Origin of the sequence: Mordavella massiliensis (assembly GCF_016901695.1) — a bacterium.
GTDB lineage: Bacteria > Bacillota > Clostridia > Lachnospirales > Lachnospiraceae > Claveliimonas > Claveliimonas massiliensis_A.
This window is the reverse complement of the sequence record NZ_JACJKS010000017.1, coordinates 1-48,272: the sequence shown is the minus strand read 5'-3', so window position 1 is coordinate 48,272 and position 48,272 is coordinate 1. Positions and strand designations below refer to the sequence as shown.

The window sequence follows — 48,272 nt, the reverse complement described above, 5'->3', positions numbered from 1 at the left end:
TTTGTTATTATCTTGTTGAACCAATAATACATTTCAAAGGAGGTAGCTAAAGCAGCTATGAAAACAAGTAATTATCTGGCAAAACTGCCACAGGAAGCAACTATCAAAAACATTCAGGTCCTCAAGGACTATGATCTCATCTCTCTCGATGTGTCTATACCCAGCCAGAGGCTCTGTCCTCACTGTGGTTCCAACGACTGTGTCATCAAAGACTCCGGTACCATACAGACTGTCAGGCACATTCCCTGCAATCATCGCGGTACTGTTGTCTCCTTCCACAAGCGCAGGCTCCTGTGTAGGGACTGTCACTCTTCTTTCTATGAGACCCCCTACTGGATCCACCCTTCCCTTCGCATGACACAGGCTCTCTATGACTCCATTCTCCTGGACCTGATACAGCCTCTCGCTTTCTCCGAGATCGCAAGGCGGAACCATGTCACCCAGAGCACCGTCCAGTCTGTCTTTCAGTCCATTCAATTCGGCCGTCCATCCAGGCTACCGGAGACCATCTGTATTGATGAATTCAAGGGCAACAGTGGTGTATGGAGCTCCAAGTCTCACCGGTGGTATCGCAATAAATACCACTGCGGCATTTCTGACGGCGACTCACACTCTGTCATCGACGTCCTGGACCAGATCTCCGGCGTCTATCTGAACAAGTACTTCCATAAGTTCTCATTGGAACAGAGAAAACATGTAAAATACTTCTGCTGTGACATGAGCAATGGTTTTGTCTCTGTCTCCAGAAAGGATTTCCCTAATGCCAGGATCTGTATCGCTCCCTTCCACGTCATCAAGCGTCTTAATGAAATGGTGGACGAAGTGAGACTCCGCTATCAACGGCAGTTCCAGGATACCGGGGACTCCGAGAACATGAAAAAGGTAAAAGGTATCATCCGCCTCCTGAAGACCAGGGAATATAATCAGGCCGCTTACTGGGGCGCTCGTTTCAACGAAAACAAGCAAAGGCTTCATGATGCCTTTGAAGTGGCTCCGGATCTTCTGGAAGCCTATGAAGCCCTCCAGTTCTTCCATGATATCCTTGCTTCCTCCCCCTACTCTATCCAGTCCGAAGAGCTGACAGAATGGATCAAACAGTATACCGTCTCCGATGTGGAGGAGATCCACTCCGCCGCCTGTACCATCCGCCACTGGCGGGGCTACATCCAGAACAGCTGGAAGTATGGCAAGTCCAATGGCCTCAGCGAGGGACTAAACAACAAGGTCAAGGTCCTGAAGCGTGTAGCCTTCGGCCTCCACAGCTTCGAAGGCTTTCGCAAGCGGATCCTCCTCACCTGCGGAAAACTCAGGCTTTCCAATGACCCTCTGTCCATCCTGGAAAAAGCCAGGGACGGAAAGGAGATACGCCTATGATCCCCGACAGAGATTTCCTGCGCTGCTGCGCACGCAAAAACAATCTATCCCTCCCCCGCGAACTGGAGGATTGGCTCCTCGCCCACTTTGAGGATGAGCCTTATGAGGATTTCAACACTGCTTCCATCCTCGAGGACATGGTCTGCATGTACTGTCAGACCTATGCAGACGGCAGACTGGATGTGACCATCCCGGATGCTGTGACACGCCTGAAAGAACGCTGTGAAGATCTAAAGGATCTGATCTCGGATCTCCGTGTGGACGTCAGTTATCTCCAGGGCTTGTGCGATGACTACGAACGCATCCTAAAAGAACATGGCCTACTCTGACCAGGGGCCTCCATAGTCTCAATTCCGGAGGTGATACATAAAAAATCCCACTAAAAAAAGGCCTGTCAAAGCCTTCTACATCCCATCCTTGATGATTTATAAAGTTATTAATATCCCTTGTTTTAACCTGATTTTAAGACCTATCTCCTGTCAGGTCTGTTTGCTATACACTTTTTTAAGAAGTATCCATCTCAAAATCCTCATTCTTTCAGTATTTACAGGGCTTTGCGCCTCTTTGTCACCAGGTTACTTAGAAGAACCGTACTCTGCATAGTCCGCCAGTGTCTTGCAGGACTGCAAAAGCTCTCGATTATGACCTGCATTGACATTCAGCATCACCGCTTCCAGCTCCAGCTTATGCTCCTCTTCTTCCACCTCGTACAGATCTGACAGTCTGAGTATCCGCCTGTCTGGCTGTCTCTCCACACCATTGTAAAATATGATAAACTGGGGCGGCGGGATCTTCACCTTCTTCTTTCCATACAGATTTTCATTCTTTGTCATGTCCGCATACAGGTCTGCAAGGTACAGAAGCATCCGCAGCGGAAGATTGGGGCTGTAGGTAGACTGGTGTTCATACAGAGAAAGCTGGGAGTCTATCACAAATGACAGATCATTCTTGATGGCCATGTAGATGGCATTCTCCAGCGTGTTCACCTCCAGAAGTCCAGGATCCTTATAGTCTTTTCCGCTTACCGCATTATACAGTCCCAGCAGTTCCTTTTTGTCGCTGAACAACATGGTGAAAATAGACGACTTGTAATTCCGGTTGGGCACAGGATACATTTTCTCTTCCCCGCTCCTGCCCTGCTTGTTTCGCCTCTGTTTCTTTTGACTTTTGCTCATGTATACCTCCTTCATCCTGAAAATTTGCAGGAGGTATCCTGAAGAAGCAAAGTGTTGCGGCCAAGAAACCTCTCTGCTGTGTGTAAAATGGAACGAAAGGCATTGAGATTTCTTTTAGATTTTATAAATTGTAAGACACGGCCGACGCCGCCAGAAACTGCCAGAAATATAATGCTTTGAGTATATATTAACATATATTTCCCAAAGTTTCCATAAGCAATTTCATATCTATTTTTGTTTAACCAAATCTGTCTACCCTTTTCCTTAGTCCCTGCGGAACAGATCTCTGGTGTATACTTTCTCCTTCACATCATCCAGACAGCTGTCATACCGGTTGGCAATGATGGACTGACTCATCTCCTTGAACTTCTCCAGGTCATTAACTATCCGGCTGCCAAAGAAAGTGCTGCCATCCTCCAGTGTGGGCTCATAGATGATCACGGTAGCTCCCTTGGCTTTCACCCGCTTCATGATCCCCTGAATGCTGCTCTGGCGGAAGTTGTCAGAGTTGCTCTTCATGGTCAGGCGGTACACACCTATAACCACCTCGTGCTCCTTGCTGACATCATAGGCGCTGTTAGCCTCATACCCTCCGGCCAGCTCCAGCACCCGGTCTGCTATAAAATCCTTCCGAGTCCGGTTTGACTCCACAATAGCTGTCATCATGTTCTGAGGTACATCCTCATAGTTGGCCAGTAGCTGCTTCGTATCCTTGGGCAGGCAGTACCCGCCATAACCGAAGGACGGATTGTTATAGTGAGAACCAATCCTTGGATCCAGGCACACACCGTCTATAATCTGCTTTGTATCCAGCCCTTTCACCTCCGCATAGGTGTCCAACTCATTAAAGTAAGATACCCGCAGAGCCAGATAGGTATTGGCAAAGAGCTTCACCGCCTCCGCCTCTGTAAATCCCATGATCAAAGTGGGGATATCTTCCTTGATAGCCCCTTCCTGCAGTAATCCCGCAAAAGTGTCTGCTGCCTTCACAAGTCTTGCATTTTGTACATCCGTTCCCACGATGATCCGGCTGGGATACAGATTATCATAGAGAGCCTTGGACTCTCGCAGGAATTCCGGGCTGAAAAGGATGTTGTCACAGTGGTATTTCTCCCTCACCTGGGCGGTAAATCCAACCGGGATAGTGGATTTGATCACCATGACAGCGTCCGGATTGCACTGGATCACCAGCTTGATCACATCCTCCACCGCACTGGTGTCAAAGAAATTCTTTTTGCTGTCATAGTTGGTAGGAGCTGCAATGACAACAAAAGCTGCCTCTTTATAGGCAGCTTCCGCATCCAGCGTGGCCGTAAGGCGCAGATCCTTATGGGCCAAATATTCTTCTATATAGTCGTCCTGGATAGGCGATTTTCTCTGGTTGATCAGCTCCACCTTCTCCGGCACAATATCTACCGCCATGACCTCATTATGCTGCGCCAGAAGTGTGGCAACAGACAATCCCACATATCCTGTTCCTGCTACTGCGATCTTCATTTTTCTTTTCTCCCTTCCTGATAACTGAAACCTTTTCTCTATCTCTGTTCCTTTTTGCGGTCTATGTAAAATTCTCTGTACCACTGAACAAACCTTCGCAGGCCTTCCCGCAGGCTTGTACCAGGCTTAAAACCAAAATCCCGCTCCAGGGCGCTGGTATCCGCATAGGTCACCGGCACATCCCCCGGCTGCATGGGAACCAGTTTCTTATGTGCCTCAAAATCATAATCCTGCGGCAGCACCCCTGCCCGGATCAGCTCCTGCTGCAGGATATCCACAAAGTCCAGCAAGTTCTCCGGCTGGTTATTTCCAATGTTGTAAATGGCATAGGGCGGAACAGGAAGTCCATCCTCCCCGTTCTTCTTCTCCGGGGGAGACTGCATCACCCGCTTTACCCCTTCCACAATATCATCCACATAGGTAAAATCCCGCTTACAGTTACCATAGTTAAAGATCTGGATTGTCTCACCGGCCAGCAGCTTATTGGTAAAGCTGAAATAGGCCATATCTGGACGTCCGGCAGGTCCATAGACAGTAAAAAACCGAAGCCCTGTGGAGGGGATGTTGTATAATTTCGAGTAAGCATGAGCCATCAACTCATTACTCTTCTTTGTAGCCGCATAGAGAGACACCGGATTGTCCACCTTGTCCTCTGTACTGTATGGTATCTTCTTGTTGGATCCGTACACACTGGAGGAGGAAGCGTACACCAGATGTTCCACACCCGGTTCCCCATCATCATAGGAATGCCGACAGGCCTCCAGGATGTTGTAGAAACCAATCAGATTGGACTCAATATACGCATCCGGATTAGTGATGGAATAGCGAACCCCTGCCTGAGCCGCCAGATTGACCACCACAGAAGGTCTGTATTCTCTGAACACCTTCTGGATCAGTTCCCTGTCTGAAATAGATCCCACAATAAAAGTCCATGTGCTTTCCGGGTGGGAAGCTACCATGGACTTGATTTCATTTAGTCTGTATTCTTTTATAGAGACATCGTAGTAAGAGTTCATATTATCGATGCCTACGATGTGAACCGCTTCTCCAGTCCTTAAGAGCTCCAGCACCAGGTTAGAGCCTATGAACCCGGCTGCGCCGGTGACCAAGATGGTCTTGTCTTTCAATGTACACCTCATTTCTTTTCTCCTTTTTCCACTAAAATGTGCATAAAAAATTTCCTTTTACACAGCTGTGCCATGTAAAAGGAAATCTTTACTTTCTACGCTATATGCTTCTGTCTAAAATAACAGTTCTCCACCTTGCCATTCACTTTACATTGCTCAACAGACTAATCTTTTCTTAACATAGATATACCTTCTCCTATGATTCATAAAAACAAAAATGTCATTTCAAGAGCTATTTAAAATAATTATGAAAACATGAAACTATCTAGTAAAACTTTCATCAGAAGTGCCGATTCACAGCCTCAAGGACCTTAATTATTACAACTTCATTACTCAAGATGTATCATCTAACTAAAGGCCGCGTCCTCAGTGTTCTCACTGTGGTTCTAATGACTATATTATCAAAAGCTTCTGTATCCTGCAATCTGTCAGACACATCTCTTTTAATCATTAGCTCTTTGTCATTCCTTTCACAATATTAGCTTCTTTACAAAAGCTATTACTCTTCTTTCCTATGAATAGTACAAACAGTTTATATCACCATCCTACCAGATCTCTTCTTCAAAATCACAAGGTAGGACAACATCTCATAAAACACTTCCCAGGCTGACTTCCAGATTATCCACTTCCCTGCAGCCCCCTAAAGACTATCTGTATCGCCGAATTCAAAGTCAACAGTATTATGCGAGACTTTAAATATCATTTACCTTCATCGTTCCCTTTTTCTATTTTTTATTGACCAAAAGTCGTACTATTGTGTTTAATATTCCAAACATTTGAGCAAAGATACACCAAGCAATACTATAAATTAACATACCTACTATTTTACTAGGAATAAAATTACATCCAACAAATGATATCCCTACAGCAAACAAAAATGTTAAATCTGATACTTCAAAATATTGCATTCCGAAATCATAATTACAGAACACAAACCATATTATAAATGACAAGGTTGTTGCCACTGCTATAAATCTGATATCAGAGCTCAAATACACCGCTGCGCAGTTTAATAATATAGACAATATAAGCATAAAAATTACTGAACGAATATACTTCTTATTTTTTTGCTCAGCTTTATAAAGATTTAGAAATACTGAATTTATAACAATCATGTAAGGATATGAAATGAAAGATATACTAATGATACTTAAAGAATCCACATATTGGGGCAACCCCCAATTAATAATATAATATAGCAGAAAATATCCCCCACTTGATAACCCTCCAATGCCCAACAAAACTTTTTTAGCTAATATGATCTTATTCGTGTTCTTATCATCAGCTATATAATTATATAAGGATAATGCAACAGATTGTACAAGCACCATTACAATATTTAACATAGATACTGCAAAGGAGTATACTGCAAAACACTTCACATTATAAAAAGCTTTCACAAACCAACGGTCAATTCCGTAAATTGCATTAACAGCTATATTTCCAAATAGAACTAACCATCCCAAACCTATATTTTCTTTAAATAGACCTACTTTAACTTTGTACATTATATTTATAGGCATTTTATTCACATAAAAATTATAAATAACAGCAAAAAGATTGGCTACTATTGCGCATAAACAATACGGACTCGCCAAATTTATACGTAAAAATAGTGCTAAGACACAATTCCCCAACATGTATGTAAAAGAATAGACAAGCATTTCTCGAGTGTATTGTTTAAATTCCCCTATAGCAACATGGAATCTTTTATAAAATGTAAATATATTTGTTGGCACAATGGATAGCGCACAAAAAGCTATAATCTCATTTTTTAAAAATATACTTATTGTACCTACCATTAAACTCATTAACAATTGTGAAACTAGGAATGTTGAATACTCCATACGCACAACCGCCGGAGAGATTTCGGTTCTGCTTTTTCCACCGTATTTTAAATAAATCCCATCATAAAACCCCAGACTAAAAATACCAATATAATCTGTATATAATGTATATGTCTTTATAGCCGAATAATTATTAACAGAAACAATCCTGGGAACAATAAATGTTACGATAATTCCTGTTAACAATTGCACTATATTTGCAATCAAAACATTTAAAGTATTTTTTGTAACTTTACCCATTTCTACCCTTTTACTATTTTATAAATATTTGTAAAGAAAATCGTGAAGTAAATTGATGTTCATTTGAGCTGACTCAACAACTTTATCAATCTTTACTGCTTCTGTCCCATGTTCAATTATCCACTGAAACACATACCCTTTTTTTACGTTTTGTATAGGAATACAAAACTCTTCTCTCCCTATTTGTTTATAGAATCGATGAATCTTTACTTGTCCTGCTACGGAAAAAGCTGGCACTCCTAATCTGGTAGCAACAATACCTACATGTAATTTATCTGTTAATACACACTCTGCAGATTGTATTATTTTTATCAGTTCGTATGGATTATGATATTCATATAAGTCTACATGAATGTCTTTCAACTTATCTTTTAACTGCTTTGCTCTTTCAATTTGGCTATTGCTGCTATCTGCCTGATCAGTTATTATCAAAAATTGCTTTCCATACTCTTTAGCGAGTTTTCTTATATCTTGAATAATTATTTCTATTGGAGAATCCTTCCCTTTATTTTTTGAGGCGAGATGAATTAAAATCTTATTTTTATACTCTTCTCTAATATCTTTATATTCATCTTTTATAATTTCATCATAACCACATGCCATAACCCAATCGGGAACAACCTCAATCTTTTTTTTAACCCCATATTTCCTTAAGTATTCTCGTGATTCAGCGTCCCGAACCGAAATAATTTTGGCATTATCAAAAATTTTCTTCACTATTTTCTGAGAGAATTTATAAGAAAGAGGACCTACACCAACTCCAATAATGCTGTATGGTATCTTTCTTTTAATAAATTTATACGCAACTCTCGCATGCCTAAAAAGCATTCGAATATTCCAATATAATCTATACTGTTTAGGTTCCCCAAAATATCCTCCTCCCGCTAATATTGCACAGTCGATACACTTAATGTCCTCCTTTCTTTTTAATGGCTTATAGTCCACAAATTCGTTATAAAACGGCGAGATATTCGCAGAATAAACATTAATACTATTATCACATTTCTTTATCTCATTTCTAACTTTAGCAAAGAGCAAATAATCTCCAAAATTATCGTACATAAAAGAACCATGTACATACACATTAAGCATTTTTATTCCTACCTTTTCTATAAATCATACTTTAAAATTAATTATTAACATTTTATTTTGTGACGTACAGTTTGTTCTATAGTTAGACAAACCAAATAAACAAGTGATACAAATATTAATACTCCTCTATATAGTGTAGTCATATCATATAAGTACCATCTAAACACATAAACAATAAGCAAAACCTTAAATGGCAAATACTTTCTATGCGACATCATTATTTTTCGTATTATAATCCCTAGTATCACAGCACCAATAATAACAGAAATGTACCCTCCAAACGCATAGAAAAAGGATGAATAAATTCCACCCCCTAAATTATACAAATCACTGTAATTTGTCCTCGCATATATTGCCAGCGAAGAATACTGGCTCTCTATACCTATTACACGTCCCCAGAAACCAACTATCAATTCCAGATGACTGCCTACTCGCTCGTACAACATTGATATGGCTAAGCTACCATAATACGCCCAGGATACCGTATCGACATACAATCCCCTAGTTACCAGCTGAATAATAATATCACTAAATGAAGAAAATAGATGATCTCTGAATATAGCAATAAAATTGGTAATCGGTATTCCCACCAAAATTACTAATCCTATTGTTCTGACATTTATTAATTTGTAAAAGTAGCAAATAGCCATCAATACTACAAGCATGTATACAGATGATCTGTCTCCAATTCTCAAGAAATTAATTGAAAATCCAAAAAAGTAAATCCATATTCCATAATCAATCCATTTCATTTCCTTTGAGTAATACCATGTAAAACATAGGATTATTAAGCTATATTCAAATATTGGATTTGTCACGGATTCATACTTCCCGAAAGAATAACTCTGTGAGATAAAACTATATATAAGAATTACGTAAAGAAGTATCAACCCTCCTAAAGATATAATATTATTTTTTCTCCTACATTCTTGAATATTTTCTACTTTAAATAGAAGAACCTTTTTCGTAATCATTATATTAACAATAACTATTGTTAATAAAATTGATTTTGCACAAACAACATTTATCTCATTAAGTCTAAGTCCTACCGACTGCCATTCCGAAACTCCTCTTCCTAACATTATGCAATCTGTATATCCTAAAGATATATTGATAAATGCCATAATGGAAAATAGTAAAAGCAAGAGTTTGTTTTTTCGCACTTTAAAGCATAAATAAATACTAATTCCTACAATTAGGCTTCCCGTTATTTGTAATGTTAATATAGAATTACCAGAAACAAAAACATAAAGCAGTACGCTAAGCAGCATAATTCCATCGCAATACTGTTGTAGAATTTTATTAACATTTTTCATATTTCACCGTATTATTAAACCTTTCACTGCCCCACTACCATTTCAAAAAATTTCGTTCTTCTGGTTTCTATTACAGTTGCAAGATACTTTTTCGCTTCATTATGATTGCGTATTGCCATTTTACTTAACTCATTAATGTCCAAGCTTGTTAATAAAGTAGCGATATCATCCCCCTCTGATCTTGTATTTTCAAAAATATATTCCGATTCTATTAACTCAGGTATTCCACCCGTTCTCGCCCCCAAAACTGGAACCGCTTTGCTCATAGCTTCTATCACTGATCTTGGAAGTCCCTCCTGGCGACTAGGTTGTATATAAATGTCAATAGTTTCAAGCCAACTAAGTATTTCTTCATGTGGCATAGGCGAAACAAATTCCACTCGATCTTCTAGCTCAAATTTATGTATTAATCTCATTAACTCTTTACGATTTCCCTTACCTACTATTTGATAATAATAATTATTATACCCCTTCTTCCTCAGCTCATTTAACGCCTTTATCACAAATCGGTGGCCTTTAGATTTCACATGGAAATCTCCTATAGAACCTAGTATTATTCTTTCATCACTTTTTTTACTCAATATTTTTTTTAGTCTTTTCTCCAAAGCTGCATCCTCAACACTTTCAATATCTACATTTGAACAGTTTATAGATTGTCCATTTGTAGGATATCTTCCCTGTAACCATCTTTCCGTTACATATACTACATACGGTGCTTTTCTTATGCACAAATACGTTGAAAGAAATCTTGATGGAGCAATAATTTTACCTTTAATATTATGATTCCAAAAAGTATCCCAAGGACATCCTCCCAATTCCAAAATATATTTTTTTTTATATTTTTTTGCCACTTTTACAACCATTGTTTCAACAATACTAGGCATTCTGACAAATATTACATCGCTAATTTTAACAAATTTCTCTATCGTTTTATAAACTCTTGGTCTCTGAAGTATCCCCTGGAGTGATAGCATATTGCTTATTTCAACTATTTTTATCCTTTTTGTGTCTATTTTAGGAATTCTTCTCTTTTCTAATGACTCTGCCAATTCTTCTTGCGTTCTAACCAATATGATCAGATTATCAACAACTTTTAAATACCTATCAAATACTTTATTAGTGAATATAGGATCATAGTATTCTTCATTTTCACTTTTCGAAATCACCTGATCGAAAATAAATAACCCTGTCATTCTGCCCTCCATAATTTAAGATTACTTAGTAATTATATCCCCCAAATAGATACATCATTTTGAAGAAATAATTTTCCACACGGTGCTGCCTATAAAACTTTGTTGTAACTATATATCGTATTCTAGTAAAAAAGTTTGTTTTTGAGTTTTGAAATTTTTTTATTTCTTCATTTTCCTCACAACTAAGCTCCTTTTTAAATGTGTTTGCAATATAATCAAATTGTTTAGCATATAATTTGCTCTGCCCTTTTTGGACTCTGATAATGTTTTTTTTAATCCAATCTATTAATCCTACTCCTGTACCTACTGCATTTTTTTCATGTAATCTATACATAACATGCGGAGTTTCATCAAAAACAAGGCCTTTGTATATCATGCCTATATTAGTAAAAAAAGAATCGTATAAAAATACGCTTTCTGCATCAAAAGTTTTTAATGCTATTTCACAAAATTTATAATTGAAAACCTGCGTATGACCTCCTATAAAATTTTGAATCATTGTATTATAAACACTAATACTTCTATATATATGTGGTTCGACAGACAGAGCATTAAGACCTTTGTCAACACATAATGAAGCTGATCCATATAATAATGGCCGGCTTTCTCTTTCTATTCTTTGTAATTGTAAAATTGCACTACTTAGTTTATCATCCATCCAAATATCATCTTGATCAGAAATTGCATAGTAATCTGATTTTTTAGCTAAGCGCATTAATTCCAAAAAGCTACTATTTACACCAATATTCTCTCCTTCAAATAGAATAATATTGCTATGAAGTCCTTGTAATCTTTTAATAATATCGCATGTTGAATCACTTGATCCATCATCCCTAATATACAAAGTAATCTCGAAATTTCCTTTCTGATGTAAGATGCTATTTATCTGATCTTCAATAAATTCACACCCATTATAAGATGATAACAATACCGCTATTCTACACATCTTTTGCGTCTCCTTTTTTAGTGATTTCTTTTTTCCTCACCAGCTTTACTTAGACTCTTAACAATAATCTTTAAAATTTTCACAGTTTCCATTGCTATGTTATACCATTATAGTTTCCTGAAACTTTTAATGATACGCTTTGGCGAAACAGTAACAATCTCTCCAAAGAAAGTTTGAGATGCCAATCAAAAGCTAACCACCTATCAAAACTTTCACACGGAACACTATCAAACGAATATACTCTTATGCTCCATAGTCTCTGCCTCCACACACTCCAACAAACACATCATCCATAATTTCAAAGAACTCATCATCTCTTTTCTCAGGCACTACTCCCTCTACAAGGATTTCTACACCTCTTTTTTGAAATCCTTTGTTGAAGCTGATTCAACTGGTCTTTTTCTCTAAGTTTACCTAGTGAAAATAGGGCTCACAAAGCACTACCAATATATTTTTTACGTTATTCTTTTAATTTATTGTTCTGTTTTTAATATCGACTCCTCAAAATCCACAATGCAGTACTGAAAGTCAAAATAATCAGATATTTGCAAATTATAGCAATCATCTGCAAATGCTCGCCTTATCATGCGTATTCTCTTACATGCAAGTCTGATAATCCAATTAAACACTTTTGTAAAATAAATTTTTCGTTGATTAGACTTTGCAATCTCCTTTACAAGATCTGATGTTGAAATCAACTCTTTATTTTGTGGTGTAAAAACTCCGCTTAACGGGTTTTCAATAAGCAGTCTTGTAAATTCACACAAATTATCTATATAGATCATACTTTTTTTGTTTTGAAATTCCGGGAAAACAGGTACTTTTTTGGCAATTCTGCTAATTATTTCATAATTACCACTACATCCTCTCCCATAAACAAAGGGGGGTCTTATACAAGCAACTGCAAAATGCTCATCTTCCAATCTACGTACTCCTTCATCTCCCTTAAGTTTACTATCGCCATAAAAACTTGTTGGATGTACTGCATTTCTGTCTGAAATATTTTCACAGTAATCTCCATAGACATTCATAGAACTAAAATAAATAAAGTATTTCACATTATTATCTTTTGCATGCTGGCCCAATTCAATTGTTAAGTCTCGATTCACAGAATAAAACAACTCTTTCATGTCCTCTTTAATACAATTGATGTGCGCAATTCCAGCAAAATCAACTACTACATCATACCGGGAAAAATCTTCTTTTTCCCATTCTTGGTCTCTGGTTGATACAATCTCAACCTGATATCGCTCATTATGTTGTTTTAACCACATATATAAACTTTTCCCTAAATAACTATTTTCCCCAAGAATTAATATTTTTCGTATCATCCTAAATTATCCCAATTATCCACGCACACTCGCCAAGGATCCATATCCTCTACACTATAATAATAGCAACACTTTGCCTGCTTAAAAGCCGAAAGCCATTCAGCTATATCTATCTTCCCTTCCTTAACCCGCTTTGCATAATCTACTGGCTCAACCATCGCTTTAAAACTTTCACTTATTGGAACCAGTAAATTTTCGTTCATATAGCCCTGCTCTTGAGTTTCTGCCCACAGAACTGGAAGTGGCATTCCAGCTACAGTCGATGCATAGCTCCAAGTACTATTGCGGAAATTAACTTCCCCAAAATAGTACGTCCCATCCTGATCTATCAAAAATTCCACTTCAAAAACACCTTCAAATTCTATTTCAGCGAACATCCCTTGAAGAGCTTTTCTAATATATTCGTCATCCATACTTCTCACTGTCATGTAAGGGCTATAATAATCTGGAAGCAGATAATCGTAAGTGCTTACAATCGCAATCAAAACATCTTTTCCTCTATTTGCCGCAAATCCTTCCATACAGTATTCATTTTTCTTTTCTATATATTTCTGCACAAGAACAACTGGCGCATCAATCTCCTTGTATGCCTCAAGTAATTCCTTTTCTGAATGGCAGATATGAACGTCCGATTTCCATCCGCCTACATTAGGAGAAATAGACTTAGTAATTATTGGATATTCTATCCCTTGAGGCACCTCACCCTTTTTGCAGGCCTTTGCTTCCAAGACATTTAATCCATACTTTTTTGCAAGTTCAAGTATATTCTTCTTGTCCATATACTCATTAATACGCCCCTGCTTTCCAGCGTTAAAAAATATAAATTTATCTTTTAGTTCATCGTAATGTAGATCTAAAAATCCTACTCCTTTATCATCAGAACTAAACACAAAGGGTTTTAATCCCGTTTCAACATATACATTTCCATATTCTTCTATCAAAAGTTGATACCCTTCCTCCACTGTATCAACAAAATGACATTTAGAAATATATTTGCTAGAAGAGGCAATCTTTGCCCGTCCTTTGATTGCAATGTAAACAGGGTTTACCCCTGCTTCTCCGAGACTTCTGATTTGCCCCAGTGGATTATAATGTTCAATTGCCATAACAATGCAAAGATGTTCTTTCCACATAGTTTTTATCTCCTGCTTTCTTTCTTGCTTTTATTTGTCCCTACTTCCTCTCGATATACATTTTTCCCACTTATTACCGTAGAAATAATTCCAAAAAAAATACGGATATCCAACACCAAGTTCATGCAATCCACATAATCTGCATCCATTTCAAACTGTTGCTTTCGTTCCGCTGCTCTATTAATAAGATCAACCGTACAAAACAGTCCTGGCAATGCGTCATAACGATGAACATATCTTTCATTATTCCTGTATTCTTTAAACTCAATCGGTAATATCGGTCTTGGTCCTATAATGGCCATATCACCTTTAATAATATTAATCATCTGAGGCAATTCATCCAGACTTGTCCTTCTCAAGATTGCTCCTACCCGTGTTATTCTTACGTCATCTGATCTTGTCGCCACGCCCCCCATTTCATAGGCATGGTCACACATGGTTCTAAACTTATATACTGTAAATATCTTTTGATGTTTCCCTAGCCTTTTCTGCTTAAATATAATCGGCCCTTTACTATCAATTCTTATTAATATGGCAATAATAGCCATAGGAATCGCACATACAATGAGGCCGATGACCGAAAGCAAAAAACCAATCACACGTTTTCCTATCTTTTTATACATACATCCTCCCCCATAGTCTTTCGCAAAATTAGTGAGCTTCAAAAACTACTTCATATGCTTCTGCAAATTTTACTCCTGCCTGACATCCTCTGTATGCTGCCAGCCCCTCATACGCTTCTTTAGATCTTGGATGCGGATAAGTACGCATAACACCTTTATACGCCTCTAACGCTTTCATTTTAACATTTAATCCTTCTTTTCCTATCTCTACGTAGTAATTTGGATTAAATCTTCTTGCTGAAGAATCTAAAGACCACTCTGTCGCTGAAGGTGTTTCCATATACATAAATAATTTAAGTTTATAAGACACTGATTTTCTCTGAAACAGTCTAGAAGCTGCCTGTGCGGCATAACTAGTCATTACATGATCATTATTTGTATCTGTCGGATGGTGTGTCACAATTGCTTCAGCTTGAAAATCATCAATGCAGGCTTCTACAAACTGTACTAATTCCAAATGTGGCACGATATTCATTTTAATATTAGGGAAGTCTGCATGATATACTTTTTTTACTCCTAGAATTGCCATTGCCTCTTCTTCATCTGTGGCTAGCGTCTGTGATAGCCCCCTTCTTGCTTCTGCTTGCTTCACCATAATTGCTACTGCTACATTATGTCCTTCTTTTATAAGTTTGTTGATTGTCCCTCCTGCAGCATCTGATTCATCATCCGGGTGTGCCACAACAAACAAATAATTCATAAGTATATTCTCCTCTCTCCTAGTTTTAAGTACAAAAACAAGAGCCCCTTCGGACTCTCATTTCCACTCTCCATATTCCCTATCTCTTCACCACAACTTCCAGCCCCACCTGGGTCTCCAGCTTCCTGCCAAACATCTCCATTTCCAGGTAGGCCTTCCGCTTGTGGCGGTCTATCTTTTTGATCAGCCCCTCATGGCCTTTGAGGGGGCCTCTTGTGATGATGACCTGATCGTTCTCGATGATGCCCTCTGACATCTCCACGATCTGCTCATCTTTTCCAAACTCCAGGAGAAAGTGAATCTCCTCCTCTGTGAGGGGCACCACCTCATCGCCGGTGCCGATCAGCTTGGTAAGCCCCATGACTTTTTTAAGCTGGAAGAACAGCTTTTCCTTATCCGGGCTGACAAGGAAGATATAGCCTGGGAAAAGGATCTTTGTCTCCTTGTGCCATTTCCCGTGATACCGTTTCATCTGCTCGCAGTAGGGGATAAAGCTTCGCTCCAGCGTCTCCTTTGAGATCAGTTTTTCGCATTGCTTCTGGATGTCCTCCTCGGTCCCTGTGCGGACCTGGACTACATACCACATGGGCAGTCCTTTCTGCTTTGCCTGTGTAAAATTTTGTGCCTGGGATCCTTATCATACATAGTCTTACAGACCATGCATAAAGATGGAGTTCCGCTTGCGGAACTCCCGCGCGCGTGCAGGCTGCGTATGCAGCATCTTCATTTCTGCACGCTGCGCATCCCTGGGTTATCCTTTTTTGTTATGAGAAGAGTATACTCTTCTCATAACAAAAAAAGGGTATGCTTCGCCATTTTGGCCGCGCATATCACCTCTGCCTTTTCCTTCTCTCAAGTATGGTATGAGGTGACTATGCATGCCCAAAAGCAAAGCATACCCTTATGACCCTTTTTGGCTCCAAACGCGGCAAAGCGACGATTTGAAGCCTTGAAGTTTTGTCTTTCTGTTTGGGACAAGTGTCTGTTTTGTCCCTATGACATTATATATAAATCTTAACTGCTTGTCAGCTGTTTTTCTGCTGTCTACTGCTGGCCTTCCGTTTTTTTGTACTGGTAGGTGGGGACGATCTGGGCCACGATCTCCTTGATGCGGTCGGATTCCATCCGGCTGGCGTTGTCCAGAAGCTGCAGCTTCTGCTTGAAATCCTCGTCGTCCATCTCGATGGGCTTGCCGATGTGGATCATCTCGTTCTCCGTCTCGGTCATGCCCTCCTCGTCCATAAGGAGCTCCTCATAGAGCTTCTCGCCGGGCCGCAGGCCGGTATATTCGATCTTGATGTCCTCGTCCGGCACGTACCCGGAGAGGCGGATCAGGTTCCTCGCCATGTCGTCGATCTTGACCGGCTCGCCCATATCCAGGACGAAGATCTCGCCGCCGTGGGCATAGTAGGCTGCCTGGAGCACCAGGGACACAGCCTCCGGGATCGTCATGAAGTAGCGGATGATCCGCTTGTCCGTCACCGTGACGGGGCCGCCCTCGGCGATCTGCTTCTTGAACAGCGGGATCACGCTGCCGTTGCTGCCCAGCACGTTGCCGAAGCGCACGGCCACGAAGTCCGTGTCGCTCTGCCGGTTCATCATCTGCACCACCATCTCGCACAGACGCTTGGAAGCACCCATGATATTGGTGGGGTTCACTGCCTTGTCGGTGGAGATGAGCACGAATTTCTTCACGCCATAGTGGGCGGCAGCCTTCGCCACCTTATACGTTCCCTCCACATTGTTCTTGATCGCCTCGTTGGGGCTGTCCTCCATAAGAGGCACATGCTTGTGGGCCGCGGCGTGGAACACGATGTCCGGATGGTACGTCTCCATGACGTGGTTGATCCGGTTCGTGTTGCGCACGGACCCGATGAGCGTCACGAGATGCAGGTCCGGGTACTTCCGCTTCAGCTCCTGCTGGATCTCGTACGCGTTGTTTTCATAGATATCAAAGATGATCAGCGTCTTCGGGTCGGACTTGGCGATCTGCCTGCACAGCTCGCTTCCGATGGAGCCGCCCCCGCCGGTCACCAGCACGACTTCGTTCCGCAGCACGCGCAGGATCTCCTCGTTGTTGACCTTGACCTGGGCCCGGCCCAGAAGGTCTGTGATCTCCACGTCGCGCAGCTTCGTCACGCTGACTTCCTTGTTGAGCAACTGGTACACGCCCGGCACGGTCTGCATCTTGCAGCCCGTATCCTTGCATATATTGAGGATGGCCTTCCGGTTCGTCCCGGTCGTCGCCGGGATGGCGTACACGATGCGGGTGATGCCGTACTCCTTCACCTTGTCTACGATATCATACCGGTTCCCTACAATGGGGACTCCCTCCAGCACTCTTCCCTTTTTATTCGGGTTGTCGTCGATCACGCAGCACACCTTCGTGTTGAGGTGGCTGCTGTTCATCATCTCGCGGATCACGGCCTGGCCGGCCACGCCGCCGCCGATGACCATCACCCGGTCTGTCTCTACCGCCGCCTCCCGCGCCGCATTCTTCTTTGTCCAGGAGGAAAGCAGCCTGTAGGAGATCCGACTTCCGCCTGTCAGTATGATACTGATCACATAGCCCATAAAGAAGTAGGACCGGGGCATATGGAGCTGCATGAAGAGCATGCCGGCCCCATAGAGCACGATCAGTACGATATAGGCCTCCACGAGCGACCGGAGCTCTTCCAGCCCCGCGAAGCGCCAGATGCTGTGATACAGCCGGAAGGCATAGAATACCACCACGGTCACGATCACCCAGTAGGGCATGGACCAGATGTATCCTTCTATGTATTCCTCCGGCACAGCCGAATAAATTAAGTCAAACCGCATCAGCAGCGCCAGAAGATACGCCGCCAGAACGGAGAGGACGTCGATAAAAGCCAGAGCAACCGCCCTCTGCATCCACAAGTGTTCAGAAAAGTATTTTCTCATCGTCTGTTCCTTCTCGTTCCTTACGTATTATCTTTCTTTTTCCGTCAGCCTTCGTCTCACAAACAGGACGACGCCTGCCAGGGCGGCTAACGCGGCTGCGATCATCGCCATTACAGGATCAACACACATTATGTCCACCCCCCCCCCTAATTTTTCTACCGTCAACTCTGTATTATACACAAATCCGCCGGAAAACTCAAGGTTTCCAGCGGATATACTATATTTTCTTTTTTTCTATTTTCCTTCCAGGACAAGCTGCATTTTATTTGCAAGGCCGGAGACGACTGCCTCGTCCGGCCACATCACATACAAAAGCTGGCTTCCCGACGAGAAGCACGCCTGGTTGTCCCCGGATCCAGTGGCCGCCTGGGACTCGATGCTCCAGCTCGCTCCGTCCGAGAGCTGCATGTTGATGAATTTGGCCATCTCGTCCTGGGTCATGTTCGTCTCCACGCTGTCGCTCACGCTGGCGATGATCTGGCTCGCGTTGGTGAGGATGGCCGGCGACATGGCCTTCTGCAGGATCGCGGTGAGCACCGCCTCCTGGTTGCGGCCGCGCTGGTTGTCCCCGTCCGCGAAGCTGTGGCGCTCCCTGGAGAAGGCCAGCGCCTGCTTGCCGTTCAGCGTGTTCATCCCCTGCTGGAAGCTGTATCCGCCCGCCTCAAAGGCGTACTGGGAATTCACATCCACGCCGCCTAAGGCGTCCACGATGGTGATCAGGGATGTGAAGTTCACCCGCGCGTAGTAGCTGATATCAATGCCGTAAATGTTTTCCAGGGTGCTCATGGACACGTCCACCCCGTAGATGCCGGCGTGGGTCAGCTTGTCCCTCGCCTCCCCGGACACGCCCGGAAGCGTCACATAGTAGTCGCGGGGCGTGGTCGTAAGAAGGATCTTCTTTGTATTCGGGTTCACCGTCATGATGATGTTCACATCGCTGCGGCTGTTGGTCGTGATGGGGCCTGATACGTCGATGCCGCTGATATAGATGTTGAAGGGCTCCTCCACGTTCGCCTCCTCTTCCTGCTCGATGGGCGTGTCAATGCCGTACTGGTAGAGGATCCGCACCTGGTCCGCGTATCCCTCGATGGACTCGTCCAGGATGCCGGCGAAGGCCTCGTTGTAGATCGCCGCGTCGATGGTGCCGTCAAGCAGGGCCTGGGCTTCCTCCTGGATGCTGGGATACTCCACCACCAGCAGTTCCCTGCCCACGGCGCTCTCCACATCTTCACGCATGAGCTGTGTGTTCTCCTGGTCCACAGCTGTCTGGACGCCGAAGCGGTAGTTGGCCGCGTCCAGCAGGTTCTGCGCCATATCGTCCTTCCTGACTACGACGATCATATTGTCCGTCTTGTAGGTCGCGCCGCCTACGTCCTCCAGAAGCCGGTTGGCTTTGGAGAGGTAGAATGTGCCGGCCGCCAGGCCGATGCTGATCAGGACGCTCAGGACGATGCCCAGGATAAAGATCTTATTCTGCACGTACTGCAGCCCGAATGTCAGGGCGAACAGGATGAGAAGCACGGCCGTCAGCGCAGCCAGGTACTTCATGGGCACCATGCCGCTGTTCCACGCCACAATGATGAAGGCGACGGACAGGACAAGCTGCACCAGCGTGATCAGCTTGCCTGCCAGGTGCTTCTGCTTCGGCTTCCCGTGCCTGTGTTTCCCCCCGCGGGTGTGTCGTCTGTGCTGTTCCATTCTTTTTCTTCTCCTTTTACTGTACAACCAGTGTAAATGATACCGGATCCGATGTGTTGCCGTCGCTGTCGCCCACATAGAAGGTCAGGGCGTAGCTGCCCGGCACGTTCGTGTCGTAGGCCCCGTCCACCATGACTCTCTGGGAGAGCGTATCCGACGTATCCTTGTCATCCACCATGGCCTGGACCACGCTCATGGGATTAAACGGCGTCCCCACGGCCACGGTCGTGCTGGGGGCTGTCAGAGCCAGCGCCGGGCGTTCCCCGTTTGGCACGAGATTCTGCGCCTGGGCGGCCGGATCCTGGACCGGCTGCTCCTCCTGCACTGTCTCGGCGGGCGTCTCCTGCACCGTCTCAGCCGCCTCCTGGCCCTGCGCCGCTTCTTCCGCCGCCTGCACGTCCTGCGAAGCCGCATCGTCCGCCGCCGGGACATAGCTTACGGTCCTGCTCGCCGTGCCCACGTTCTTGGCGCTGTCGATGACGCCGTAGTACACCACCGCGCTGCTCTCGCCTGTGGGGATCACCTTGTCCACGAAGACCTCCTCCGTCAGGTCGCCGTCCCGGTTGTCCTGCGCGGTGACGCCGGTCATCAGTTCCTTATAATCCTGTCCTTCCGTATAGGTAAGGTTCGCTTCCTCCACGGTGATCTCGGGGGCTGTATGGTCCTGTCCCGTATAGATGACAAAAGAGATCACGCCGAGGATCACGCAGGCCGCCAGAAGGACCGTTCCTGTAATGCGTAGTTTTTTCATACTTTTTTATCCTCTATTTTTCCCCGTAATTGCCGTAATACTTGCCGTAATACTTACCGTAGTATTTGTTCTGCTTCATATCGACCTTATTCAGGATCACCCCGAGGATCGGGCAGCCTGTCTTCTCCAACTGCTCCTTCACGGTCCTGGCGAACTTCCAGCTCACGCTGTTCGCCGCGATGACGAGCGCGCAGGCGTCGCACACTCTGGCAATGACCGCCGCGTCGATGACGCTTCCAAGCGGCGGGGCGTCAATGATGATGTAGTCGTAGACCTTCCGGGCGCTGGCGATGAGCGCTTCAAACCGCTTCTGGCCCAGCAGCTCGGACGGGTTGGGCGGAACGACGCCCGCGAACATCACGACCAGCCCTTCCTCCTGGGTCTTGTACATGGTGTCCTCCACCTCTGCCTGTCCGGAGAGGAAATGGCTGAGGCCCTTGACCTCCTCCGTGACTCTGTGCCGTCCGGCCAGGACGGATTTGCGCAGATCCGCGTCGATGAAGAGTACCTTCTTCCCGCTCTCCGCCAGGGAGATAGACAGGTTCAGTGACACGGTGCTCTTGCCCTCGTCCGGCGTGCAGCTTGTCAGCACGATGACTTTGTTGTCCGCGCCGGAAAATTCGATATTGGTCCTGAGAGACTTGTACGCCTCGTTGCTCCGGTAGTCTTTCGCGACATTTCTTAATGTGATTTCCTGCATTTCCTGTATCCTCCTAGCGTCTCATCTGCTTCTGCAGCTTTTTAGAAGACAATCCCTTGACTTTCTTGGACTTCTTGGTCCCCTCCTCGATGGGGATGCTGGTCAGGACGTTCAGGCCCAGATAGTGCTCCACATCGTCCGGCGTCTTCACGGTATCGTCCAGGATGTAGATGAGGACGACGACGCCGGCCGCCAGCAGGATGCCCAGGATGCCGCCGATGGCGATGTTGCGCATCAGGCTCGGGGAGGAGGGCTCTTCCGGAAGATTGGCCTCCTCAATGGTGTTGACTGCATCGGCCTCCATGATCTCTGTGATCTGGATGCTGACAGACTCCCGGAGGGCGTCGGCGATCTCCTTGGCCGTCTTGGGATCTTCGTTCCTGACGGACACGGTCAGGATACGGGTGTTGGCCGTATTCTCCGTGGTCACCGCCTGGGACAGCTCGCCCGTCGTCATGTCCAGGTTGAGGACCGCGATCACCTGCTCCAGGACCGGGCGGCTCTTCACCAGCTCCATGTAGTCCTGGGTGAGCTGGGTGCCCGTCTGCAGGTCGTTGTACGTAACGCCCGCGCTGTCCCCTGTCCGCGTCAGCACGTACATGCTCGTGGTGGACGTGTACATGGGCGTGATGAAGAGCTTCGTGCCGATAAAGGACACGAACGCCACAAGGATCCCGGCCAGGATGATCAGATGGATCTTGCTCCACAGGGCCAGGAAGAGTTCTGTGAGATCAATGGTGATCTCTTCATTTTCAAAATCACGATTCATTGCTTTGTCTTGATTCATTCTTCTTCTTTTTCTTCAGCATCTCAGCGGCGTTGCCAAAGAAAATCCTCCTCGCATATTCTTCGCCGTATTTTTTCTTTACGTATTCCGCCGCCTTCTTCATATGCGGCGCGCGCTTTCTGTCGTCGTGTGCGTCGGTTCCCACGCAGAAGACCAGCTCCCTTGCCAGGAGCTCTTTTACGAACTTCCGGATCCTGCGGCCGCTGTTTCCCGTGATGCTGCCCGCGTTCACCTGGATCAGGACGCCCATCTCGTGGAAGTACTCCACGCGTTCGATGTCTTCGCGCATACAGTCGTAGCGCTCCACATGGGCAAGGATCACAATGTATCCCTTCATCTGGATGCGCTGGATCCCCTGCTGCATATACTCGAAGGGGTCGGAAGGCGAGAACTCCACCAGCACGTATTTCGTGCGGTTCATGGTCAGCACTTCGTTCTCCTTCAGCTTATCGGGGATATCCTGCCCGAAGTAGACTTCCGTCCCGAGGAAGACCTTCAGCCTGTCGCTGATCTTCTCCGCTTCCTCCCGCACTGCCCTTAGCTGCTGCCTGAGCTCCTGCGGTCTGGCCCTCCCCCTTCTGGGGTGGTGGTGGGGGGTCGCTATGATGTAGCGCACCCCTTCGTCGTATGCCGTCTGCAGCATACGGTGCGTATCCTCCATGTTCTGTGCGCCGTCGTCCACTCCCGGGAGGATATGACAATGCATATCAATATATCTCTCCATGCACAGCCTCCTCATTTTAATCATGCGGATAATATTATACTCCGAATTATAACCACGTTCAATAGGGTATCATACCATATTTCATGGTAAATTTCCCTATTTTTTGAGAAATATAATATTTTCGGCAAAATGACGGTGCCCGCGCCTACAGTCCCAGCTTGTCCGCGATCGCGCCCATCTCCTCCAGGGCGACGTCGATCAGGTCGTCAAGGGAAAGTCCCGTGAATTCGATCATCTCCATATAGTCCCGGTTCGCCCCCTTGGCAAAGCGGGCTTCGTTAAACCGCTTCATCACGGATTTATGCTTCACGCTGGCGATCTTCTTGTCCGGATAGATCTGCGCCACGGCCTTGACAAAGCCGCTCATGGGGTCCGCCGCCAGGACCGCGTACTGCAGGTTCGTCTTCGCTTTCATGCCGCACTTCGGATTGTGGGCTTTGATGGCGTCAAAGAGTACCGGGTCGTCGATCCCCTCCTTCTTCAGGATCTCTACAGAGGTGGGGCCGTGCACGCTCATATCGTGCTCCCAGTCGCACTGCTCCTCGTCCAGGTCATGGAGGAGTCCCACGATCCCCCAGTATTCCACCTCGTCCGGCGCGAGGCGCTTTGCCAGCCCCCGCATGATCGCCTCTACTGCGTAGGAGTGGGTGATGTAGTTCTCCCCCTCCATATATTTCATCAAGATCTCATGTGCCTGTTCCCTGTTCATGACAGATGCTCCTTTCCCGTTTTTTTCCTGTCTTTTATCGTATCATATTTCCCGGAAAATGATAACCGTTTTCTTTGAAAAACCCGTTATTTCAGCAGGGCCGCCTCCTGTGCAAAGGGCTGCAGCCGGTTCACCTGCTCCCGCTTGTACTGCAGGGACGCGTGGCAGTAAATGCCGAGGGTCGTCCGTATGTCCGCGTGCCCGAGGAGTTCGCTCAGCGTCTTGACGTCCACGCCGGCCATGAGGCAGCGCGTCGCAAAGGTGTGCCGCAGGGTGTGGAACTTCCGGTAGGGGATCCCCGCCTCTTTCAGATACCGCTTGTAGCGGTACTGCAGGGTCCGCGGGTCCATGGGGCGGATCTCGGAGCCGCTCAGGATATACTGCCTGGCGCCGCCTTCTCTTTGGAGGAACGCCCGCAGGAAGTCCGGATACGGGATCACCCGGGCGGAGGTCCGGCTCTTGGGCTGCCCCTCTACCAGGGAGGTGGCGCCGCCCTCCCCGGGAACCCGCAGCCTCTGCACCGTCTTCCTCACGCAGATGCTCCCCGTCTCCAGGTCCACGTCCTCCCACCTCAGACTGCACAGCTCCCCGATCCGGAGCCCTGTATACAGGCAGAGGTAGACCCCCATCCGGCTTACGTCCATGGCGCTGCGCAGATACTGCTCCAGCCGGCGCTGCTCCGCCTCGGTGAAGACCTGCACGATCTCTTTGCCGCCCGGCTTGTTTGCCTGCAGCCGCATCTCCTCCTTCAGCATATGCCCTTCCCGGGCCGCGCAGATGCCCCTGTTTGCCAGCATGGCGATGCAGCGCACGGTGCCGGCGGACAGCTCCCCGCCGCGGGACGAGCGCCGCCGCTCCAGTTCCGCCCGGTATGCATCCAGCAGATCCTCCGACAGTTCCGAAACTTTGACGTCCCTGAAAAAAGGCCGGATGTGGTTGGCGTACAGCCGGTAGTACTTTTCGTAGGACGAGGCCGCCAGCCCCGTCCCGTTCGCCGCAAACCAGCGCTCCATCACTTCGTTGTAATACATGTCCTTGTGCATACTGCTATCCCCTTTCTTCTGTACATGTTTCTGATACCAGTATAGGACGCGCCGGCCGCATACAAAAAGGAGGCTGCGCGCCGCTCCGGTCTCCCGGGCCGCGCACAGCCTCCTGTCCTGCTGTCTGCAGGTCCCTATTCAATTACAATGTCTTCTTCGGGCTGCGCGGCTTCCGCTTCCGCGTTCTCCTCCAGGTCCTGTCCCTCTTCCGGTTCAAGCCCCAGATCCAGATCCAGATCCAGCTCCGGGTCGTCCAGGAGGATCTCATCCTCCCCGCCCTCCGCGGCTGCCGCAAGTTCTGTGCTCAGCTTCACATCGCGGTACTTCTGCATGCCGGTTCCGGCCGGGATGTGCTTACCGATGATGACGTTCTCCTTCAGGCCTACCAGCGGGTCGATCTTGCCCTTGATGGCTGCCTCTGTCAGCACCTTCGTCGTCTCCTGGAAGGAGGCGGCGGAGAGGAAGGAGTTGGTGGCCAGGGACGCCTTGGTGATACCGAGCATGATCTGCTCGCCTGTGGCGGGCTCTTTGCCCTCTGCCTCCAGCTCTTTGTTCTTATCCTCGAACTCGAGGGCGTCCACCATGGTGCCCGGCAGGTAGCCGGAATCCCCGCTCTCCTCGACGCGGATCTTCTTCAGCATCTGGCGCACGATGACCTCGATGTGCTTGTCGTTGATGTCAACGCCCTGCAGGCGGTATACGCGCTGTACTTCCTGGATCATGTAGTCCTGTACGGCCCGCAGTCCCTTGATCTTCAGGATGTCGTGCGGGTTCACGCTTCCTTCCGTGAGCTCGTCGCCGGCCTCCAGCTCCTGGCCGTCCTGGATCTTGATCCTGGACCCGTAGGGGATGAGGTACGCCTTGGACTCGCCGGTCTCGTCGTTGGTGACGATGACCTCCCGCTTCTTCTTCGTGTCGTTGATGACGGCTTTTCCTGCGAACTCTGTGATGATGGCAAGGCCCTTCGGCTTTCTCGCCTCAAAGAGCTCCTCCACACGGGGAAGACCCTGTGTGATGTCGTCGCCGGCCACACCGCCGGTGTGGAAGGTACGCATGGTAAGCTGGGTACCCGGCTCACCGATGGACTGGGCCGCGATGATGCCGACCGCCTCGCCCACCTGCACCGGCTCGCCTGTGGCCATGTTGGCGCCGTAGCACTTCGCGCACACGCCGTTGTGGCAGCGGCAGGTGAGGATGGTGCGGATCTTGATCTTCCTGGGCGTCTCGCCGTTCTCGTCCACGCCCTTCTTCATGATCAGCTCGGCCCGCTTCGGCGTCACCATGTGGTTGGCTTTCACGAGCACGTTGCCGTCTTTGTCGCAGATATCTTCACACAGGTAGCGGCCTGTGATACGCTCCTGCAGGCTCTCCACTTCCTCATTGCCCTCCATGAAGGCGTGCACGTACATGCCCGGGATCTCCTCGCCTTCCTGGCGGCAGTCCACCTCGCGGATGATGAGCTCCTGGGAGACGTCTACGAGACGTCTTGTCAGGTATCCGGAGTCGGCGGTACGCAGGGCTGTGTCGGACAGACCTTTCCGCGCGCCGTGGGCGGACATGAAGTACTCCAGTACGTCCAGACCTTCACGGAAGTTGGACTTGATGGGCAGCTCGATGGTGCGTCCCGTCGTGTCCGCCATCAGTCCGCGCATGCCGGCGAGCTGCTTGATCTGCTTGTCGGAACCGCGGGCGCCGGAGTCGGCCATCATGAAGATGTTGTTGTACTTGTCAAGGCCGGACAGCAGCGCGTGCGTCAGCGCGTCGTCGGTGGCCTTCCATGTCTCCACGACTTCCTTGTAGCGCTCCTCCTCTGTGATGAGGCCGCGCTTGAAGTTCTTGGTGATCCGGTCCACGGTCTCCTGTGCCTGCTCGATCATCTCGGGCTTCTGGGGCGGCACGGTCATATCGGAGATGGATACGGTCATGGCCGCTCTTGTGGAGTATTTGTATCCGATGGCCTTCACGTTGTCCAGCACTTCCGCTGTGGCCGTGGCGCCATGGGTGTTGATGACTTTCTCAAGGATCTGCTTTAACTGCTTCTTGCCCACGTGGAAGTCGATCTCCGGCAGGAGCTCGTTGCCCTCCACCTCGCGGTCTACAAATCCCAGATCCTGGGGGATGATCTCATTGAAGAGCATCCGGCCCAGTGTGGAGTGGATGGTGCCGCTCTTCACCGTGCCGTCCGGCATAGTCTTGGAGACGCGCACCGCGATCTTGGAGTGGAGCGTCAGGGCCTGGTTCTCATAGGCCAGGATCGCCTCGTTCACATTCTTGAAGTATTTGCCCTCTCCCTTGGCTCCGGGCCTCTCCTGCGTCAGGTAGTAGATGCCCAGGACCATGTCCTGGGAGGGCACGGCCACCGGTCCGCCGTCGGACGGCTTCAGCAGGTTGTTGGGAGACAGAAGGAGGAAGCGGCACTCTGCCTGGGCCTCCACGGACAGGGGCAGGTGCACGGCCATCTGGTCTCCGTCGAAGTCCGCGTTGTAGGCGGTACATACGAGGGGATGCAGCTTGATGGCCTTTCCTTCCACGAGGATGGGCTCAAAAGCCTGGATGCCCAGTCTGTGCAGCGTAGGGGCGCGGTTCAGCATCACGGGATGCTCTTTGATCACGTCCTCCAGCACATCCCACACTTCGGGCTGGAGCCTCTCCACCATCTTTTTGGCGTTCTTGATGTTGTGGGCGGTGCCGTTCTGTACCAGTTCCTTCATGACGAAGGGCTTGAACAGCTCGATGGCCATCTCCTTGGGGAGGCCGCACTGGTAGATCTTCAGCTCCGGTCCCACGACGATAACGGAACGTCCGGAGTAGTCGACACGTTTTCCCAGAAGGTTCTGGCGGAAGCGTCCGGATTTTCCTTTCATCATGTCGGAGAGGGACTTCAGGGCGCGGTTGCCGGGGCCTGTCACCGGGCGGCCCCTGCGGCCGTTGTCGATGAGGGCGTCCACCGCCTCCTGCAGCATCCTCTTCTCGTTTCTTACGATAATGTCCGGCGCGCCCAGCTCGAGCAGGCGTTTCAGACGGTTGTTTCTGTTAATGATCCTTCTGTAGAGGTCGTTTAAGTCGCTGGTGGCGAACCGGCCTCCGTCGAGCTGCACCATGGGGCGCAGATCCGGCGGGATCACCGGGATCACGGAGAGGATCATCCACTCCGGCTTGTTGCCGGACTCGCGGAATGCCTCCACCACTTCCAGGCGCTTCACGATCCTGGCTCTCTTCTGGCCGCTGGCTCCCTCCAGGCCGGAGGACAGCTCCTCGTACTCTTTCTCAAGGTCGATGGACTCCAGCAGCTCCTTGATGGCCTCGGCGCCCATGCCTACGCGGAAGGCGCTGCCCCATTTCTCGCGGGCTTCCTGGTACTCGGTCTCGGAGAGCACCTGCTTGTAGGCAAGGTCTGTCTCGCCTTTGTCCAGCACGATGTAGGAGGCAAAGTAGAGCACCTTCTCCAGCGTGCGGGGGGACAGGTCCAGGATCAGGCCCATGCGGCTGGGGATCCCCTTGAAATACCAGATATGGGATACAGGGGCTGCCAGGGCGATGTGGCCCATGCGCTCGCGGCGCACGCTTGACTTCGTCACCTCGACGCCGCAGCGGTCGCAGACGACGCCTTTGTAACGGATCTTTTTATATTTACCGCAGTGACACTCCCAGTCCTTGCTGGGTCCGAAGATGCGCTCGCAGAACAGGCCGTCTTTTTCCGGCTTCAGTGTTCTGTAGTTGATGGTCTCGGGCTTGGTGACCTCGCCTCTGGACCACTCCAGGATCTTCTCCGGTGACGCCAACCCGATCTTGATGGCGTCAAAGGTCATTGTCTGATAGGTTTGTTCCTTTTTTGTTTCCGGCATACTGGCACCCCTTCCTAAAATTCTTCGTCGTCAGATACTTCGTCAAACTCGATTCCAAAATCGTCGCTGTAGTCGTCCTCCGCCTCGGGCTCGTCTACATCCACGAGTTCTTCTCCCTGGAATTCCTGCGCCGTGTATCCGTGGTCTCCCAGATTTTCCTCATCGCGGCGGTATTTCCTGTCCTCGTTCATGAGGGAGCGGAAGTCCGTCTCGCCCATGTCGACTGTCTCCAGGATCTCCACCTCTGTGTTGTCAGCGCGCAGCACGCGGACGTCGAGTGCCAGGGACTGCAGCTCTTTGAGCAGCACCTTGAAGGCCTCCGGAATACCGGGCTCCGGAATGTTCTCCCCTTTGATGATGGCCTCGTAGGTCTTCACACGTCCCACCACGTCGTCGGATTTGACGGTCAGGATCTCCTGCAGGGTGTAGGATGCGCCGTATGCCTCCAGCGCCCACACCTCCATCTCTCCGAAACGCTGTCCGCCGAACTGGGCTTTTCCTCCCAGCGGCTGCTGCGTCACAAGTGAGTACGGGCCTGTGGAGCGGGCATGGATCTTGTCGTCTACCAGGTGGTGGAGCTTCAGGTAGTGCATGTGTCCGATGGTGACCGGACTGTCGAAGAACTCGCCGGTGCGTCCGTCGCGCAGGCGCACTTTTCCGTCCCTGGAGATGGGAACGCCCTTCCACAGTTTTCTGTGTTCCCTGTTGTCGGACAGGTACTGGAGCACCTCCGGCAGCAGTTCGTCTTTATGCTTTGCTTCAAATTCTTCCCAGCTTAAGTTCACGTAGTCGTTTGCCAGGTCCAGCGTGTCCATGATGTCGTTCTCGTCCGCGCCGTCGAATACGGGCGTGGCGATGTTGAAGCCGAGGGCCTTGGCAGCCAGGGACAGATGGATCTCAAGCACCTGCCCGATGTTCATTCGGGACGGCACGCCCAGCGGGTTCAGCACGATGTCAAGGGGACGTCCGTTCGGCAGGAACGGCATATCCTCCACCGGGAGCACGCGGGATACGACACCTTTGTTTCCGTGACGTCCGGCCATCTTGTCGCCCACGGAGATCTTTCTCTTCTGGGCAATGTAGATGCGCACGGCCTGGTTGACGCCGGGTGAGAGCTCGTCGCCGTTCTCTCTTGTGAACACTTTGGCGTCCACCACGATACCATACTCGCCGTGGGGCACTTTCAGGGATGTGTCTCTTACTTCTCTCGCCTTCTCGCCGAAGATGGCCCGCAGGAGCCTCTCCTCTGCTGTCAGCTCTGTCTCGCCCTTGGGCGTCACTTTACCTACGAGGATATCGCCTGCGCGCACTTCTGCGCCGATGCGGACAATACCGCGCTCGTCCAGGTCCTTGAGGGCGTCGTCGCCCACACCCGGGATATCCCTTGTGATCTCCTCGGGTCCCAGCTTCGTGTCGCGGGCCTCCGCCTCATACTCTTCTATATGAATGGATGTGTACACGTCGTCCTGCACAAGCCGCTCGCTCAAGAGGACCGCGTCCTCGTAGTTGTAGCCCTCCCATGTCATGAAGCCGATGAGGGGGTTCTTGCCCAGGGCCATCTCACCGCCGGATGTGGAGGGGCCGTCCGCGATGACGTCGCCTTTCTCCACCCGGTCGCCCTTGAAGACGATGGGCCGCTGGTTGTAGCAGTTGCTCTGGTTGCTGCGCAGGAATTTCGTCAGCTTGTATTTTTTCAGGGCGCCGTCGTCCTGGCGGATCGTGATCTCGCTGGAAGTGGAGCGCTCTACCACGCCGCCTTCCTCGGCGACTACGCACACGCCGGAGTCAACGGCTGCCTTCTCCTCCATGCCTGTGCCGACGACCGGCGCCTCTGTCATGAGGAGCGGCACGGCCTGGCGCTGCATGTTGGAGCCCATCAGGGCGCGGTTGGCGTCGTCGTTCTGCAGGAACGGGATCAGGGCTGTGGCCACGGAGAACACCATTTTCGGGGATACGTCCATGTAGTCGAACATGGAGCGCTCGTACTCCTGGGTCTCCTCCCGGTAACGGCCGGACACGTTTTTATGGACGAAGTGTCCTTCCGCGTCCAGGGGCGTGTTTGCCTGCGCTACATGGTAATTGTCTTCCTCGTCCGCCGTCATGTATACGACTTCGTCGGTAACCCGCGGGTTCTTCGGGTCGGATTTGTCTACTTTCCTGTAGGGGGCCTCCACGAAGCCGTACTGGTTGATCCTCGCGTAGCACGCCAGGGAGTTGATCAGTCCGATGTTCGGTCCCTCAGGGGTCTCGATGGGGCACATTCTTCCGTAGTGGGAGTAATGTACGTCGCGGACCTCGAATCCGGCGCGGTCTCTGGACAGACCGCCGGGGCCCAGGGCGGAGAGACGTCTCTTGTGGGTCAGCTCGCCCAGCGGGTTGTTCTGGTCCATGAACTGGGACAGCTGGGAGGATCCGAAGAATTCCTTCACTGCCGCGGTCACGGGTTTGATGTTGATCAGGGACTGGGGGGAGATCCCCTCCAGGTCCTGTGTGGTCATTCTCTCGCGCACCACTCTCTCCAGGCGGGAGAGGCCGATGCGGTACTGGTTCTGGAGAAGCTCGCCCACGGCGCGGATGCGGCGGTTGCCAAGGTGGTCGATGTCGTCGTCGTTGCCGAGGCCGTACTCCAGATGGATGTTATAGTTGATGGAAGCCAGGATGTCTTCCTTCGTGATGTGCTTCGGGATCAGGTCGTGGATGTCCCTGCGGATGGCGCTCTTCATCTCCTCGATGTCGCCGGCACACTCGTCGATAATGCCTGACAGCACCGGGTAGTACACGAGCTCTGTCACGCCTACTTCCTTCGGGTCGATGTCCACGATGGACGCAAGGTCCACCATCATGTTGGAGAGGACTTTTACCTTCTTCTCCTCCTCCGGGCGCTCGATCCACACGTACGGGATGGCCGCGTTCTGGATGGCGTCCGCCATTTCCCGCGTAAGCTTTGTGCCTGCCTTTGCGATCACCTCGCCGGTGAGCGGGCTCACTGCGTCCTCGGCCAGCACATGGCCTGCGATGCGGTTCCTGAGCATCAGTTTTTTATTGAATTTATAGCGTCCGACTTTCGCCAGGTCGTAGCGCCTGGGGTCGAAGAACATGCTTGTGATCAGGCTCTCCGCGCTGTCCACGGCCAGCGGCTCGCCGGGACGGATCTTCTTGTACAGCTCCAGAAGTCCTTCCTGGTAGTTGGTCGCAGCATCCTTCTCAAAGCTTGCCAGGATCTTCGGCTCCTCCCCGAACAGCTCGAGGATCTCCGGGTTTGTCCCGATGCCGAGGGCGCGGATCAGCACGGTGATCGGCACCTTTCTTGTCCTGTCTACGCGCACATAGAAAACGTCATTGGAGTCTGTCTCGTATTCCAGCCACGCGCCGCGGTTGGGAATGACAGTGGAGGAAAACAGTTTTTTGCCCAGTTTGTCGTGGGCGATGGCATAGTAGATGCCGGGGGAGCGGACGAGCTGGCTTACGATGACACGCTCCGCACCGTTGATGACAAAGGTGCCGGTCGCTGTCATGAGCGGCAGATCTCCCATGAAGATCTCGTGCTCGTTGATCTCGTCGGTCTCCTTGTTGTGGAGTCTTACGCGCACTTTCAGCGGGGCCGCGTATGTGGCGTCGCGCTCTTTACACTCCTCGATCGAGTACTTGACGTCTTTCTCGCACAGGGTAAAATCCACGAACTCCAGGCTGAGGTGACCGCTGTAGTCAGTGATCGGAGAAATGTCATCAAATACTTCCTTTAATCCCTCGTCAAGGAACCACTGATAGGAGTCTTTCTGGACTTCGATCAGATTGGGCATCTGAAGCACTTCTTTTTGTCTGGAATAACTCATGCGCGAATTTTTTCCACTTTTGATAGGACGAATTCTGTTTTTCTCCATATGACGTTTCACTCCTCGTTTATTTTTTGTGGGGCCAGGCATTGCGAAAAACCCCTGTTTTTACTTGAATTCCGAGCTCTCGTGCCATGAATTATGACACAGTATTTCACAATGATGCACCGTATATAATACAACAAGAGGATTGGCCGTGTCAAGAACTTTTTGATGCCGGATGCAATTCCTGCCGGATGCAATTCCGGACGTAACACTTTTAAAAAGTGTTACGTCCGGAATTGCATCAACCCCCGTGTAATTGTGTATCATCCCGCATAATTTTGCGCACAACAAAAACAAAAGGCCGCCTGCGGGCTTCATCATATGAAGTCCCGCGGGCGGCCTGTGCCTTCTGCTGTCTGTTTGAGGTTGGATTATTTCAGGTTAACCTCAGCGCCCTCAGCCTCAAGCTTTGTCTTGATCTCCTCAGCCTCAGCCTTGGAAACGCCCTCTTTTACAACCTTCGGTGCGCCGTCAACAAGCTCTTTGGCTTCCTTCAGGCCAAGACCTGTGATCTCACGTACGGCCTTGATAACCTTAACCTTGGATGCGCCGGCGGATACGAGCTCTACATCGAACTCATCCTTCTCCTCTGCTGCCGGTGCGCCGTCGCCAGCTGCTGCTGCAACCACAACGCCTGCTGCTGCAGATACGCCGAACTCTTCCTCACAAGCCTTAACTAACTCGTTTAACTCTAATACGGATAACTCTTTGATCGCTTCGATCATCTCAGCTGTTGTTAACTTAGCCATTTCATTGTCCTCCATTCAATTTCTTTTTTCTTTTCATATAATAGTATTTTTTCCTGTTTCCTGCCGCTGTCACGCAGCGCGGAAATCATTACTCGGCAGGAGTCTCTGCCGGAGCTTCTGCCTCTGCTGCGGGAGCTTCCTCGGCCGGAGCCTCTGTGCTCTCCTGTGCAGGAGCGGCCTCTCCACCCTGCTCCGCGATCTGCTTGATAACGCGGGCAAAGTTTGCGATCGGTGACTGCATGCTTCCAAGCAGTCTGGAGAGAAGTTCTTCTCTTGAAGGAATCTTAGCCAGCTCTGTGAGCGCGGCCACATCGTATGCAGTTCCTTCCACTACGCCGCCTTTTAACTCAAGAGCTTTCGCGTCCTTGGCGAACTTGCAGAGGATCCTTGCCGGAGCCGTAGCGTCGTCCTTGGAGATCGCGATGGCGCTGGGGCCTTCCAGATGCTCCTCCAGAGCTGCGAACTCTGTTCCTTCAAAAGCTCTCTTCATCATTGTGTTCTTGCAGACCTTGTAGATGATGCCGGCTTCTCTTAACTGCTTACGCAGCTCTGTGTCCTGCGCAACAGTCAGTCCGCGGTAGTCTACCAGCACAACGGACTGAGCGCCTGTGATATCATCCACGATGGCCTGAACGATAGGCTGTTTTAACTCAACTTTTGCCACGAATGGTGCACCTCCTTGTTAGATTTTGGTTTTTGCACCGCCGATAAAAAACCTCTGCGTCCAAAGACACAGAGGTTCAGAAAATCATACGCAATGTATTGTATCTGTTCTTCCTCGGCAGGCGTTTCCATACTTATGCTTTTCAGCACCTGCTGTCTTCGGCAGTCCTATAATAAATTAGCACAATCCCGGATTGCTGTCAACAGTTTTTTACGACAGTTCCAGCTTTCCTGTGTATAGCTGGTAGTACGTGCCTCTCTGGGCGATCAGGTCCTCGTGGTCGCCCCGCTCGATGATGCGCCCGTGCTCCAGCACCATGATGGCGTCGCTGTTGCGGATGGTGGAGAGCCTGTGGGCGATGACAAACACGGTCCTGCCCTTCATCAGGTTATCCATACCCTGCTGCACGATGCTCTCGGTCCGGGTGTCGATGCTGGATGTGGCCTCGTCCAGGATGAGGACCGGCGGGTCCGCCACGGCCGCCCTGGCGATGGCCAAAAGCTGCCGCTGACCCTGGGAGAGCTCCTCGCCGTCGCTTGTCAGCATGGTGTCATAGCCCTGGGGCAGCATCTGGATGAAGCCGTCCGCATGGGCCAGCTTCGCCGCGTTGTACACTTCCTCGTCTGTGGCGTCCAGCTTCCCGTAACGGATATTGTCCATGATGGTGCCCGTAAACAGGTGGGTGTCCTGGAGCACGATGCCCAGGGAGTGACGCAGGTCCGCCTTCCTGATCTTGTTGATGTTGATGCCGTCGTAGCGGATCTTGCCGTCCTGCACATCGTAGAACCGGTTGATGAGGTTCGTGATGGTCGTCTTGCCCGCGCCCGTGGATCCCACGAACGCCAGCTTCTGTCCCGGCTTCGCGTAGAGGGTCAGGTCGTAGAGCACCATGTGGTCCGGCTCATAGCCGAAGGACATGTCGAAGAACCGCACGTCGCCCTTCAGCTCTGTGTAGGTGACGGTGCCGTCCGCCTGGTGCGGGTGCTTCCAGGCCCACAGGCCGGTGCGCTCCTTGCACTCCTCGAGGGTGCCGTCCTCTTTCCTCCGGGCGTTCACAAGGGTCACATAGCCTTCGTCCACCTCCGGCTCCTCATCCATCATATTGAAAATGCGCTCCGCGCCCGCAAGGGCCATGATGATGGAGTTGAACTGCTGGGCCACCTGCATGAAGGGCTGGGTGAAGCTCTTCGTGAACTGCAGGTAGGAGGCCATGACGCCCAGGGTGATGTTGCCGATGCCCATGACAGAGAGAAAGCCTCCCAGCACGGCGGTCAGCACGAACTGCAGGTTGCCGATGTTTCCGATGACAGGCCCCATGATGCTGGCGAAGGTGTGGGCGTTGCCCGAGCTCTCGAACAGTTTCTCATTGAGGACGTCAAACTCCTCCTCGGACTTTTTCTCGTGGTTGAAGACCTTCACGACGCGCTGGCCGTTCATGCGCTCCTCCACAAATCCGGTGATGCTCGCCAGGTCCAGCTGCTGCCGGATGAAATATTTCCCGCTGTTGCCGCCGATGAACCTGGACACGGCGATCATGAGAAGGATCACCAGCACGGCCAGGGCTGTGAGGATCGGGCTCAGCACCAGCATGGAGATGAAGGTGACCACGATCATCAGCGCGGACATCAGCACCTGGGGGATGGACTGGTTGATCATCTGCCGCAGGGTGTCCGTATCGTTTGTGTAAAGGCTCATGATGGAGCCGTTCGTGTTCTGGTCAAAATAGCGGATCGGCAGGGTCTGCATGTGCTCGAACATCTCGTCACGGACCCGCTTTAACACGCCCTGGCCGATCACGACCATCAGCCTTGTGTAGCAGAAGGTGGCCAGCACGCCGCACAGGAAGATGGATCCCAGCACGGTGAGGGCCGTGTAGAGCTCGGAGAAATCCGGATCCCGGTGCCCGATCAGCGGGATGATGAAGTCGTCCAGCAGATACTTCAGGGACAGGGACACGGAGATGCTCGCCACGGAGCTCACCAGGATGCAGATGAGCACGCAGACGAACTGCACCTTGTAGGTGCCTGTCACGTAGCCCAGCAGCCGCTTTGCTGTCCGGATCGTATTCTTGGTAACCTTCGGCTTTCCGCCTCTGCCTGCTTCCTTACTCATCCTCAGCCCCTCCTTTCACCTGTGATTCATATACTTCCCGGTAAATGGCGTTCGTCTTCAGCAGTTCCTCAGACGTGCCGATGCCGTCGATTTTTCCGTTGTCCATGACGATGATCATGTCCGCGTCCTCCACGGAGGAGATGCGCTGGGCGATGATGATCTTCGTCGTATCCGGGATCTCCTCCCGGAACGCCTTGCGGATCAGGGCGTCTGTCCGGGTGTCCACCGCGCTGGTGGAATCGTCCAGGATCAGGATCTTCGGTTTCTTGAGAAGCGCCCGGGCGATGCAGAGCCTCTGCTTCTGTCCGCCGGACACGTTGTTGCCGCCCTCCACGATCATGGTGTTGTAGCCGGCCGGGAATTCATTGATAAACCCGTCCGCCTGGGCCAGCTGACAGACTCTGCGGACCTCCTCGTTGCTGGCGTTCTCGTCGCCCCAGCGGATGTTCTCGTAGATGCTGCCGGTGAAGAGCACGTTCTTCTGAAGCACCATGGACACCTGGTCCCGGAGCTTCTCCAGGCTGTACCTGCGCACGTCCTGTCCGCCCACCTTCACGCAGCCCCTGGTCACGTCATAGAGCCTGGGGATGAGCTGCACGAGCGTGGACTTGGCGCTTCCGGTGCCGCCGATGATGCCGACCACCTGGCCGCTCTTAATATGAAGGCTGACGTCTTTCAGGGACAGGTTGCCGTCCTCGCCCGCGTAGCTGAAGTCCACGTGCTCGAAATCGATATCCCCGTTCGCCACCTCGGTGAGCGCGTCCTCGCAGTCCTCCATCTCCGGCACTTCCTCCAGCACCTCGCGGATACGGTCGGAGGACGCCTCCGCGATCATGATCATGACGAACACGAAGGACACCATCATCAGGGACATGAGGATCTGCATGGCGTAGACCATGATGCTGGTCAGCTCGCCGGTCATCATGGTGCCGAGCACGATGTCCTCGCCGCCCATGAGCACGATCAGCAGCACGACCGTGTACATGACGAAGTTCATGGTGGGCGCGTTCCAGGCGACGATCATCTCCGCCTTTGTGAAGAGGTCGAAGACCTTCTTTGAGATCTTGTGGAACTTCTCGTTCTCATGCTCCTCCCGGACATAGGCCTTCACCACCCTGGCCGCGTTTACATTCTCCTGCACCGTGTTGTTCAGCACGTCGTACTCGTCGAACACGGCGATGAAATGGGGGTGCGCCTTCTTGGCGATCAGGATCAGGATGCCGCCCAGGATGGGGATCGTCACCAGCATGAGGAAGGCGATCTTCAGGTTGATGGTCGCCGTCATGATCCAGGACAGCACCACCATGATGGGAGCCCTGGCCAGCATGCGGATGCTGAACATGAACGCCATCTGCACATTGGTGATGTCCGTCGTCAGCCTCGTCACAAGGCTGGACGTGGAGAAATGGTCAATGTTTCCAAACGAAAAGTCCTGTATTTTGTAAAAGATATCGTGGCGCAGGTTCTTGGCGTAACCGGCTCCCGCCACCGCCGCCACCTGTCCGGCCTTCGCGCCGAAGGCCAGGGACACCATGGCCATGAGGACGAGGAGCAGCCCCGTCTTGATGATGTAATTCATATCGCCCTGCATGATCCCGATGTCGATGATGTTCGCCATCAGGAGCGGGATCAGCACTTCCAGCAGCACTTCCAGCGTCACAAGGACCGGCGCCAGAATGGCCTGCTTCTTATACTCCCGCACAGATTTCAGTAGTTTCCTGTTCATCTGCTTCTTCCTTTCCTTCCTTACTTTTCTCAGATTCCTTCTGTTCTTCCCAGGAGGACAGGTTCGCCGACATCTGCCTGAGCACGCGCACGAACACCTCCATGTCGTCGTCCGGGATCCCCCTTCTGATGAGGTCCTCCCGCCTGCGGATGTTCGTAAGCAGCGGCTCCCGCAGCTCCAGCGCCCGCCTCGTGGGCACGATCCGCTTCAGCCTGGCATCCTCCTTCACCGCCTCCCGGTAAATGTAGGCTTTCTTCTCCAGGAGCTGGAGGATCCCCGTCGCCGTGGACCTGCGCACCTTGAACTCCCGCTCGATGTCTCTCTGGTAGAGATCCCCGTTCATGGTCTCCAACAAAATAAAATGCAGAATCAACTTCTGCATGTTCGTGAGATCGTCCTGCCCGGGATCCTGATCCTGGCAGCACATCTGCCGCTTTAACTGGTGGGAGACACGGTTGATCCACTTGCCTGCGTCATCGCCCATGACTTCATCCCTTTCCGTATTTTTCTGTAGTTCGGGAACTAACAATTCGGGAACTAACATTATATTATATGCTTTTCCCGCCCATTGTCAACGGGAATTTTGTGAAAAACATGTGAAACAAAAGGACAAAAAACCCCGGGCCATGGTTTCCCATGATCCCGGGGTTTTTCATGTATGATGCGAAGAAGCTTACACCAGTTTTACCGGGTTGAGCTTCACGCCAGGTCCCATTGTGGAAGTAAGTGTCACGCTCTTTAAGAACTGACCCTTTACTGCTGCCGGTCTGGCCTTGTTGACTGCATCAATAAGCGTCTGGAAGTTGTCTGCAAGCTGCTCCTCGGTGAAGGAAGCCTTACCGATCGGCACGTGGATAATGTTTGTCTTGTCGAGTCTGTACTCGATCTTACCGGCTTTGATGTCCTGGATCGCCTTTGTCACGTCCATGGTTACCGTACCGGCCTTCGGGTTCGGCATGAGACCCTTGGGGCCGAGCACGCGTCCGAGACGTCCTACGATACCCATCATATCCGGTGTAGCTACAACAACATCGAACTCAAACCAGTTCTCGTTCTGGATCTTCGGGATCAGCTCGTCGCCTCCTACGTAGTCAGCACCTGCCGCCTTGGCCTCCTCAGCCTTGGCGTCCTTCGCGAACACGAGGATGCGGACCTTCTTGCCTGTTCCGTGGGGCAGTACGACCGCGCCGCGGATCTGCTGGTCAGCGTGACGTCCGTCACAGCCTGTTCTGATGTGAGCCTCGATGGTCTCATCGAATTTTGCTACTGCTGTCTTCTTTACTAAAGAGATAGCCTCGTCTCTGTCGTAGAGTGTTCCTCTCTCGATGACCTTTGCAGCTTCTGTATATTTCTTTCCTCTTTTCATTTTAAAAAATACCTCCTTGTGGTAATGTCGGGATAACCCTCCCACTTACTGTTCCTGTTGATGATGGACTGCCCTACTCTTCTACTGTGACACCCATGCTCCTGCATGTGCCCGCGATCATGCTCATGGCAGCCTCTACGCTGGCAGCGTTGAGGTCGGGCATCTTTGTCTCGGCGATCTCCTTAAGCTGAGCCTTCGTGATCGTGGCAACCTTCTTCTTGTTCGGTGTGCCGGATCCGGATTTCAGGTTGCAGGCCTTCTTGATCAGGACTGCTGCCGGAGGTGTCTTTGTAACGAAGCTGAAGCTTCTGTCGTTGTAAACGGTGATTACAACAGGGATGATCAGATCTCCCTGGTCAGCCGTCCTCGCGTTGAACTGCTTTGTGAACTCAACGATGTTTACACCGTGCTGTCCAAGAGCAGGTCCGACCGGAGGAGCCGGTGTTGCCTTGCCGGCAGGAATCTGTAATTTAATGTAACCTTCTACTTTTTTTGCCATTTTCATTACCTCCTTGTGGTATTGCCGGGACTTCTTCGTCCCTCCCACTACTGATTACAATTTTTTCACTTCAGCGAAACTTATCTCTACTGGCGTTTCGCGGCCAAACAGCTCAACATTGATCGTCAGGCTCTGCTTCGCGGCATTGATGGACTGCACAACGCCCACCGTATCCGCCCATGCGCCGGCGATGACCTTGACGCCGTCTCCCACCTCGTAGTCGACCGCGTAGCTCTCACGCCGGATGCCCAGCGGGGCCATCTCCTCGTCTGTGAGGGGTACCGGCTTGGATCCGGGTCCCACGAACCCTGTCACGCCCCTTGTGTTGCGGACCACATACCATGTGTCGTCGTTCATGATCATGTGGATGAGCACATAGCCGGGGAACATCTTCTTCTGCGTCACCTTCTGCACGCCGTTCTTGGATTCCACTACGTCCTCCAGGGGAACGCGCACCTCCAGGATCTGCTCCTCCAGATGCCGGTTTTCCACCGTCTTGTCAATGTTGGCCTTCACTTTGTTCTCATACCCGGAATAGGTATGAACAACGTACCATTTTGCCTCTGACATATAATCACCTTTCTTGCTTACAGTCCTACCAGGAAATCTACGCCGTGCTGTGCCAGGAAATCGATGATCGCGATGATGATCCCCATCACAACGGACACGGAAACAACCGCTACTGTCTGCTTTGCAAGTGTCACTTTGTCTGGCCAGATGATCTTCTTGAACTCTGCGCTTAGACCCTTGAACCAGCTCTTCTTCTGAGTCTTTTCTTTATTCACGACATTCACTCCTTTGCCAGCGACTATTTTGTCTCTTTGTGCAATGTGTGTGATTTGCAGAATCTGCAGTACTTCTTGGTCTCCATGCGCTCCGGATGTGCCTTCTTGTCCTTCGTCATGTTGTAGTTACGCTGCTTGCATTCTGTACATTCTAATGTAATTCTTGTACGCACAACTTCCACCTCGCTTCACTTTCTTACTGTTCACGTTGTTACTGACGGTCTCTTCTTATTTTTAGGCATAAAAAAAAGACCTGCTTCCATCGCCACAATACTATACCATACTGCCGCAAGGGAAGTCAAGCCTGACTTATCTGTATTATAGCACATTTATTCCACTATATAGAGTCTGCTGTATACGTCAAGGATAGATTCTTTCGTTCTGGAAATGCCAATATCCGACAACCGCATATCCATTTCCCTCATCTGCATGATGAAGTCCTGGATGTCCTCTATAACAGAAGCCGGAGCACATATCTTCTGTTCTCCTCTGATAAGTGGATACAATCGGAAGACATCCAGTCGGTGCTTACGGAGATCTCTGGAGTCAACGTGAATTCCCTGCCTCTTTTTACTCCTAAGATCAAGCCACGCCTTCATCTTAAGCGGGATAATATGCTCGGCATCCAGAATTGGATACCCGCCAGCATCAATAAAAGACCAGAACGCAACTGCAAATTCTGTGGTAAGTGCCTCAATAATGATCACCATATCAATATCTACCGTCTGCCTAAAACCAAGCCCCGCGTCTGTCATAAGAAGATCACAGGCAAACCCACCAATGATTGTATACTGGTCTTTATAATCGGCAAAGTGTTCCCTAAACAGATCCATTCCATTTATCATATCTGCTCCTTATCATTCATCATTTTTAATCGGAAGTCCATGTTTTTTCCTAATCTCATCCAGTCCCATCTGTATCCTTTCATCAGGATCATTTTCAAGACTAAGCAGGAGGGAAATATCATCTACCCGGCCATTCTCGGAAAGCAGCTCCGGATCATAATTCCATACTTCGACAGCCAATCCTCCAAAATCCTCAAACTCCCTTTTTGATATGATATATTCTGCCGGAATTGTCAGTGCTGTCCTTGTGGTGACCGCAAGCCCCCTGTCATACTCCTTCGCGCCAACCATTGATATAGAAGAAAGTGCTTTTACACCACTCTGAAGGAATTGTAGTCCTGTTAGATCGCCTTTTAAATAGATAACACGTTTTACCGGTGATTTCATCCTGGCATATGCCTTCCTTAGAAATTCCGGCTTATCAAACCGAGGAACGACCCAACTATTTGTACCTTCCTTTTTTATGGCTATGATTTCTAATCCAACCAGATCTCTGATCGCTCTGCTGCAGGTTGCTTTTGAAAGCCGGAGTTTTTTTGACAAATCGGTCTGGTTCATATTTCTGTTTTGCACATTATAGTATAAGTAAAGAAATACAAGCTGGGTCCCGGGTGCCATAGACTCCCCCACCACAGGTGCGGGCACACATTTTTCATAAAAGAAGCAGCCCCAGAAAGGCAGATAAACCTGTTGCGACTCTGCTATAAAAGGAATCCGGCTTTCAATTAGATTCCGACGCTGTTGCGCAGTAAGGCCATCCAAATACAACGCACACGGTACGGTGCACAAAGTGCAAAAATTGACAAACTGTTTCTTCAAGGCCGGGAGACGCCACGAGTGACTATTCGGCGATAGCAATACGCAACTATATTTATCCCATAACAAAAGCTGAAGATCGTAATTATCCCGAATATAAACTGGTGTCTCTACCGGATATTCATAGGATGCAGCTTTAATATTCTCTCCAAATATTGATTTCAAAAACTCAAGCATAGCCAGCCTCCCTGCAAACCCTCCTGCAAGTTTCATTATATTTTTATTGTATCAGCACATCTGAAACAGTGCAAGTTGCAATGAAACTTTTAGCTTGCTGACTTACCTATACGACACTAAGTAACCTCGGAAAATTCATAGAACGGAAAAGCAAGACAGATACTTTGGACAAAAATCTTCATAGATTATAGATTATACGAACAATTCCCTGATGTTAAAGAAGCCCCGGAAAAGATATCTTTTCCGGGGGCTTTTAAGAGGCGCAGACCGGATTTGAACCGGTGAATCGAGGTGTTGCAGACCTGTGCCTTACCACTTGGCTACTGCGCCGCAGTGTTCCGTTTTTTGCGGAACACTGATATTATAGCAAACTCATCCGCTCCCGTCAACGGGAAATTTTAAAATCCCATATCCTCGTTCACAAGGATCACTTTGATCCTTCCTTTTTCCTTGGAATAGCGCGTCACGAGCACCTGGCAGCACACGGTGTCGGGCGATTTGCAGTTCGCGCACACCCCGGTCTTTGAGCAGGGCGTGTCCAGTCCGAAACGCTGGGCGTTGATGGGCGCCGCCTCATGCCTTGCCCTGGACACGGCGTCCTCCACGCCTGCCACGACTTTGTTCATGCCCACGATCATCAGCACGTTCCTGGGTCCCCAGGAGATGCAGGAGACGCGGTTGGCCGTGCCGTCCACGTTGACCAGCACCCCGTCCTCTGTGATCGCGTTGGTGCTGCACAGGAAAAAGTCTGTGTCGAAGATCTGGAGCATGGTCTTTCTCTTCTCCTCCGGCGTCTTGCAGATGTCCCGGTTGTACACGGTGTAGTTGCCGGAACAGACTGCGTCCATAAGCCCCATCTCCTTGATGGACATGGAACCGCCCCAGCCGATGGAGCTCCCTTCCGGGATGAGTTCCAGCGCTTTGGCAAGCGCCTCCTCCTTCGTAGCCGCATAGTACCCTTCCATGTTCCTGGATTCAAGTCCCTTGATCACCCGCTGCGCGGCCATCTCGTTTCTCTTTGTTCTGTTCGGATCCATATGTATCCCCTTCCTTTCTATAATTATATGTCTGTGGATCTATGCCTGACCGGATACCCGGTTTACAGCCTTGCCAGGATCTCGTCCAGCAGCCGCACGGCCACCTGCTCCTTGCTCATGATGGCAAGCTCCGTCTCCGTCTCCGGCGTGATGATGGTCACCACGTTCGTGTCGGTCCCGAAGCCGGCCCCCTCCACTTTCAGGTTGTTGGCCACGATCATGTCCAGATTTTTCTTCCGGAGCTTGGCCCGGGAGTTCTCCAGCATGTTCTGCGTCTCCATGGAGAAGCCGCAGAGGAACTGCCCGTCTTTCTTGTGGGCGCCCAGGTATCCGAGGATATCGTCCGTGCGCTCCATGGCGATAGCCAGCTCTTTCTCCGCCTTCTTGATCTTCTCGTCGCTTGTGACGGCCGGCCGGTAGTCCGCCACGGCTGCAGCCTTGATGATGATATCCATCTCCCCGCTGCGGGCTGTCACCGCCTCGTACATATCCCGGGCTGACACGACGGGGACCACCTCCACGAAGAGCGGCGGCTCCAGAGCCGTCTGCCCGGTCACAAGCGTCACATCCGCCCCCCGCAGCGCGCAGATCTTCGCGATGCTGTAGCCCATCCGCCCGCTGGAGTGGTTGGTGATGTAGCGCACCGGATCGATCTTCTCCTGGGTGGGCCCTGCTGTCACAAGGACCTTTTTCCCTGCCATGTCCTTCGGGAAGGCGCAGGCCATCTCCACATACTGGAAAAGCACGTCCGGCTCCGGCATCTTGCCCCTGCCCACATCGCCGCAGGCCAGCCGCCCGGCTGCCGGCTCCACCACGGTCATGCCGTAGCCCCGCAGCTTCTCCATATTGTCCTGCGTCACCGGGTTCTCGTACATCCGCGTGTTCATGGCCGGAACGATGATCTTCGGGCAGTCGCATGCCAGCACCGTGGTCGTCAGCATATCGTCCGCGATCCCGCAGGCCAGTCTGGCGATCACGTTGGCCGTGGCCGGGGCGATGATCACCGCATCCGCGCGGGAGGCCAGGGAAATGTGCTCCGTGCTGTACTCGTGATTCCGGTCAAATGTGTCTGTATGGCACCTCTGGTTCGTCAGCCCCTCAAAGGTCAGGGGGGAGATGAACTCCCTGGCGTGCTCCGTCATGATCACCTGCACGTCCGCCCCCGCCTTCACAAGAAGGCTGGTCAGATACGCGCTCTTATATGCCGCGATCCCGCCTGTCACGCCGAGGATCACCGTCTTTCCTCTCAGCATATTGTCAATTCCTTCCTTTCGTGCTATACTTCCACCGTAATTGTATTATATCCCGACAGCGGGAATGATAACAAGGAGGAATTGAATAATGAAGGAAAAAAAACGTGACACCAGATGGATGGTCTGTGTCGCACTTATGGCAGCGATCGTCATTGTCCTTGCGAACACACCGCTCGGCATGATCCAGCTTCCGATCATTAAGGCGACAACAGTGCACATCCCGGTCATTCTCGGAGCCGTGCTCCTGGGACCTCTGGCCGGCGGCATTCTTGGCGGCGTGTTCGGGCTGTGCTCCCTTGTCAGCAACACCATGGCGCCGACGCTTCTGTCGTTTGCCTTTTCGCCGTTCCTTAGCACCACCGGCCTGCCCGGCGTCCTGAAGGCGCTGTGGATCTCGGTCGGATGCCGGATCCTGATCGGCGTTGCATCCGGCTGGCTGTGGAAGCTGTTTGAGAAGATCCGCCTGAACCAGACGATCGCCCTTCCCATTACCGGGTTCGTGGGCGCCATGGTCAACACCGGCACCGTCATGGGCAGCATCTACCTGCTCTTTGCCAGGGAGTACGCCCAGGCCCAGAATGTGGGCATCACCGCCGTGTGGGGGCTGATCATGGGGACCATCACCGCCTCGGGCATCCCGGAGGCCGTCGCCTCGGCCGTGCTCGTGCTGGCGCTTGGCAAGATCCTGCTCCGGTTCATGAAGAAAGTCATGATATCCTATACATAGACACGAAAAAGAGTTCCGCAATGGGAACTCTTTTTTTGCTCTCTCTTTGTTCTTTTTCTGTCGGCCCCGGCTATATCCGAAGGATCCGGAAGATCAGCCAAGGAGCTCCTTAACCATCTCCGCGTCAAACACGACCCTGCCGGCTCCCTCCGCCTCGATCCGATAGAGGGCGTTGGCCGCGATGTGCTCCGCCGCCTGCTCCAGATCCCGGATCCCGCTCGTATGCCGGTGCAGATCGATGACCGCGTCCAGGCCGTCCTGCGTAAGCGCGCACTCCTCGGCCCGCAGGCCGATCCTTTTAAGCACTTTGGGGAACGCGTACCGGGAGAAGATCACTTTCTTCTCCTGCGGTGTATAGTCCGGGATCTCAATGACTGCGAACCGGGACATGAGCGGCGCGCTGATCTGCGACTTGTCATTGGCTGTGGCGATGGGGTACACGCCCACCGTGGGGATCATGCACTCGATGTAGTTGTCCGTAAAGCCCAGGTTATCCAGAAGCGTCAGCAGCACGTCCGCCGGGTTGCCGTTCCCCTTTCCCGCGGACGCCTTGTCCAGCTCGTTGATGATGAAGACAAGACTGGACTCCCCGGCCATGGCAAAAGCATCCATGATGATGCCGGGCTTGGCGTTGGCATAGATCCGGGAGCTTCCGGTAAGCTGCTCCGGATCGTTGATGGAACTCATATCCAGCGTCGTCCAGGGCAGCCGCAGGATCCGGGCCACTGCGTAGGCGATCTGTGATTTGCCCGTCCCGGCCGGTCCCACGAGCAGAAGGCCGTAAGCCGGCAGCGTGTGGGTGCGGTTGATCTGGATCACGGTCTCGATGATCCGCTGCTTGACCCGCTCCATCCCGTAAAGTTCCTCATCCAGGATCCGGCGCGCTTCCTGCGGGTCGACGGCCGGGAAATAGCTGCTCTTCCACTGGATGTTCAGCATGATGGAGAGGGCCCGCTGGGCGTGCCTGCGCTCTTCCTCCGACACCTCGTGGGAGCGGGCCACCGCCAGGTTCCTTCTGGCCCAGAGCCGGATGTTATCCGGCAGCGTCCTGCCGGCGCAGGTGAGGAAGTCCGTGATGCTCTGGATGCTGGTCAGCTTCATGCTGTCCCCGGTCTCATCGTCCTCCTCCTCGGTCCCCTGCTCCGGCGGCGCCTCGCCTGCCTGCAGACGCCCGATCATGAACTGCAGGAACCCGTCCTCCGCCGACAGTTTTTCCCCGCCGCCGAAGGCGGTCTCCCGAATCCGGTAGACCGCATAGCCGTCCTTCGTATCCACGCCGGAGAGCCGCACGCTGATGTGGTTCTCCCCGAGCCATTTGAGGAGGCTGACGAACCGGGCGTCGATCCGCAGGATGTCCACGCTCGCCCCGTCTTCCTCCCCGCCTTTCAGCTCAAAGGCCGTGCGCTTGACCGGATTGGTGAAGGCGCCGGCCGCGTGGTGCGCAAGCCTGCCTTCCCGGTTGTCAAGGACAAGGATCGGGTGCTCCCTGTCTGCCTCCGGCGCGCTTGAATAGAAGATCTCATAGGTGCACACCGGCCCGCCCTCCTGCGGCGGGGCGGCGTTAAAATCAAATACTGGCATTTTTTTCTCCTCCCGGCGGCCTAGAAGCAGGTAAAGGCCCCGTCAATAATAAAGTCAGAACCGGTCGTAAAGCTGCTTGTGTCTCCCGCCAGATATACGCAGATGGACTCCAGCTCCTCCGGCTTTCCCATCCTTCCAAGCGGCGCCATTGCATTCCACTTCTCGATCAGGGGGATCAGCGTGGGTGAGTTCAGTGTCAGCTCCGTCCCGATATAGCCCGGGCTGATGCTGTTCACCCGGACGCCCCGCTTCGCCCATTCAATGGCCAGCGATTTTGTCAGCTGGATCACACCTGCCTTCGACGCGTTATACGCGCACTGGGGCTGCGGCACGTTCACGATGTGGGCGGACATGGACGCCGTGTTGATGATGGACCCGCCGCCGTGGGCCAGCATGTACTTCCCAGCGGCAATGTCTGTCAGGAAGATGCCGTTCAGGTTGATATCCATCACTTTCTTCCACTGCTCGTATGTCATTTCCTCCGCCGGCGCATTGATACAGATGCCGGCATTGTTGTGACAGAAATCCAGGCCGCCCAGTTCCCTTACGACCTGTTCTACCATGGCGTCGACCTCTTCTTTGCTGGTGCAGTCGGTCTGAATGGCAATGACTTTTCTCCCGGTCTTCTCCGCCAGCTCAGCGGCTGTCTTTTTTGCCTCCTCAAAATCGAGATCCACAACAGCCACATCTGCGCCCGCCTCCGCGAATGCGGTCGCCGTACATTTGCCGATCCCCCGCGCCGCGCCTGTCACAAATCCTTTTTTCCCGTCCAGTCTCATTTTCTCGATGATTCCCATAACCGGTCTCCTTTCCGCTGTTTTTGATACATCTATTATCCTAAATCGCGGCAGGCGAGTCAATCCAAAAATATCCTCCCCCTGTCGGGCCTGAAGGATCCTGCGCTGGATCGTTACAAAGCTAAAGCCCGTAAACATTACATTTACGGGCTTTTCAGCTCCCCCTGTTGGACTCGAACCAACGACAACTCGGTTAACAGCCGAGTGCTCTACCGACTGAGCTAAGGAGGAATATCTATTTTCACAACAAAGATATGTTATCACATCTTTCGGGACAATTCAAGCAGATCGCACAAAAAAAGAAGGGATCTTTTTCAGATACCTTCTTTCTTCATGTACCTTCAAAACCACATACAAGAAATCTTCATCCGTCTCCCCGAACCTTCTGCGGTTATGCCCTCGACCGATTAGTAACAGTCAGCTCCATGTGTTACCACACTTCCACCTCTGCCCTATCTACCTCGTCGTCTTCAAGGGGTCTTACTAC

General features: G+C 50.6%; 42 protein-coding genes, 2 tRNA genes, 1 rRNA gene and 1 other annotated feature. Of the genes, 3 read left to right on the top strand and 42 right to left on the bottom strand.

What is annotated here, in order from left to right:
• Positions 1-57 precede the first annotated feature (57 nt).
• Positions 58-1,374, top strand: coding sequence for an ISL3 family transposase (locus H6A20_RS10700; RefSeq protein WP_204907121.1), 1,317 nt, complete (start codon positions 58-60; stop codon positions 1,372-1,374).
• Positions 1,371-1,703, top strand: a complete 333-nt coding sequence (locus tag H6A20_RS10695) for a hypothetical protein (RefSeq protein ID WP_204907120.1) — start codon at positions 1,371-1,373, stop codon at positions 1,701-1,703. The genes H6A20_RS10700 and H6A20_RS10695 overlap by 4 nt, the downstream gene beginning before the upstream one ends.
• 246 nt (positions 1,704-1,949) lie before the next feature.
• Here H6A20_RS10695 and H6A20_RS10690 read toward each other — a convergent pair whose 3' ends face one another.
• The 38 genes from H6A20_RS10690 to coaBC all read right to left on the bottom strand — a co-directional run bounded on the left by H6A20_RS10690 (position 1,950) and on the right by coaBC (position 44,680).
• The gene (locus tag H6A20_RS10690) at positions 1,950-2,549 is read right to left on the bottom strand and encodes a hypothetical protein (protein ID WP_204907119.1); all 600 of its coding nucleotides are present in this window, start codon (positions 2,547-2,549) and stop codon (positions 1,950-1,952) included.
• A 264-nt stretch (positions 2,550-2,813) separates the two neighbouring features.
• Entirely contained in the window at positions 2,814-4,046 is a 1,233-nt protein-coding gene (locus tag H6A20_RS10685; protein WP_204907118.1) for a nucleotide sugar dehydrogenase, read from the bottom strand.
• A 38-nt stretch (positions 4,047-4,084) separates the two neighbouring features.
• On the bottom strand, positions 4,085-5,185 hold the full coding sequence (locus H6A20_RS10680) for an NAD-dependent epimerase/dehydratase family protein (RefSeq protein WP_275952131.1): 1,101 nt from the start codon (positions 5,183-5,185) through the stop codon (positions 4,085-4,087).
• Between the two features lie 713 nt (positions 5,186-5,898).
• The gene (locus H6A20_RS10675; RefSeq protein ID WP_204907117.1) at positions 5,899-7,260 is read right to left on the bottom strand and encodes an MATE family efflux transporter; all 1,362 of its coding nucleotides are present in this window, start codon (positions 7,258-7,260) and stop codon (positions 5,899-5,901) included.
• A gap of 18 nt (positions 7,261-7,278) precedes the next feature.
• Positions 7,279-8,322 carry a polysaccharide pyruvyl transferase family protein gene (locus H6A20_RS10670; RefSeq protein ID WP_204907116.1) on the bottom strand — a complete coding sequence of 348 codons (1,044 nt, stop codon included), beginning with the start codon at positions 8,320-8,322 and terminating at the stop codon, positions 7,279-7,281.
• Positions 8,323-8,396: 74 nt separating this feature from the next.
• Positions 8,397-9,476 (bottom strand): hypothetical protein, encoded by a 1,080-nt coding sequence (locus H6A20_RS10665; protein WP_204907115.1) that lies wholly within the window; start codon positions 9,474-9,476, stop codon positions 8,397-8,399.
• 215 nt (positions 9,477-9,691) lie between these two features.
• Complete coding sequence (locus tag H6A20_RS10660) at positions 9,692-10,873, bottom strand: glycosyltransferase family 4 protein (RefSeq protein WP_204907114.1); 1,182 nt, start codon at positions 10,871-10,873, stop codon at positions 9,692-9,694.
• A gap of 13 nt (positions 10,874-10,886) precedes the next feature.
• Complete coding sequence (locus H6A20_RS10655) at positions 10,887-11,807, bottom strand: glycosyltransferase (protein ID WP_204907113.1); 921 nt, start codon at positions 11,805-11,807, stop codon at positions 10,887-10,889.
• A 473-nt stretch (positions 11,808-12,280) separates the two neighbouring features.
• The gene (locus H6A20_RS10650) at positions 12,281-13,138 is read right to left on the bottom strand and encodes an NAD-dependent epimerase/dehydratase family protein (protein ID WP_204907112.1); all 858 of its coding nucleotides are present in this window, start codon (positions 13,136-13,138) and stop codon (positions 12,281-12,283) included.
• Positions 13,135-14,271 (bottom strand): ATP-binding protein, encoded by a 1,137-nt coding sequence (locus tag H6A20_RS10645; protein ID WP_204907111.1) that lies wholly within the window; start codon positions 14,269-14,271, stop codon positions 13,135-13,137. Before H6A20_RS10645 ends, H6A20_RS10650 begins: the two co-directional genes overlap by 4 nt.
• Positions 14,272-14,276: 5 nt before the next feature.
• Positions 14,277-14,894, bottom strand: coding sequence for a sugar transferase (locus H6A20_RS10640; protein WP_204907110.1), 618 nt, complete (start codon positions 14,892-14,894; stop codon positions 14,277-14,279).
• 28 nt (positions 14,895-14,922) lie between these two features.
• Complete coding sequence (locus H6A20_RS10635) at positions 14,923-15,594, bottom strand: PIG-L deacetylase family protein (RefSeq protein WP_204907109.1); 672 nt, start codon at positions 15,592-15,594, stop codon at positions 14,923-14,925.
• Positions 15,595-15,673: 79 nt separating this feature from the next.
• Positions 15,674-16,180, bottom strand: a complete 507-nt coding sequence (gene loaP, locus H6A20_RS10630) for an antiterminator LoaP (protein ID WP_076779545.1) — start codon at positions 16,178-16,180, stop codon at positions 15,674-15,676.
• 458 nt (positions 16,181-16,638) lie between these two features.
• The gene (locus tag H6A20_RS10625; RefSeq protein ID WP_204907108.1) at positions 16,639-18,516 is read right to left on the bottom strand and encodes a polysaccharide biosynthesis protein; all 1,878 of its coding nucleotides are present in this window, start codon (positions 18,514-18,516) and stop codon (positions 16,639-16,641) included.
• Between the two features lie 234 nt (positions 18,517-18,750).
• Positions 18,751-20,214: an LCP family protein gene (locus H6A20_RS10620; protein ID WP_204907107.1), complete on the bottom strand. Its 1,464-nt coding sequence runs from the start codon at positions 20,212-20,214 to the stop codon at positions 18,751-18,753.
• Between the two features lie 16 nt (positions 20,215-20,230).
• Positions 20,231-20,965 carry an immunoglobulin-like domain-containing protein gene (locus H6A20_RS10615; protein WP_204907106.1) on the bottom strand — a complete coding sequence of 245 codons (735 nt, stop codon included), beginning with the start codon at positions 20,963-20,965 and terminating at the stop codon, positions 20,231-20,233.
• A 13-nt stretch (positions 20,966-20,978) separates the two neighbouring features.
• Entirely contained in the window at positions 20,979-21,665 is a 687-nt protein-coding gene (locus H6A20_RS10610; protein ID WP_204907105.1) for a polysaccharide biosynthesis tyrosine autokinase, read from the bottom strand.
• A 13-nt stretch (positions 21,666-21,678) separates the two neighbouring features.
• Positions 21,679-22,434, bottom strand: a complete 756-nt coding sequence (locus H6A20_RS10605; RefSeq protein ID WP_243426208.1) for a YveK family protein — start codon at positions 22,432-22,434, stop codon at positions 21,679-21,681.
• A complete protein-coding gene (locus tag H6A20_RS10600) occupies positions 22,424-23,176 on the bottom strand; it encodes a CpsB/CapC family capsule biosynthesis tyrosine phosphatase (RefSeq protein ID WP_204907103.1) in 753 nt (250 codons plus the stop codon). The genes H6A20_RS10605 and H6A20_RS10600 overlap by 11 nt, the downstream gene beginning before the upstream one ends.
• A gap of 145 nt (positions 23,177-23,321) precedes the next feature.
• Complete coding sequence (locus H6A20_RS10595; RefSeq protein WP_204907102.1) at positions 23,322-23,885, bottom strand: HD domain-containing protein; 564 nt, start codon at positions 23,883-23,885, stop codon at positions 23,322-23,324.
• Positions 23,886-23,971: 86 nt separating this feature from the next.
• On the bottom strand, positions 23,972-24,928 hold the full coding sequence (locus H6A20_RS10590) for a tyrosine-type recombinase/integrase (RefSeq protein ID WP_204907101.1): 957 nt from the start codon (positions 24,926-24,928) through the stop codon (positions 23,972-23,974).
• Between the two features lie 134 nt (positions 24,929-25,062).
• Positions 25,063-28,773: a DNA-directed RNA polymerase subunit beta' gene (gene rpoC / locus H6A20_RS10585; RefSeq protein WP_204907100.1), complete on the bottom strand. Its 3,711-nt coding sequence runs from the start codon at positions 28,771-28,773 to the stop codon at positions 25,063-25,065.
• A 14-nt stretch (positions 28,774-28,787) separates the two neighbouring features.
• The gene (gene rpoB / locus H6A20_RS10580; protein ID WP_204907098.1) at positions 28,788-32,654 is read right to left on the bottom strand and encodes a DNA-directed RNA polymerase subunit beta; all 3,867 of its coding nucleotides are present in this window, start codon (positions 32,652-32,654) and stop codon (positions 28,788-28,790) included.
• A 368-nt stretch (positions 32,655-33,022) separates the two neighbouring features.
• Entirely contained in the window at positions 33,023-33,400 is a 378-nt protein-coding gene (gene rplL, locus H6A20_RS10575) for a 50S ribosomal protein L7/L12 (RefSeq protein WP_204907097.1), read from the bottom strand.
• Positions 33,401-33,488: 88 nt separating this feature from the next.
• On the bottom strand, positions 33,489-34,064 hold the full coding sequence (gene rplJ, locus H6A20_RS10570; RefSeq protein WP_204907096.1) for a 50S ribosomal protein L10: 576 nt from the start codon (positions 34,062-34,064) through the stop codon (positions 33,489-33,491).
• A 36-nt stretch (positions 34,065-34,100) separates the two neighbouring features.
• Positions 34,101-34,244: a sequence feature (ribosomal protein L10 leader region), on the bottom strand.
• 30 nt (positions 34,245-34,274) lie between these two features.
• Entirely contained in the window at positions 34,275-36,176 is a 1,902-nt protein-coding gene (locus H6A20_RS10565; protein ID WP_204907095.1) for an ABC transporter ATP-binding protein, read from the bottom strand.
• Positions 36,169-37,902: an ABC transporter ATP-binding protein gene (locus tag H6A20_RS10560; RefSeq protein WP_204907094.1), complete on the bottom strand. Its 1,734-nt coding sequence runs from the start codon at positions 37,900-37,902 to the stop codon at positions 36,169-36,171. Before H6A20_RS10560 ends, H6A20_RS10565 begins: the two co-directional genes overlap by 8 nt.
• The gene (locus H6A20_RS10555) at positions 37,865-38,386 is read right to left on the bottom strand and encodes a MarR family winged helix-turn-helix transcriptional regulator (RefSeq protein WP_204907093.1); all 522 of its coding nucleotides are present in this window, start codon (positions 38,384-38,386) and stop codon (positions 37,865-37,867) included. Before H6A20_RS10555 ends, H6A20_RS10560 begins: the two co-directional genes overlap by 38 nt.
• Before the next feature lie 189 nt (positions 38,387-38,575).
• On the bottom strand, positions 38,576-39,268 hold the full coding sequence (gene rplA / locus H6A20_RS10550) for a 50S ribosomal protein L1 (RefSeq protein ID WP_204907092.1): 693 nt from the start codon (positions 39,266-39,268) through the stop codon (positions 38,576-38,578).
• 73 nt (positions 39,269-39,341) lie between these two features.
• A complete protein-coding gene (rplK, locus tag H6A20_RS10545; protein WP_204907091.1) occupies positions 39,342-39,767 on the bottom strand; it encodes a 50S ribosomal protein L11 in 426 nt (141 codons plus the stop codon).
• 54 nt (positions 39,768-39,821) lie between these two features.
• On the bottom strand, positions 39,822-40,337 hold the full coding sequence (gene nusG / locus H6A20_RS10540) for a transcription termination/antitermination protein NusG (protein WP_204907090.1): 516 nt from the start codon (positions 40,335-40,337) through the stop codon (positions 39,822-39,824).
• 17 nt (positions 40,338-40,354) lie between these two features.
• Positions 40,355-40,552: a preprotein translocase subunit SecE gene (secE, locus tag H6A20_RS10535; protein ID WP_204907089.1), complete on the bottom strand. Its 198-nt coding sequence runs from the start codon at positions 40,550-40,552 to the stop codon at positions 40,355-40,357.
• 23 nt (positions 40,553-40,575) lie between these two features.
• Complete coding sequence (gene rpmG, locus H6A20_RS10530) at positions 40,576-40,725, bottom strand: 50S ribosomal protein L33 (protein WP_044936001.1); 150 nt, start codon at positions 40,723-40,725, stop codon at positions 40,576-40,578.
• Between the two features lie 156 nt (positions 40,726-40,881).
• Positions 40,882-41,397: a hypothetical protein gene (locus H6A20_RS10525; protein ID WP_204907088.1), complete on the bottom strand. Its 516-nt coding sequence runs from the start codon at positions 41,395-41,397 to the stop codon at positions 40,882-40,884.
• 12 nt (positions 41,398-41,409) lie between these two features.
• Complete coding sequence (locus H6A20_RS10520; RefSeq protein ID WP_204907086.1) at positions 41,410-41,955, bottom strand: hypothetical protein; 546 nt, start codon at positions 41,953-41,955, stop codon at positions 41,410-41,412.
• A 693-nt stretch (positions 41,956-42,648) separates the two neighbouring features.
• Positions 42,649-42,720 (bottom strand) — tRNA-Cys (locus H6A20_RS10515).
• Positions 42,721-42,788: 68 nt separating this feature from the next.
• Positions 42,789-43,427, bottom strand: a complete 639-nt coding sequence (locus H6A20_RS10510) for a lactate utilization protein (protein WP_204907085.1) — start codon at positions 43,425-43,427, stop codon at positions 42,789-42,791.
• A 62-nt stretch (positions 43,428-43,489) separates the two neighbouring features.
• Complete coding sequence (gene coaBC, locus H6A20_RS10505) at positions 43,490-44,680, bottom strand: bifunctional phosphopantothenoylcysteine decarboxylase/phosphopantothenate--cysteine ligase CoaBC (RefSeq protein ID WP_204907084.1); 1,191 nt, start codon at positions 44,678-44,680, stop codon at positions 43,490-43,492.
• Between the two features lie 88 nt (positions 44,681-44,768).
• Between coaBC and H6A20_RS10500 the strand changes: the two genes are divergently transcribed.
• The gene (locus H6A20_RS10500) at positions 44,769-45,407 is read left to right on the top strand and encodes an ECF transporter S component (RefSeq protein ID WP_204907083.1); all 639 of its coding nucleotides are present in this window, start codon (positions 44,769-44,771) and stop codon (positions 45,405-45,407) included.
• Positions 45,408-45,500: 93 nt separating this feature from the next.
• Here the strand turns inward: H6A20_RS10500 and H6A20_RS10495 are convergent, their stop codons facing one another.
• From H6A20_RS10495 to H6A20_RS10480, 4 genes are all read right to left on the bottom strand, one after another.
• Positions 45,501-46,988 carry an AAA family ATPase gene (locus H6A20_RS10495; protein WP_204907082.1) on the bottom strand — a complete coding sequence of 496 codons (1,488 nt, stop codon included), beginning with the start codon at positions 46,986-46,988 and terminating at the stop codon, positions 45,501-45,503.
• 20 nt (positions 46,989-47,008) lie between these two features.
• Entirely contained in the window at positions 47,009-47,785 is a 777-nt protein-coding gene (locus H6A20_RS10490; protein WP_204907081.1) for an SDR family oxidoreductase, read from the bottom strand.
• Between the two features lie 158 nt (positions 47,786-47,943).
• Positions 47,944-48,016: transfer RNA gene (locus H6A20_RS10485), tRNA-Asn, on the bottom strand.
• A gap of 156 nt (positions 48,017-48,172) precedes the next feature.
• Positions 48,173-48,272 (bottom strand): 23S ribosomal RNA (locus H6A20_RS10480); the annotation flags it as partial.

Bases quoted from the DNA above. Each gene is read 5' to 3' on its own strand.
- H6A20_RS10700 (WP_204907121.1), top strand. From the start codon at position 58: ATGAAAACAAGTAATTATCTGGCAAAACTGCCACAGGAAGCAACTATC.
- H6A20_RS10695 (WP_204907120.1), top strand. From the start codon at position 1,371: ATGATCCCCGACAGAGATTTCCTGCGCTGCTGCGCACGCAAAAACAAT.
- H6A20_RS10690 (WP_204907119.1), bottom strand. From the start codon at position 2,549: ATGAGCAAAAGTCAAAAGAAACAGAGGCGAAACAAGCAGGGCAGGAGC.
- H6A20_RS10685 (WP_204907118.1), bottom strand. From the start codon at position 4,046: ATGAAGATCGCAGTAGCAGGAACAGGATATGTGGGATTGTCTGTTGCC.
- H6A20_RS10680 (WP_275952131.1), bottom strand. From the start codon at position 5,185: ATGAGGTGTACATTGAAAGACAAGACCATCTTGGTCACCGGCGCAGCC.
- H6A20_RS10675 (WP_204907117.1), bottom strand. From the start codon at position 7,260: ATGGGTAAAGTTACAAAAAATACTTTAAATGTTTTGATTGCAAATATA.
- H6A20_RS10670 (WP_204907116.1), bottom strand. From the start codon at position 8,322: ATGTACGATAATTTTGGAGATTATTTGCTCTTTGCTAAAGTTAGAAAT.
- H6A20_RS10665 (WP_204907115.1), bottom strand. From the start codon at position 9,476: ATGGCATTTATCAATATATCTTTAGGATATACAGATTGCATAATGTTA.
- H6A20_RS10660 (WP_204907114.1), bottom strand. From the start codon at position 10,873: ATGGAGGGCAGAATGACAGGGTTATTTATTTTCGATCAGGTGATTTCG.
- H6A20_RS10655 (WP_204907113.1), bottom strand. From the start codon at position 11,807: ATGTGTAGAATAGCGGTATTGTTATCATCTTATAATGGGTGTGAATTT.
- H6A20_RS10650 (WP_204907112.1), bottom strand. From the start codon at position 13,138: ATGATACGAAAAATATTAATTCTTGGGGAAAATAGTTATTTAGGGAAA.
- H6A20_RS10645 (WP_204907111.1), bottom strand. From the start codon at position 14,271: ATGTGGAAAGAACATCTTTGCATTGTTATGGCAATTGAACATTATAAT.
- H6A20_RS10640 (WP_204907110.1), bottom strand. From the start codon at position 14,894: ATGTATAAAAAGATAGGAAAACGTGTGATTGGTTTTTTGCTTTCGGTC.
- H6A20_RS10635 (WP_204907109.1), bottom strand. From the start codon at position 15,594: ATGAATTATTTGTTTGTTGTGGCACACCCGGATGATGAATCAGATGCT.
- loaP (WP_076779545.1), bottom strand. From the start codon at position 16,180: ATGTGGTATGTAGTCCAGGTCCGCACAGGGACCGAGGAGGACATCCAG.
- H6A20_RS10625 (WP_204907108.1), bottom strand. From the start codon at position 18,516: ATGAGAAAATACTTTTCTGAACACTTGTGGATGCAGAGGGCGGTTGCT.
- H6A20_RS10620 (WP_204907107.1), bottom strand. From the start codon at position 20,214: ATGGAACAGCACAGACGACACACCCGCGGGGGGAAACACAGGCACGGG.
- H6A20_RS10615 (WP_204907106.1), bottom strand. From the start codon at position 20,965: ATGAAAAAACTACGCATTACAGGAACGGTCCTTCTGGCGGCCTGCGTG.
- H6A20_RS10610 (WP_204907105.1), bottom strand. From the start codon at position 21,665: ATGCAGGAAATCACATTAAGAAATGTCGCGAAAGACTACCGGAGCAAC.
- H6A20_RS10605 (WP_243426208.1), bottom strand. From the start codon at position 22,434: ATGAATCGTGATTTTGAAAATGAAGAGATCACCATTGATCTCACAGAA.
- H6A20_RS10600 (WP_204907103.1), bottom strand. From the start codon at position 23,176: ATGGAGAGATATATTGATATGCATTGTCATATCCTCCCGGGAGTGGAC.
- H6A20_RS10595 (WP_204907102.1), bottom strand. From the start codon at position 23,885: ATGAACAGGGAACAGGCACATGAGATCTTGATGAAATATATGGAGGGG.
- H6A20_RS10590 (WP_204907101.1), bottom strand. From the start codon at position 24,928: ATGCACAAGGACATGTATTACAACGAAGTGATGGAGCGCTGGTTTGCG.
- rpoC (WP_204907100.1), bottom strand. From the start codon at position 28,773: ATGCCGGAAACAAAAAAGGAACAAACCTATCAGACAATGACCTTTGAC.
- rpoB (WP_204907098.1), bottom strand. From the start codon at position 32,654: ATGGAGAAAAACAGAATTCGTCCTATCAAAAGTGGAAAAAATTCGCGC.
- rplL (WP_204907097.1), bottom strand. From the start codon at position 33,400: ATGGCTAAGTTAACAACAGCTGAGATGATCGAAGCGATCAAAGAGTTA.
- H6A20_RS10565 (WP_204907095.1), bottom strand. From the start codon at position 36,176: ATGAGTAAGGAAGCAGGCAGAGGCGGAAAGCCGAAGGTTACCAAGAAT.
- H6A20_RS10560 (WP_204907094.1), bottom strand. From the start codon at position 37,902: ATGAACAGGAAACTACTGAAATCTGTGCGGGAGTATAAGAAGCAGGCC.
- H6A20_RS10555 (WP_204907093.1), bottom strand. From the start codon at position 38,386: ATGGGCGATGACGCAGGCAAGTGGATCAACCGTGTCTCCCACCAGTTA.
- rplA (WP_204907092.1), bottom strand. From the start codon at position 39,268: ATGAAAAGAGGAAAGAAATATACAGAAGCTGCAAAGGTCATCGAGAGA.
- rplK (WP_204907091.1), bottom strand. From the start codon at position 39,767: ATGGCAAAAAAAGTAGAAGGTTACATTAAATTACAGATTCCTGCCGGC.
- nusG (WP_204907090.1), bottom strand. From the start codon at position 40,337: ATGTCAGAGGCAAAATGGTACGTTGTTCATACCTATTCCGGGTATGAG.
- H6A20_RS10525 (WP_204907088.1), bottom strand. From the start codon at position 41,397: ATGATAAATGGAATGGATCTGTTTAGGGAACACTTTGCCGATTATAAA.
- H6A20_RS10520 (WP_204907086.1), bottom strand. From the start codon at position 41,955: ATGAACCAGACCGATTTGTCAAAAAAACTCCGGCTTTCAAAAGCAACC.
- H6A20_RS10510 (WP_204907085.1), bottom strand. From the start codon at position 43,427: ATGGATCCGAACAGAACAAAGAGAAACGAGATGGCCGCGCAGCGGGTG.
- coaBC (WP_204907084.1), bottom strand. From the start codon at position 44,680: ATGCTGAGAGGAAAGACGGTGATCCTCGGCGTGACAGGCGGGATCGCG.
- H6A20_RS10500 (WP_204907083.1), top strand. From the start codon at position 44,769: ATGAAGGAAAAAAAACGTGACACCAGATGGATGGTCTGTGTCGCACTT.
- H6A20_RS10495 (WP_204907082.1), bottom strand. From the start codon at position 46,988: ATGCCAGTATTTGATTTTAACGCCGCCCCGCCGCAGGAGGGCGGGCCG.
- H6A20_RS10490 (WP_204907081.1), bottom strand. From the start codon at position 47,785: ATGGGAATCATCGAGAAAATGAGACTGGACGGGAAAAAAGGATTTGTG.